General features: G+C 49.8%; 43 protein-coding genes (2 of these 43 only partly in view). 39 read left to right on the top strand and 4 right to left on the bottom strand.

Translation table 11 applies throughout. The features are described 5' to 3' along the window. A protein-coding gene (locus B7992_RS05480; protein WP_176421859.1) for a glycoside hydrolase family 5 protein crosses the window boundary here: on the bottom strand, positions 1-613 show its 5' portion. The gene continues 602 nt to the left of window position 1, outside the view; 613 of the gene's 1,215 nt are visible here — the first part of the coding sequence; it begins with the start codon at positions 611-613; its stop codon lies beyond the left edge, outside the window. Positions 614-824: 211 nt separating this feature from the next. Between B7992_RS05480 and B7992_RS05485 the strand changes: the two genes are divergently transcribed. The 25 genes from B7992_RS05485 (at position 825) to B7992_RS05605 (ending at position 39,753) form a co-directional block, all read left to right on the top strand. Next, entirely contained in the window at positions 825-1,565 is a 741-nt protein-coding gene (locus tag B7992_RS05485) for a sugar-binding protein (protein ID WP_249269351.1), read from the top strand. A gap of 15 nt (positions 1,566-1,580) precedes the next feature. After that, the gene (locus B7992_RS05490; protein ID WP_088665740.1) at positions 1,581-4,118 is read left to right on the top strand and encodes a hypothetical protein; all 2,538 of its coding nucleotides are present in this window, start codon (positions 1,581-1,583) and stop codon (positions 4,116-4,118) included. 18 nt (positions 4,119-4,136) lie between these two features. Further along, positions 4,137-6,443 carry a hypothetical protein gene (locus B7992_RS05495; RefSeq protein WP_083538177.1) on the top strand — a complete coding sequence of 769 codons (2,307 nt, stop codon included), beginning with the start codon at positions 4,137-4,139 and terminating at the stop codon, positions 6,441-6,443. 12 nt (positions 6,444-6,455) lie between these two features. Then, entirely contained in the window at positions 6,456-8,636 is a 2,181-nt protein-coding gene (locus tag B7992_RS05500; RefSeq protein WP_088665741.1) for a hypothetical protein, read from the top strand. 9 nt (positions 8,637-8,645) lie between these two features. Then, complete coding sequence (locus B7992_RS05505; RefSeq protein ID WP_088665742.1) at positions 8,646-9,740, top strand: hypothetical protein; 1,095 nt, start codon at positions 8,646-8,648, stop codon at positions 9,738-9,740. A 10-nt stretch (positions 9,741-9,750) separates the two neighbouring features. After that, a complete protein-coding gene (locus B7992_RS05510) occupies positions 9,751-10,797 on the top strand; it encodes a glycoside hydrolase family 18 protein (RefSeq protein WP_073159067.1) in 1,047 nt (348 codons plus the stop codon). A gap of 117 nt (positions 10,798-10,914) precedes the next feature. Continuing rightward, positions 10,915-11,925 (top strand): T9SS type A sorting domain-containing protein, encoded by a 1,011-nt coding sequence (locus tag B7992_RS05515; protein WP_073159065.1) that lies wholly within the window; start codon positions 10,915-10,917, stop codon positions 11,923-11,925. A gap of 92 nt (positions 11,926-12,017) precedes the next feature. Then, a complete protein-coding gene (locus tag B7992_RS05520) occupies positions 12,018-13,478 on the top strand; it encodes a glycosyl hydrolase family 8 (protein WP_073159062.1) in 1,461 nt (486 codons plus the stop codon). 194 nt (positions 13,479-13,672) lie between these two features. Continuing rightward, complete coding sequence (locus B7992_RS05525; protein ID WP_073285261.1) at positions 13,673-15,814, top strand: cellulase family glycosylhydrolase; 2,142 nt, start codon at positions 13,673-13,675, stop codon at positions 15,812-15,814. After that, complete coding sequence (locus B7992_RS05530; protein ID WP_073159058.1) at positions 15,814-17,724, top strand: glycosyl hydrolase family 8; 1,911 nt, start codon at positions 15,814-15,816, stop codon at positions 17,722-17,724. The genes B7992_RS05525 and B7992_RS05530 overlap by 1 nt, the downstream gene beginning before the upstream one ends. A 110-nt stretch (positions 17,725-17,834) precedes the next feature. Beyond that, a complete protein-coding gene (locus B7992_RS05535) occupies positions 17,835-18,701 on the top strand; it encodes a BatD family protein (protein WP_073235796.1) in 867 nt (288 codons plus the stop codon). A 231-nt stretch (positions 18,702-18,932) separates the two neighbouring features. Beyond that, positions 18,933-19,916: a MoxR family ATPase gene (locus B7992_RS05540; RefSeq protein ID WP_073235799.1), complete on the top strand. Its 984-nt coding sequence runs from the start codon at positions 18,933-18,935 to the stop codon at positions 19,914-19,916. A gap of 672 nt (positions 19,917-20,588) precedes the next feature. Then, complete coding sequence (locus B7992_RS05545; RefSeq protein WP_073159052.1) at positions 20,589-21,872, top strand: adenylosuccinate synthase; 1,284 nt, start codon at positions 20,589-20,591, stop codon at positions 21,870-21,872. 23 nt (positions 21,873-21,895) lie between these two features. After that, positions 21,896-22,606, top strand: a complete 711-nt coding sequence (locus B7992_RS05550; RefSeq protein WP_073159050.1) for a Crp/Fnr family transcriptional regulator — start codon at positions 21,896-21,898, stop codon at positions 22,604-22,606. Between the two features lies 1 nt (position 22,607). Beyond that, positions 22,608-23,390 carry a PASTA domain-containing protein gene (locus B7992_RS05555; RefSeq protein WP_073159048.1) on the top strand — a complete coding sequence of 261 codons (783 nt, stop codon included), beginning with the start codon at positions 22,608-22,610 and terminating at the stop codon, positions 23,388-23,390. Positions 23,391-23,400: 10 nt separating this feature from the next. Beyond that, the gene (locus tag B7992_RS05560) at positions 23,401-25,344 is read left to right on the top strand and encodes a hypothetical protein (RefSeq protein ID WP_254917633.1); all 1,944 of its coding nucleotides are present in this window, start codon (positions 23,401-23,403) and stop codon (positions 25,342-25,344) included. 14 nt (positions 25,345-25,358) lie between these two features. Further along, positions 25,359-26,102 (top strand): hypothetical protein, encoded by a 744-nt coding sequence (locus B7992_RS05565; protein WP_073235804.1) that lies wholly within the window; start codon positions 25,359-25,361, stop codon positions 26,100-26,102. A 60-nt stretch (positions 26,103-26,162) separates the two neighbouring features. Then, positions 26,163-29,600 carry a hypothetical protein gene (locus tag B7992_RS05570; protein WP_088665744.1) on the top strand — a complete coding sequence of 1,146 codons (3,438 nt, stop codon included), beginning with the start codon at positions 26,163-26,165 and terminating at the stop codon, positions 29,598-29,600. Next, positions 29,600-30,532, top strand: a complete 933-nt coding sequence (locus B7992_RS05575) for an SUMF1/EgtB/PvdO family nonheme iron enzyme (protein WP_088665745.1) — start codon at positions 29,600-29,602, stop codon at positions 30,530-30,532. Before B7992_RS05570 ends, B7992_RS05575 begins: the two co-directional genes overlap by 1 nt. A 46-nt stretch (positions 30,533-30,578) precedes the next feature. Further along, a complete protein-coding gene (locus tag B7992_RS05580; protein WP_083538180.1) occupies positions 30,579-31,070 on the top strand; it encodes a copper resistance protein NlpE N-terminal domain-containing protein in 492 nt (163 codons plus the stop codon). Continuing rightward, positions 31,067-31,834, top strand: a complete 768-nt coding sequence (locus B7992_RS05585) for a LytTR family DNA-binding domain-containing protein (RefSeq protein WP_073159039.1) — start codon at positions 31,067-31,069, stop codon at positions 31,832-31,834. Before B7992_RS05580 ends, B7992_RS05585 begins: the two co-directional genes overlap by 4 nt. Positions 31,835-31,867: 33 nt before the next feature. Then, on the top strand, positions 31,868-33,277 hold the full coding sequence (lepB, locus tag B7992_RS05590; protein WP_088665746.1) for a signal peptidase I: 1,410 nt from the start codon (positions 31,868-31,870) through the stop codon (positions 33,275-33,277). A gap of 19 nt (positions 33,278-33,296) precedes the next feature. Further along, positions 33,297-35,075: an Ig-like domain-containing domain gene (locus tag B7992_RS05595; protein WP_088665747.1), complete on the top strand. Its 1,779-nt coding sequence runs from the start codon at positions 33,297-33,299 to the stop codon at positions 35,073-35,075. A 19-nt stretch (positions 35,076-35,094) separates the two neighbouring features. Then, positions 35,095-37,815, top strand: a complete 2,721-nt coding sequence (locus tag B7992_RS05600) for a helicase C-terminal domain-containing protein (RefSeq protein ID WP_088665748.1) — start codon at positions 35,095-35,097, stop codon at positions 37,813-37,815. Between the two features lie 84 nt (positions 37,816-37,899). Then, complete coding sequence (locus B7992_RS05605) at positions 37,900-39,753, top strand: hypothetical protein (RefSeq protein ID WP_254917630.1); 1,854 nt, start codon at positions 37,900-37,902, stop codon at positions 39,751-39,753. A gap of 11 nt (positions 39,754-39,764) precedes the next feature. Here the strand turns inward: B7992_RS05605 and B7992_RS05610 are convergent, their stop codons facing one another. Next, positions 39,765-40,172 (bottom strand): c-type cytochrome, encoded by a 408-nt coding sequence (locus B7992_RS05610; protein WP_158535436.1) that lies wholly within the window; start codon positions 40,170-40,172, stop codon positions 39,765-39,767. A 218-nt stretch (positions 40,173-40,390) separates the two neighbouring features. On the opposite strand from B7992_RS05610, the gene B7992_RS05615 reads away from it, so the two are divergent. From B7992_RS05615 to B7992_RS05660, 10 genes are all read left to right on the top strand, one after another. Then, the gene (locus B7992_RS05615) at positions 40,391-41,425 is read left to right on the top strand and encodes a GDSL-type esterase/lipase family protein (RefSeq protein ID WP_088665767.1); all 1,035 of its coding nucleotides are present in this window, start codon (positions 40,391-40,393) and stop codon (positions 41,423-41,425) included. Positions 41,426-41,476: 51 nt separating this feature from the next. Beyond that, on the top strand, positions 41,477-42,805 hold the full coding sequence (locus B7992_RS05620; protein ID WP_088665750.1) for a GGDEF domain-containing protein: 1,329 nt from the start codon (positions 41,477-41,479) through the stop codon (positions 42,803-42,805). Positions 42,806-42,809: 4 nt separating this feature from the next. Then, entirely contained in the window at positions 42,810-43,205 is a 396-nt protein-coding gene (locus B7992_RS05625; protein ID WP_073159026.1) for a hypothetical protein, read from the top strand. 46 nt (positions 43,206-43,251) lie between these two features. Further along, positions 43,252-44,088, top strand: coding sequence for a TIGR02147 family protein (locus tag B7992_RS05630; protein WP_073159024.1), 837 nt, complete (start codon positions 43,252-43,254; stop codon positions 44,086-44,088). Continuing rightward, entirely contained in the window at positions 44,085-45,848 is a 1,764-nt protein-coding gene (locus tag B7992_RS05635; protein ID WP_073235824.1) for a hypothetical protein, read from the top strand. The genes B7992_RS05630 and B7992_RS05635 overlap by 4 nt, the downstream gene beginning before the upstream one ends. 68 nt (positions 45,849-45,916) lie before the next feature. Further along, a complete protein-coding gene (locus B7992_RS05640) occupies positions 45,917-46,804 on the top strand; it encodes a polyprenyl synthetase family protein (RefSeq protein WP_083538187.1) in 888 nt (295 codons plus the stop codon). Next, on the top strand, positions 46,804-48,672 hold the full coding sequence (gene dxs / locus B7992_RS05645) for a 1-deoxy-D-xylulose-5-phosphate synthase (protein WP_088665751.1): 1,869 nt from the start codon (positions 46,804-46,806) through the stop codon (positions 48,670-48,672). Before B7992_RS05640 ends, dxs begins: the two co-directional genes overlap by 1 nt. Then, positions 48,669-50,015 (top strand): TrmH family RNA methyltransferase, encoded by a 1,347-nt coding sequence (locus B7992_RS05650; protein WP_088665752.1) that lies wholly within the window; start codon positions 48,669-48,671, stop codon positions 50,013-50,015. Before dxs ends, B7992_RS05650 begins: the two co-directional genes overlap by 4 nt. Before the next feature lie 23 nt (positions 50,016-50,038). Further along, entirely contained in the window at positions 50,039-50,932 is an 894-nt protein-coding gene (pyrF, locus tag B7992_RS05655; RefSeq protein WP_073159016.1) for an orotidine-5'-phosphate decarboxylase, read from the top strand. 21 nt (positions 50,933-50,953) lie between these two features. After that, on the top strand, positions 50,954-51,811 hold the full coding sequence (locus tag B7992_RS05660; RefSeq protein ID WP_073159014.1) for a hypothetical protein: 858 nt from the start codon (positions 50,954-50,956) through the stop codon (positions 51,809-51,811). A 72-nt stretch (positions 51,812-51,883) separates the two neighbouring features. On the opposite strand, the gene B7992_RS05665 is transcribed toward B7992_RS05660, so the two are convergent. Continuing rightward, positions 51,884-52,684 (bottom strand): hypothetical protein, encoded by an 801-nt coding sequence (locus B7992_RS05665; protein WP_073159012.1) that lies wholly within the window; start codon positions 52,682-52,684, stop codon positions 51,884-51,886. Continuing rightward, positions 52,678-53,685 carry an MlaD family protein gene (locus B7992_RS05670; RefSeq protein ID WP_073235830.1) on the bottom strand — a complete coding sequence of 336 codons (1,008 nt, stop codon included), beginning with the start codon at positions 53,683-53,685 and terminating at the stop codon, positions 52,678-52,680. Before B7992_RS05670 ends, B7992_RS05665 begins: the two co-directional genes overlap by 7 nt. Positions 53,686-53,772: 87 nt before the next feature. On the opposite strand from B7992_RS05670, the gene B7992_RS05675 reads away from it, so the two are divergent. From B7992_RS05675 to B7992_RS16580, 4 genes are all read left to right on the top strand, one after another. After that, a complete protein-coding gene (locus tag B7992_RS05675; protein WP_073159011.1) occupies positions 53,773-55,011 on the top strand; it encodes a M18 family aminopeptidase in 1,239 nt (412 codons plus the stop codon). Next, entirely contained in the window at positions 55,011-56,786 is a 1,776-nt protein-coding gene (locus tag B7992_RS05680; protein ID WP_088665753.1) for an NPCBM/NEW2 domain-containing protein, read from the top strand. The genes B7992_RS05675 and B7992_RS05680 overlap by 1 nt, the downstream gene beginning before the upstream one ends. Before the next feature lie 84 nt (positions 56,787-56,870). After that, positions 56,871-57,602, top strand: coding sequence for a tetratricopeptide repeat protein (locus B7992_RS05685; protein ID WP_073235836.1), 732 nt, complete (start codon positions 56,871-56,873; stop codon positions 57,600-57,602). Continuing rightward, a protein-coding gene (locus B7992_RS16580) for a hypothetical protein (RefSeq protein ID WP_073159005.1) crosses the window boundary here: on the top strand, positions 57,602-57,671 show its 5' portion. Its footprint extends 593 nt past the window's final position; the window shows 70 of its 663 coding nt (coding positions 1-70); its start codon is at positions 57,602-57,604; the stop codon falls past the right edge of the window. The genes B7992_RS05685 and B7992_RS16580 overlap by 1 nt, the downstream gene beginning before the upstream one ends.

Consider the following 57,671-nt stretch of genomic DNA (forward strand, 5'->3'; position numbering starts at 1 on the left):
TGAATTCTTCGGCAATCTGTTCCCAGATGGCGTAGAACTGCGGCAAGTACTTGTCGGGGTTTTCATAAAGTTCGTTAAAGTGGTGCTGGTTGATGACCACGGGCATGCCGAGGCTGTTGGCCACGTCAATATGGTGCTTCACACCGGCTACGCGTTCCGCCTGGATAGTGTAGGGGGGGGCCTGCAGGGCGGTCTGGTTCCAACGAACCGGCAGACGGATAGACTGGAAACCTGCGTCCTTGGCAATCTTGAACCATTCGTCATCAATGGGGTTGTTCCACTTTTCGTCCAGGTAGTCGTAGACCTTGCCTTCTGTGTAGCACCAGTCGTTTTCCTTGCCTTCTTCGCACTTTTTCTGGGGATCGATGCCGGAATCCCAGGAGTTACCGAAGTTGATGCCGTGTCCCAGCATCTTGTTGACGGCGATGGCGCGGCTGTAATCCGGAAGCGAGGACTGACCTGTGGGTTCGTCCTCATCGATGCCTGCGCTACTGGTGGGAAGTGCAGACGCGGAGGAGCCCGGTTCCTCGCTGGAACTGGCCGGATCGTCGGAACAAGCCTGCCAAATTAGGGCAGAAGATACAATGGCGAGAGTGGACAGAATTCGTTTCATAAAACCTTTCCCGTAGTGTAAAAGTCGGTATTGTAAACATAAATTTAATTCGTTGAGGGTCATATTGATAAAATGTTTTTTTTGTTTACATCGGAAAACATGTTTTTTTGAGAAACTGGTATTCGTAGTGCATATAAAAATGTTATTTTTGGGCTTGTATTCAAATTTGATTATATTTGAGCACCGTCCGTTTTTGGAGACTCCTTAGGATATGAAATATATGAGAATCTCGTCGTTACTGAAGTGTGCCTTGGGCATGCTTCTTGCCGTTTCCCTAGCTGATGCGGCTTCCTTTAGCAGCTATCGCGATCGCGATGCTGGTCGTTTTGTCCTTAAAGAAGGCAAGTCCTTCCGCCCGGATAAGGATGTTGTAACCGTCATCATGCGTGAAGCAATTCCCCGTGGTGGTGGATATACCTACCAGTATCCCCGTGAAAACCCCGAACCGGTCCTCACGGATAAGTACGCCATGGAAGGCGCTCTTTCCATGGAAATGGAATTGATCGCTAGCGACTACTCCGGTATCGCAATCTGTATTGCCGGTTCCGTAGACCTGGCTCCGTACCTGGAAGACGGCGTCCTGGAGTTCTGGATCAAGGGTGCCCAGGGTGGTGAAAACGCTCTGTTCGTGCTTGTGGATGATGGCGTTAAGAGTAACGGTGAATCCCTGCAGGTCAAGCTCCGTTCCAAGGGTCTCGGTGAAATTACCACCGAATGGACCCGCTTTAGCATTCCTCTGAAGCTTTTCGGTACCACTGGTGTGTACTGGGATGCCAAGAATACTCGCGAAGTGATGCTCCCCTTCAACTGGTCTAATTTCAAGGGCTTCCGCCTCGAAGTTCGTAAGGACGAAAACGAATCCTTCAAGGTCTGGATGGACGATATTGTTATTAAGAAGCATGGCAAGGCTTACGAGGGTCCTGCCTACTATCCGTTCCGCAATGAGATCTAAGAGGACTAGGATTATATGCGCAAATTATCTCTATTAGCAACAACCCTGCTTTGCTCCTCTCTTGCTCTTGCTCAAGAGGATGATTATTCCGATTACGGTTCCGAAGCTTCCGCTGTAGAAGCTCCCGCAGAAGAAAGCGTTTCTGAAGAAAGCTCTTCCAACGAATCTTCCTACGATGCATACTCTTCTGATACCTATGGCTCCGATTCTTATGCTTCCGAAGCCGAACCGGCTACTGAGGTTGAACCTGCCGCTCCTGCCGAAGAAGTGGCCGCTGCCGAAGAAGTTCAGCCTCTCGGCGGTGCCAATGTTGAAAAGGCTCCCGCAAAGGTTGCTCCCGAAGCCAAGGTCTATATTCCTAAGGACCTGACCGCCGAACAGCGCGTTGCCGCCATCCAGGAAAACCTGGATACCCTGGCCAACGACATGGAATCTACCCTCATGGGTAAGGACGATGTTCCGCTGGCTGTCTCCGGTTACATGGCCTTCCGCGTCAAGAATTTCGACTACACCGAAATCGCTCCGGTGTACGGCGACGACAAGGCTCGTACCGCTGTTGACGCTACCCTCAAGATGAATATGGTGTTGATGCCCAACTCCTATATGACCTTGTGGACCAATATGACTTTCCCCTTCGACCTGACCGGTTTGTATACAAACTATATGGCCGAAAAACCCAACAACAATCCCAGCTACAACTGGACTCGTGTGATGTTTGACCACAACACCGACTACGCTGCAGCTGGCGTTGAAGAAGAAATGAACTTCGGTATCGATATTCGTTCTTCTGTGTTTGGCGCCTACGTGACCGCAGGTGGTGTTATCTGGGCTTGCGCATCTCCCCTTACCATGTGGGAACGCGAAACCATGCCCCGCTTTGCATGGCAGTACGAAACCTTCGAAGAAGAAAAGACTGTCAGCACCTACTATAAGGAAAAGTCCTTTAAGCCCGTCAAGGAAGGTGGTCGTGCATTCTGGACCAACCGTTCTTTCGGTGGCGTGTTCATGAACGTGTACAACATGCCCTTTGGCATGACCGCACAGGCCATGATTTCTCAGCCCAAGGATATGGACGCCGGTACTCGTGACGGTCTCCGCCTCTACGGTGGTCAGCCCAGCGAACTGGAAATGTCCGGTAACTACGACTTCCGTGGCGACGTGATTCACGGCCGTCTGGCAAAGAACAAGCTCTTCGACGGTATGACTCTCGGTGCCAACTACCTGGGTGTCTTCTACGATGAAGGTCTTATTGACGAAGATGAATTTGCCGGCCCCTGGACAAAGAACGCCTTTGAAGGTGACCCGCACTTTGAAAACAATCAGATCGTTTCCTTGGACATCAAGGGTAACATCGTTCCCAAGTTCTACTTGATGGCTGATGTGGCCATTAGCTGGGATGATTCCACTACCTTCCAGGATGTGGACACCACTAGCAAGAGAGCTTACACTCGCGATGCAACGACTTCCAGTGTTTCCGCTCCGTCTCTGGGTGTTTATGTCAAGATTCAGGACAAGCATCTTGATTGGCTGCCCACTACTGTTGAAGCCGTCTACTTCGGAAAGGATTTCTTCTCTCCCTACGGCATTACCGATCCGTCTCGTCTCCGCAGCTGGCGCAAGGACGAATTCTACCTGAATGGTGGTGCTATGCGTTATGGCCCCAACATGGCTGGTCTTAACTTCAAGTTCGAACCGGAATTCAACCGTGGCCGTCTCGGTGTTCAGTACGCCCAGCATCGCCAGATTGAAGCCGGTGATGACGTCATCCTCTTCAACTACCGCCTGAATGGCCGTAACATGTGGGAAAGCACCAACTCCTGGACCAAGTTTAACGCCTTGTTCTGGGCTGACTCCGGTAACGCAATTGCAAAGAATGGTTACTACAACCGTGCAGGTGTTCTCACCAACCAGCGTAAGATGGAACGCCAGCGTGGCGGTCTCTATGGTGGTACCTGGGAACTGTGGGAATCTTTCGTAGCTTACGAAAATGCTGACCAGATGAAGAAGGAAGAAGTTCCGTCTCATATCAAGTGGTCTTCCTACCTCTCCATCGACGGTGGTTATGACATTGGCCACTGGTTCGGTACCGATCGCAACCTGATGATGAGCGGCTACGCTTCCATTTCCGGTGTGTCCAAGACTTTCGCTCCTATCGCCTATAGCGAATCTCAGAGCGACATGCTTCTGTGGAGCTTCTACGGCTTGTTCGAACCTACCTTTGCCCTGACTCCGACTATCCACTTGGTTGGTCACCTCGGCTTTGAAAACTGGAAGTCTGAATACGGCTACCAGGTAGAAGATGTGTCAGTTTCCTCTAAGGTTACCAATGCTAGCGGCCCGTACGGTCTCCTGATCCCGACTAGCCAGGCTACCTATAAGAAGGCTCCTGTGGACTACTACCAGACTGCAATCGGTCTTGGCGTCGACTGGGACTTCTCTCCTCGCGCAGGTCTCCACCTCCGTTACAAGTATGCAACTCATACAGACAATTACATTTCAGAAAACGACTGGACCGGCCACTTCATTACGGCTGAAACCAAGGTCTGGTTCTAAGGGGATTAAGGTATAACTATGATGCATAAAGTTTTAGTATCCCTGCTTTTTGTAGCTTCTGCCGCCTCTGTCGCTTCTGCAGTGTCCGAAGCTGAACTGGATCGACAGCTCCAGGCTAAGGAAGATTCCCTTTCTTCCAAGCGCGGTTTTGAAGTTGGTGGCCGCATTACTGGCGTGCTCAATAACGCTTACATGTCTTCTGACCAGGAAGACAGCAAGCTCAACAAGATGCCCAACACCGAAAGATCCCAGTTTGTTTCTGCAGACTTGGATTTCCACTTCCGTCCTTACGAAGCTGTCCGCTTTAACGCAACACTCCGTATGGAAGCAGGCATGCAGAACTACTTTGCTACTTCCGCAAAGTCCCTGACTGCAAACTGGCTGAATATGGAAGGCAATGTCGGTAAGGACCTGTATTGGATTGTCGGTGACTTCCGTCAGCAGTACAGCCCCCTGACCCTTTTCGCCCCCACCGGTCTTGATGGCATTCTCTATGAACCGCTGATCTTTGCTCGCGCCCGTGAAATGGCTATGCAAGAAGCCATGATCGTTGGGAACCAGCGCAACCTGCAGGGTGTGAACCTCCAGTTCCGCCACGATTTCGGTGGCATGGCTGGTGAAATCCGTGCAGAAGGTATTTTTGCCCGCGTTCGCCGCGTCCAGCTCCTGGACTTCTCCGGTTCCAACGGCAACCTTCTTGCTAACGGCTATAACAGCTTGCTGAATGACGGTGCTATTTATCCGGGTTCCTCCATGGCATCCAATATGGATAAGTGGTTGCTTAGTGCAAACGTCGAATACCTGCCTGTAGACAAGAACGTCTTCCTCGGCTTTACTGGTATGTTGGTCTTTGATGATAGCGCAAGCTTCACCAATACCTACCGTACTCAGTATCAGGAAGTCATCTACAATGGTCAGCTGAGCTACTACAACACCGAAACTGGTGAATTGGAAGGCCCGATTCTTAACCCCAGTACTTTCGAAGATGGTGGCTATACTGTGTATCAGCCCATCAACCCGTATGAAACTGATCCGCAGAACACCTCGATCATTTCTGCTCGCGCCGGTGCCGACATTGCTGGCATTCTCGGCAACAAGAGCCTGACCTTGGATGTGATGGGTGAATACGCCATGTCCAGCGATGAACAGCGCCACTTTGAGCCTGCTTTCGATGAATTCGGCAATGTAGTCGCCTATAACGAAGTTACCGAAGATGACAACGGTTCTGCATTGAATATTTCCTTCAATGCTGGTTACAAGCTCCCTGTCGGTCTGGACATCCAGTTGGCAGCTAACTACGTGATGAATGACAGCAACTGGTTCAACAACCTTGCTCAGTCTCCGCAGTTCTTCGCTACCCGTACTCTGAATTCCGATAAGGACGGTAACGTTAGCCGCTACGGTGTTAACTCTCCGCTCTACTCCACCTTCAGTTCTCTGTACTACTACGATCCGAAGTTTACTCCGGTGGGAACCCAGTTGGCTAATACCGATGACCCGACCATTAAGGGTCAGACCAACAGCTACAACATCGCTCCGATCCAGAGAAATGCCTATAGCACTTCTGTTTACACCCGCAGGGAATTGGCTTTGATGAGCTTCATGCTCGATAAGTCTGTTCAGATGAGCTTGCCCAATGGCTTTGCTACTCCGAACCGCAGTGGTTTCAACATCGACATGAAGTTTGGCTTCCAGGATTTCGCCGAAGCAAACGCCATCTTCTCTATGCTGAAGCAGAAGAAGAGCGACAACGTCTTCATGAAGGAAGCTGAATTCCAGGAATTCGGTGCAGGTCTTAAGGTGGATGTGTTCAAGATGCTTGGCTTCTCTCTGCCTCTTGAACTGTCCGGCAGCTACAAGCATGCTGTAAAGACTCAGGAACTCACTGATGAATTCAAGCCCTATTTCGCTGACAAGGGTGAACTGAGCATGGACTTCATCAACGCAGGCCTCTACGTTCAGTACATGCCGCGTCTCGGTATTAACGCTGGTCTCCAGATGATTAACACCACATTTGATGCTGTATCTTCTAGTCCGATACTCAACGTTGCTCCGGGTTACGAGACTCCGTTGCTGAAGGGTAAGCAGATGCAGTGGATGGTGGGTCTCGACTACACAGTCGCAGAAGGTGTCTATCTCGAGCTGAACTATGGTATGATTAATGTTGAAAACACATATAATACCACAGAAGGTGCTGGATCCAATGTGCCTAACTATGCCGATGTAACGGTTACAGATGTCGATGGCAATACCCAGAACCTTGCCGAATACACTCATAAATTCTCCCAGGCTGTTGTTCAGGCCATCTTGAACGTGAATTTCTAAGGGAGGCGCAAGATGAAAATGAATAAGGATATGTTTAAGATGACTTCCAGAATCTCGCTTCTTCTTTGCGGAGCCGCAGTATACGCTGCCGCTGCAGATTCGACCTTGGTCGAACGTCAGCAGAGCCTCCTCAATACTCTTGATTCTATGAATTCTTCAGTCTTGGGTCTTCGCATTGGCGGTACGGCTAAGGGTGGGGTTCTTTCTTCCACCATGAGTTCCGATCAGCTTTACAACGAAGCTGACCAGCGTGAAAACCAGGCCTACACCGACGTAAACCTCAAGGTTAACGCTCGTCCCAGTGCAGAAACTGAAGCTCGAGTAGAACTCCGTCTCCACAAGGATTGGCAGAGCGCTTACGACGAACCGATCAACCCTGTGATCGGTCACTGGTTTAGCTACGATGGCAAGATTCTCGACAAGCACGTCGACTTCAATCTTGGCTACATGAGAGTTGGTTATACTCCTCTCACCATTTACGTGCCCCAGGCTGAAATTCTGCAGGAACCGGAAATCTTCTTTGCCAAGCGTCAGGAAGCTCTTGCTTTGCGCAACTTGGATACCTCTTCCAATCGTTTGCTGCAGGGCTTGAACTTCAAGTACAATAGCTTCGATATGGGCCCCCTGTCCAACCTTTACGTCCAGATGACTGGTGCCCGTATCCGCAATATCGCCAAGAAGGCCGATGAAGTCTTCTTCGACTTTGACTGGAGCGACCGCTACCTCTATGGCGCAAACCTGGGCGTTGAAGCCTTTGGCGCAACCATCGGTGGTAACTTCGTCTACACCTTTGACCGTCAGAAGTCTTCCCGTTCCAAGGAAGATGCTGCTATCAAGAACCTGTACTACGAAGACAACATGGTCTACACCGGTGTTATTGGTTATGACACCAAGGACATGATCATGGACGGTAAGATCCGCGCCGGTATCGATGCTGAAATCGGTGGCTCCAAGTGGACCTTGTCCCGCGACTCCCTGGTTCTCGATACCATCCACAACTATAAGGTTGAGAGCTACGATTACCCCGTGTTCGATGAAAACGGCAAGGCTCTTGACGACAACGGCAAGGACTCTGTTTTCCAGACTAAGTTCTATGTGGCCGACGGTATGACTCTCGGTAAGCATTGGAGCGACGAAGAAATTGAAAACGTTTCTGGCATGGCTCTGCATGTGTCTCCCTATGTAAACGGTGACATTGCTGGTGTTAACTTTGATGTTAAGGCAACCATCGTCAAGAACGACGAAAAGTTCTGGTCTGAACAGGCTGCTTCTGCCTACTATGTTGGCGGTGCAACGATCCTGAATGGCGATGCTAACATTTCTGGCGCCGACGCTGATGTGGTCAGCCGCTTCCGTTCCGGTAGCCTTGAAAACATGTACTTCAGCATTTACAATGTCAACGTTTTGCAGCAGCAGAACTTGATGACTAAGTCTGAAGACGCTGAAACCCCGATCTTGAATGGTTCCTCTGTTGACTCCTACTATGCATTCGGTCGTCTGGCTAACAACTACAGACTGGGCCACTTCTACAAGAATGGTTACGAAGCTGTTGCTAGCAAGCTGTTGGAATACGCTAGCTATTCTGAATTTGTCGATCCTTCTGTCAACATGGCTATGCCCATGGGTCTGGCAACTCCCGACCGTGTAGGTTTCGCCCTGAACGCTAACGTGGCTTGGAACGATGCCATTACCATTAATGGTCGTTTCTCTCAGTATAGCCATAGCAGCGATGTCGATAACGACTATACCACTATCGGTGCAGGTCTTGGCCTGAATGTGGCTCCGTTCCTCGGTCTGAACCGCCGACTCATTCTGCAGGGATCCTTCGAATCCGCAGAAGAAAGCAACTACCTGAAGCGTAAGACTTCCCGCGTTGTTGCTGGCCTTACCGCAGACGTTTGGGGCCCCTTCACTATCCTCGGCGGCATGCAGATGCTGACTAAGGAATTTGGTAGCGGTCTGCCTCTGTCTGAAACAGTCATTGTTAATGACATTGATGAAATGCTGGCCATGGGTGGCTTGCAGATTAAGTTGGGCCCCGGTGCGGTCCTGGATCTCCAGGGAGGTCTCCTGACCAACACTGTTAACTACACGGGCATTGCCGTTGATGAAAACGGAGTCGCTTTTGCTCAGCCTAGCGAATTGAGCCTGAGCAAGCTCTTGATTGCCGGTAACATTACGGTTCTGTTCTAGGAGGTTATCATGAATAAGATGTTTAAGTATGGCATGGGCCTCGCTGCAGCAATCGCTTTGGTTGCCTGCTCTGCAGATAGCATTAGCAATAGCGACGCCGAAAACTGGCCCTCTGATTTTAGTGTGTCTGAATATGCAAGAGTCAATCCGGACCTGGGAACCTATCAGGCCCTGTCTGCCGTGGCTGATTCCAATGCTGTTCTTCGTAATCTGATTACCGAGCAGCTGACTCAGGCTGCTATCGAGGCAGACTCTTCCGATAAGACCTATGAACAAAAGCTCGCCTCTGCCAAGACCAAGGCAGAACAGCAGGTCAAGAAGACTTATGTCTCCGGTATCATCCTCAACGACGATGCCGAATGGACTGCCTATTTTGATGATTCTACCGCAGTAAAGGAAATCTTCCTTAACTATGCTGGTCTTAGCGAAAGTTACTGGCCTGGTTCTGCCGCATTCCTGAACGGTATGTACAATCCGGACTCTTCCATCAACATCTTCGGTCAGACCGCGATGCAGTACCGCCTGGCCTTGAATCCGTACCACATTTACGGTAACAAGGCTTCTGCAGACCTGGCTTTCCTGAAGTCTGTTCCTGTTGATTCCAACTTGATCAAGTATCAGTACATTCGTGCTGGCCGTTATGAAGGTCGTGCCTACCGTTTCTGCCGTGCAGGCGATAACGCTGTCATCAAGCAGCTGGACGTTACGGTTACCCGCTATGATACCACTGTAACGGTTTACGACACTACTTGGAACGTAACCGAACGAGCCGATACTACTCACTCCGCAACTAAGATTAGTTATGTGGATGCTGACGGCAAGGATACCACAATGTTGCTTTCCTCCTATCAGAAGCATCTTGCAGAAGGCGATTCTTCTATCGTTCCGAAGGATACTATCTACACCATTGAGACTAAAGAAGTTAAGGATTATGTAGACCGTGCTCCGAGAGACAGTACTTACCAGAAGAAGAAGACGTCTACTCAGGCCATGAGCCCCAATGCTGCACCTGTTGGCAACACTGGTGAAGTTTGGGATTTCTCCGCTGATCTTTACTGCAAGTCCGAAGTTGACGGTGAAGTTTATTTAATCGGTAATCCGTAGCGAGGTTTTTATGAAAAAGCTTTCTTTTATCGCTTTAGCTTCTCTTGTTGCTGCTGCCGTTGCGGCTCCTTTTAAGGTCGTTGGATACTACCCGTCCTGGGCTCAGTATAGCCAGTTCTTCCCGAAGGATGTTCGTTACCAGTTCGTGACAGATATCCATTATGCCTCTTTGGCTCCGGCTGAAGACGGTAGCATTGCCTACGCAGACGAAAGCGATGCCGCTAACTTCGAAGAGTTGGCCAAGCTTTCTTCTGAAAATGGCGTTTCCCTGGTGGCATCCATCGGTGGCTTCGAAAACGAAGGCAATTTGAAGGCTATCGCCGGTGACGATTCCAAGCTTTCCGCTTTCTGCGATGCTGCTATGGAATGGGTCGAAAAGTATAATCTTGGTGGTGTGGAACTGGACTGGACCAATGCAACTGGCGATGATGCCGCCGACATTGGCAAGCTGGTTTCCGCTCTCAAGGATAAGCTGGGTTCCAAGTCTGTTTCCGTGATGGCCTATGCTGCAACCATGGATGCCTATTCCGATGCAATCAGCCAGGCTGACTATGTCACACTGTCTGTAGGCGACCAGATGGACGAATCTGCAGAATCCGTCAAGCCCAACCTTTCTAAGCAGGACGTGGAATCCGCTGTTCGCGCTCTGTCTGGCAAGGGTGTCTCCAGCGACAAGATCGTTCCCATTGTTCCCATGTATGGTAAGTCCTTTGCCGGTGCAAGCGGCCTGGGTTCTTCTCATCAGGGTGTAGGTAGCGGTAACGAAGGTTACTTGGCCTATAAGGAACTGATGAAGAAGTTCGAAGCTCCGGACTACAAGGTGAACTTTGATGAAGAATCTTCCTCTGAAGTGGCTGTAAGTAACTCTGAAACCATTGTCTTCATGGGTATTCCTTCTGTGAAGGCTATTAGCATGATGGTTAAGGATGAAAGCTTGGCTGGTGTCGCCATGTACGATATTAGTCAGGATCATGACGAAAACATCGTGTCTTTGATGGTGACTGCCGGTCTGGTTCTCCGTCCGGAAGTGAATTACGCCCCGAAGAAGAAAAAGTAGTGTAAAAAAATACTAACATACGCTTTTTTACACTAAAAAAAATACTATTCCAAAAAAAAGTATATATATTTCAACCAAACCCCTTCCCGGTGTCGGGAAAAAAAAGAGAGAGATACTATGAATAAGAAACTTATTGCACTTTCTGCAGTTTCCATGGCTGCAATGGCATCCGCTGCCGTTAACCTCGAAATTTGGTTCGATGGCACCAACCAGCAGGTTAACACTGGTGGAGATTGCATGTACGAATACCAGGTTTGCGAAGAAACCACTATGGGTTACTGGTACGACTATGATGACCGTAAGAACGACAAGGGTGGTTCCTACGCTATCTATCCGTACGAAGCTGACCAGTACGAATCCCTCGTTCAGCCGATGATTGAAAACCTCGGTTATGCAACCATCAAGTACGTTCTCGTCGACCCGACCACTACCGGTCAGACCGCTGAATATCCGTACAACTTCGTTGGCTTCGGCTTCAACACTGTTGGTGCTAGCCAGGATCCGATGGACATCACCGCTGCTGGTGGTCTCTGCGCTACCTATACTTCTGACCTCGCTGTGACTCTCGAAGTTGCAACTCCGGATGCAGGCGACGCTTCTTGTAGCGTGACCCTCACCAAGGCTGCTACTCCGACCAAGGCTGACAAGGCTATCGCAGACTTCAAGCAGCCCACTTGGGCAGATAAAAAGCTGCCGGGCGGTTGCGCTGACGCTTTCGCTGCAGCTACCGCTGTTAAGTTCAAGCTGGATGGTCAGGCTTCTGACGCTCAGGGTCAGCTCCGTATTTTCGAAGTCGGTCCTAAGGGTACCTGCTCTGGTGCAAAGTCTGCTGCTGCTGAACCTGCATTCACTTGCAAGTCCAACGGTTCTGGCGCTGCTGTATGCTCCGGCGACGCCGCTATCAACACTGTTAAGGCTGCAAGCGCAGTTAAGGCAACCCTCGCTGGCCGCACCCTCTCCTTCGGTGTGACCGTTGCTAAGGCTGAAATCGTTAACCTCCAGGGTCAGGTTGTTATGACCGCTTCCTCCGTGAAGACCATGGACCTCTCCAAGGTTCAGGCTGGTGTCTATATGGTTCGCGCTGCTGGCAAGTCCGCTGTCATGAACCAGAAGATCCTCGTGAAGTAATTTAACTCACAAGATTCTAGAAAAGGGGAATTTCGCTTGACGGAATTCCCCTTTTTATTATATATTAGGACTACTCAAAAAATGAGGTGCTCATGAATATTTCGAAAGCTTTCCTTGCATTGCCTATAGCTTTTGCTTTATATGCTTGTGGTGATGATTCCTCTGCCGGTTCCGATCCTGTTGTCAATCCGGATGATCCGTCTGTTATTGTTTCTTCTGACTCTCAGGGTTCTATGGACCCCACTAGCTCTCCCGTTGGAGGCAATGAAGGTGGCGAGTCCTCTCCGGAACAGCCCGCATCTTCTGCCGCAGCTGCTGTTTCTACTGTCGCACTGCCTGCAGGAGCATCTCCCGCAGTTTCCGACGCGTTCTACGAAACTTGGAAAAAGCGCTGGATTATTTATCTTAATGATGAAGTTGCCGGTGGTTCTACCCTCAACTACGAAATGTTCACCGGTTCCCAGGGACAGTATATTATGACTGCCAAGATGGGTGCCCCTCATCCGAATCCGGCCCGAGTGATTTGGGATGGCGGTACGGGCGAACAGTGCGAACTTACCGATATGCAATCTTGGAATGGCGTGAACTTTACGGTGGCTCTCCGTCGTAAGTTGGGTTGTACCGTTTCTGAAGGTATCGGCTATGGTATGTTGCTCGCAGTCCTTCACAACGATAAGGACCTGTACAACGCTCTGTGGGCTTACAACGTGGTGGCCCGTGACTACAATACCGCTGGCTTGATGCCCTGGGAACTGCAGTCTTTCAGCAATACCGTTTCTAACTCTGCCGCTCTGGATGCTGACCTTGATGTGGCTACCTCTCTGATTCTTGCAGAAAGCAAGTGGGGCGGTGGATACTATCTGGCTGACGCTCTTGTCTTGCTGGATGCCGTTAAGCTCAAGGGTATCAATCCCGAAAATCTGTTGATCCGTCCGGGTGACACCTGGGCAAACAAGGACGTCTATAACCTGAGCTACCTTTCCCCGGCTGCAATCCGCCTGTTTGATGCCGTTCAGCCCGAAGGTAAGTGGTTGGACATCCTGGCTGCAAACTACAAGTACATGATGGATGTTCAGGATAAGGGCGCTATCCCTCTGTTCCCGGATTGGTCTAACGCAGCCGCAGAAGCTACTGACCCGAAGAATGGATCTGCCGCCAAGTCCTATATGCTGTTCGATAAGGAATCTGTGCGTATTCCCTGGCGTATTGCCTGGGATTACTACTGGAATCAGAGTGCAGAAGCGCAGACTATCTTGACCAAGATGTCTACCTTCATCTCTACTGCAACTGCAGGCGATCCTAACGCCCTTTCTGATTACTCCTATAACTATCTTACTGGCGAACTTTCTACCAGTTCTATTAAGGGTACCCACTTTATCGGTGCTTACTGCTTGATGGGTATGGGTGTAAATCAGCCCTGGCTGGATGCTTGCTACGCTAGATTCAACAACGAAATGGCAGGCTACAATCCGGTGGGATACACTGGTACTTACTTCAAGGAAATCTTGATGAACTTGTTTGCAACGTTGCTGAATGGCGGTTTTGTTAAGTAGTTGACTGTCAATGTGGTAAACTATTGTAAACGAAACGTAGTCTAAAACGTGCAGAATATCACAGGCCCGCCTCTGGCGGGCTTTTTGTCTACCTATGTAAACAAAAAATAGCTAGTTCAAGGGTTATAAAACTAGGCATAGTAAATTAACTTTACTATTGGGATGGTAAATATTTTAGCCGGAGAGTTTTTAGTATGAAAAAGTTATTGTCGACACTACTTTTGTCCTGCGCAGTTTCCTTTGCTGCAGGAGTCTACGATGGAGTTAAGCCGCTCCGTGTCGGTCCCGTTTCTGCCTATGGTGCTTTGGGTACCAGTGGTAGCAAGGTTGTTAGCATTTCCAGCGGAAAGCAGGTGACCCTCCGCGGTATGAGCCTGTTCTGGTCCGATGCTACCGGCTCCCCCTATTACAATTCCGAAGTGATCAGCTGGGCTGCCGAAAAGCTTGGCATCGATGTTTTCCGTTTTGCCATGGCAATTGATTGCTATAAGGAAAGCGACTGCAGTAACAATAGCGACGAAAAGGTTGCCGCATCCTATAAGAGCAATCCGTCTGGCTTGGAAGCTAAGCTGGACAACATGGTGAAGGTCGCCATTGAAAACGATATCTACATCATCGTTGACTGGCATAGCCATCGCGCAAGAAGCGAACAGGCTTTGGCAACGGATTTCTTTGGCCGTATGGCTGCAAAGTATGCCAACGTTCCCAATATCATCTGGGAAGTGTTCAACGAACCTGTTAATGATGGCATGGGTGAAATTGCTTCCTATGCAAACACCGTTATCAGCGCCATCCGTACAAATGGCTCCCCGAACCTGGCCCTGGTGGGCACCCCCTTCTACTCCCAGATGGGTAGCTGCGGTGGCGTTAACCAGACCAACGTAGGCTACGTGTTCCATTTCTACGCAGCAACACATACCTTGGGGGCTTTCAAGAATGCCATTGAAGGTTGCTTGAGCAACAATGCCGTGTTTGTTACCGAATGGGGTACTACCGAAGCTTCTGGTGCCGGTAGCATTAGCGAAGGCAGCTCTAAGGAATGGCTGGACTACCTGGATGGTAAGGGTATTTCCAACTGTAACTGGTCTCTGCGTCACGAAACTGTCGGCAATAAGCCTGAAGCTTCTGCCATGTTCAAGGGTAGCACCGTGTTGAATTCCAAGGCTGCCTTGAATGAAGCTAGCTACACCACTTCTGGCACTATCGTCAAGAACTATCTTACCTCTAAGTCTAGAGCAGGCACCTGGGCAGACTCTATTACTGCCGGTAAGCACACTGGTGCTTGCGCCTTCGCTCACGCTTCTGCTTCTGAAATGGAAACTTCCATTGAAGGCAAGGCTAGCGCTTCCTGTACTTATACTTCTAGCGATGAATCTGTTGCTACTATCGAAGCTGGTTCCATCAAGATTCATGGTGCCGGTGTGGCAATTATGACTGGTAACGACGGTTCTCAGACTGTGGTGAACATTACCGCTATGCCGAACCAGACCTTTACCCAGCCCAATGTGACCTGCCGTCTGAGTGGTAGCGGTTGCCAGAACTTCTCCGGTGATTCCAAGATGCAGCAGAAGATGAACGAAACTGTTACTATCGAAGGTAGCCCCATTACTTACACCTCTGACAATCCGGATGTGGTTTCTGTTGAGAAGATGACCTGTACTTCTGCAAACTGCTATTCCTACAAGAATCAGCAGGTCTGGATCGCTTCCTTCAAGAGTGTCGGTGTTGCCCATATCCGCGCTACTGCAGCTGCTGTTCCCGGTTATCGCGCTCTTGATACTACCGTGACCTTTACCTATGCAAAGAATGTGAACTCCCTGAATACCAAGTATTTCAAGAACCAGACTGTTGCATTGGGTTCCACGACTCAGGTGTTTACTGTTGAAGCTCATAAGGTTCCTGTGACCTATACCATTACTCCGGAAGGTTATGCAACTCAGGACGGTGAAATGCTGGTGGCTGGTAACGTCGATGCTACCATTACCATTCACGCTGTTGCCCCCGAAGCTGAAACTTATGAAGCTATTGACGAAACAATCATGATCAATATCGGTGCTGGCAACCTGTCCATGATTGAAGGTATCACTCCTAAGACCATGGCTAACGTGAGCATGAACGCTCGTATGAACGGCAATAAGCTTGTGATGACTGCAAAGCATTCTGGCTTTGTTACCGTGCAGGTTGTTGATATGGCTGGACGTACCGTAAAGAACGTCGTTAAGTACGTATCTGCTGGCTCTAACGTGATGGATTTGGGTGAAGTCGCTCACGGCAACTATTTCGTGAATGTTAAACAGTCTTCCATGGTGAAGACTATTCCTTGGAGCAATAAGTAATGATTAAACGTTTAGCTCTTATTGGTCTTGCTGCAGCTACGGTTGCTTCCGCTGCTGTAAAGTTCCCCTATCCTCAGGCTCATGGCTATCCGCATACCAGTGTTATTGCCGATGTCTGGAACTGCGCTGGTCAGACTGCTTCTACCATGCTTAAGAACCAGTTTGTCACCTACCTGAAGGAATACTACGAAGAACAGGGTGATCTCGCCCGTATCAAGTTCGATGACAAGGCTCGTACTGTCTCTGAAGGTATTGGCTACGGCATGCTCATGTGCGTGTATTTCAGTGACAATCAGACCAGCTACGAAAGCCAATTCAAGAAGCTCTGGAATTACTACAAGAAGAACATGAACGGTAACGGCATCATGAACTGGAACATCCAGGGATTCGGTGGCGCTATTGGTACCGGTGGTGCTACTGATGCCGAAGAAGATGTGGCTGTGGCCTTGATCATGGCTTATTACCAGTTCGGTAATTCCCAGTACTTGTCTGACGCAGCAACCTTGGTTGCCAACATGCGTAAGAGCGAATTCTCCAGCAATGGTATGCACAAGCTGGGTGACCAGTGGGATCCGTACAAGAACCCCAGCTATGTTAGCCCTGCCGCTTACGAATTGTTCAAGGATGTGGATACCGGTAACAGCAGCTTCTGGGCATCCGCTATCACTACCAACTACAATTTGCTGAAGAAGAATCAGAACGCTAGCACGGGTATTCCCTCTGGTTGGGCAGACAATAACACTTTCCAGCCCATTGTCGGTAATAACGGCTACAACTTCGCCGGTTACGACTATGATGCTGTCCGCGCTCCTTGGCGTTGGGCCTGGAGTTATGCCTGGTATGGTCACTCCGATGCAAAGGAACTTTCTACCAAGTTGGCTGCCTGGGTAAGCACCAGGAACAATGGTCAGCTCTATATCAATATGAAGCCTGATGGTACGATTAACCAGAATGGTGAACCTTGTAAGTCCAATGGTTGCAAGGCCAATGGTTCTTCTATTGGTACCTTGAGCTCCGTTCTTATCGTAGACGAAAAGTATAAGGACCTTCTGAATACCAACTATGGTGCTCTTATGTCTCAGCAGCAGGGATACTTCCATTCTTCCCTCCGTTTGCTGACCGGCTTGCTGATGTCTGGTAACATGCAGAACCTTGCCAAGGCAACTCCGGTTGAACCTCAGACCTTTACTATTCCTGAAGACGCCTGTAAGGATACTACCACCTACTACGAAAACTCCGGTGCTTACGGTTGGAACTCTACCTCTGTGGAACTTTCCGACGAATCCAACACTGGCGTTTACATGGGTAAGCTGATTAAGGGCGACAAGCGCGAAGTCTATCGAAAGGTAGAAAGCGTTGAAGCCGGCAAGGCTTATGTCATGAGTTGGGACGCTACCCAGTCCGAAGGTTCTAACTTGTGGCTGACTTACGCCGTGTATGCTGATGAAACTATGACTGAGCAGCTGTGCGGTGCCATGAAGAAGCTTGTTGGCGGCCAGACTGTTGCTCAGACCTGCGAATTCACTGCTACCCAGTCTGGTGGTGTTTACCTGGCCCTTGTCTTGAATAACTGGGATGAACCTCAGGTGGCTATTTCTAATCTGGCCTTGAAGTCCGCTGATGGCCAGGCTGTTGAAATTGTCGATCCGGGTCCGGTTGATGGCATTGCCGAAGTGGCTCAGGCTCAGCAGATGAAGATCAGCGTTTCTGAAAAGATCGCCTATGTCCAGCTGACTAACGCCGCACGCGTGTCTGTGATGGATATGCAGGGCCGCGTGGTTGTTCCCGCTGTAAAGGCAGAAGCTGGTATGACTCAGATCCAGCTGAATGGCCTGACTGCAGGCAACTATCTGGTTGTGGTCAAGCAGTCTTCTGGCATGAAGGTTCAGCAGATTCATATCGCTGACTAATTGCTGCTCTAGCGAGTCATTGAAGAGGGATCCGTCGTTAAGGCGGACCCTTCTTTTTTTATAAAGTATGGACAAACCCCATCCATATTGATTTTTGTATATTCTGCGGTATGGAAAATGATTCTTTGAATGTGGAGGCGGCCCAGGATAGTGCTGCGGTAGAAGAAATTCAGATGCCCTCTGCGGAACAGTTGGGGATTACCGTTGTGGCAGGGGTTCATTCCCAGGATGGGACTTTGTTGCCCATGAATGCCGTTGTGGGGGATACCATTGACTTTCCGGTGACGGTGAGCTGGAGTGTTAGCGGAAGCGCCTTGCTGGTATTGCCTACGAACTCAGCCACCGCAAAGGGGTTGGAGCAGATTGGCGTTAGCCAGGAATCGGCCCGCTCCGTTAAGGACGGGAAGGAAATCGCTTCCATTACTTTTAACTATAAGATTTTGGCTCAGGATACGGGGAATCTGAATATTCCCGTGTTGAAGTACGATATTCCCACTCAGATGGGGATGCCCTTGACCTTGCGAACCGAAAGCGTGCCCTTGCGTGTGGATGCTCCTGCCAGTGTGCTGCCTGTGATGATTGGCGTTATGGTGGCGGTTGTCGTGCTTTTGGCTGGGATGCTACGGATGAAACGCCGTGCCTCGAACCGTGCTGCCATGACGGCTAAAAAGGCTGCCGAAAGTGAATTGCTGGGGAAGATGACTGTTCTGAAACAGCGTGTGAATTCGGCTGATAGTCGCCAGTGGCTTTTGGATCTGGAGGCAATCTGCAAGGAATATGCGGCTGAACGTTTTTACCTAGATGCAGAAAAGGTTAACTTGGAAGTGCTGCAGAAGCAGGGCGATCTGGAAGGATGGGAATCCCTGTTGGAAGAATTCTCCCATGCCCGCTATGGTGGCGGCAAACGTGACGGCTTTGAAAACAGGGAAACCTGGAAACTGGCCATGAAACTAATGGGAATCAGGGAAGAGTGGTGAGCTGTGAGTTATGAGCGGTGAGCGGTGATTCGTCTACGTGTCATTCTGAGCGGAGTGCGAAGCACGAAGTCGAAGAATCCAGGAAATTAGATATGAATTAATAAGTTAGGCGTCTTCGGCGCGATTATAATAACTCGTATCTCGTATCTGATTTTTTCTCTCGTCTCTCGTACCTCATCCCTTTTATGAAATTTGCTAAATTCAGTTTGAAATAATTTGAGGAATAATAAAATGGATATTCAGGAACTTTCTGAAAAGATTCGTCAGCAGAGCGCTTTCTGTCAGAATCTGCTGCGTGAAGTGGAAGATACCGTCATTGGCCAGAAGGCCATGGTGGAAAGTATTTTGACTGGTATTCTTGCTGATGGTCACGTTCTTCTGGAAGGCCTTCCGGGTCTTGCAAAGACTACCGCGGTGAAGGCTTTTGCTGATGCCGTTTCTTTGGACTTCAAGCGAATCCAGTTCACTCCGGACTTGCTGCCGGCTGACTTGCTGGGTACTACAATCTATAACGCCCGCGAAGCTAAGTTTGAAACTCGCAAGGGCCCTCTGTTTACCAACCTGGTGCTGGCTGACGAAATCAACCGCGCTCCCAGTAAGGTTCAGAGTGCTTTGCTGGAAGCCATGCAGGAACGCCATATTACTATTGGCGACGAAACTTTCAAGCTGGATGAACCGTTCCTGGTTTTGGCTACCCAGAACCCCATCGAACAGGAAGGTACCTACCCGCTGCCCGAAGCCCAGGTGGACCGTTTCCTTTTGAAGGTGAAGGTTTCTTACCCCAACAAGGCCGATGAAATGCGCATCCTGGATGCTGTCGCCGGTGCTGGTCTCCGTCAGCCTAATGCTGTGGCCACCAAGGAAGATATCCTGAAGGCTCGTGAGCTTGTGAAGCAGGTTTATGTGGACGAACGTGTCCGCGAATATATCGTGAACCTGGTGTTGGCTACCCGTGATCCGGGCAGCATCAAGCGCGCTGATCTGGTGGGCTTCATTGAAGTGGGAGCTTCTCCCCGTGCCTCCATTGGTCTTGCCCAGGCTGCAAAGGCTCATGCCTTTATCCAGGGCCGTGCCTACGTGACTCCGGAAGATGTGAAGGCTGTGGCTATGGAAGTTCTCCGCCATCGTATCATCTTGAGCTATGAAGCTGAAGCGGAAGAAATTTCTGCAGAAACTGTAGTCCAGAAGATCCTGGATTCCGTAGACGTACCCTAGTTATTGGGTTTGAGGCTTGAGGTCGGTAGCTTTGCTACCTAGAGGTTTGAGCTGTTAACAATAAAAAAGGAACAGTGAAGTTCGACTTCACTGTTCCTTTTTTGCGGAGGAGGAATTTAGATATGAATTATGAGATACGAAAGAAGTGAACTGTGTGGACTGTCATTCTGAACTTGTTTCAGAATCCCATGAACGCACGAGACCCTGAGCGCCTTCAGGGTGACATTAGGCGCCTCCGTCGCTCACTACCTCGCGCCTGATGCCTGTGACCTCACGCCTCGTCCTCTCACTGGATCCTTCGACTCCACTTCGTTCCGCTCAGGATGACAGCACAAAGGCATGCGGCTCGTCGCTCACTACCTCATACCTTGCATCTGTTACCTTGTCTGTACTTTCTGCTGTGGGGTGTTGCGGGGTGTCCCCGCTGGGTGGGGTAGCGGAAAACGGCTTTGCCGGTTGGAGCGAGGGGCGGGGCTCCGCCCTTTTTAGCTTAAAGGTTAAAGTTTAAAGTGTAAAGCAGGTTTTTATGCGTCATTTCTTTAGCCTTTATCCTTTCCGCTTTACGCTCTTTACTATCTTGTAGGCGAAAAAGGTCCCGGAGAAACGCTCTGGGTAGCTAATTTCCTGTTTAACTAATCGACCCGAATGGGTCATAAACAAAACGAAGGATATATGGCAAATCGTGTTGTAATCGGCTCCCAGTGGGGTGACGAAGGTAAGGCCAAGGTTGTGGATTTCTTGACTCTGGACGCAAATATCGTGGTGCGTTTCCAGGGCGGTGCAAACGCTGGTCACACTGTTGAAGTGGGTGACAAGAAGTTTGTGTTCCATCTGATTCCGTCTGGCATTATGCATGACGACAAGCTTTGCGTTATTGGTAACGGCGTTGTGCTGGATCCGATCCAGACTCTTGCAGAAATTGCCGACCTCCATACTAAGGGCATCAACCCGGAAGGCCACCTGTTCATTGCTGACAATGCTCAGGTCGTGCTGCCGTACCACTCTGCTCTGGACAAGGCCAAGGAAAAGAAGGCTGGCAAGGCTGCTATCGGTACTACCGGCCGCGGCATTGGCCCCTGCTACAGCGACAAGGTGAACCGTATCGGTGTTCGCGTCGGTGACTTGATGGACGAACGTGAACTGCGCCCCCGCGTCGAAGCTATGGCCAAGGTTCATAACGAAGAATTCAAGGTGATGTACGATGTTCCCGAAATTGATCCGGAAGTGGTGATCAAGGATTACCTGGAACTGGGTCAGAAGATCAAGCCGTTCGTCTGCGATACTAGCGCCCTCCTGTTCAAGGCTGTGAAGGAAGGCAAGAAGCTGGTGTTCGAAGGCGCTCAGGGCACCATCCTGGACGTGGACCAGGGTACTTACCCGTACGTGACCTCCAGCAACACTGTTGCTGGTTATGCAAGCTGCGGCGCAGGTATCGGCCCCACCGCTATCGACCAGGTCGTTGGTGTTGTCAAGGCTTATACCACTCGCGTTGGTAACGGTCCGTTCCCCACTGAACTTCTGGACGAAATGGGTGACACCCTCCGTAAGATCGGTAACGAATATGGTGCAACCACCGGTCGTAACCGTCGCTGCGGTTGGTTCGACGCTCCGGTTGTCCGCAAGGCTGCTATCGTTAACGGCCTGACTCACCTGGCTATCACCAAGCTTGACGTCCTGGATACTTTCGACACCATCAAGATCTGCACTCACTACGAATGCGATGGCGAAAAGATCGAAGTGTTCCCGAACCAGCTGTCCAAGGTCGGTCGTTGCGTGCCGGTTTACGAAGAAATGCCGGGCTGGAAGTGCGATACTACCAAGTGCCGCAAGATGGAAGATCTTCCGGAAAATGCTAAGAAGTACCTGAACCGTATGGCAGAACTGGTTGGCGTGAAGATCGGTATGATTTCTATCGGTGCTAAGCGCGATCAGAGCATTATCGTTGACATGGACTAATTGAAGCGGAAGGAGAAGTTCTTATGGACAATAACGTTGTTGGTTTGCTGAAGGGTGTGGAGCTCTTTTCTGAATTGAACGAGGATCAGCTTTCGATGCTGGCCAATCTGGTTGTTGTCCAGAACTATAACCGCGATGAAACCGTGGTGCTGGAGGGCGACGACTCGATGCAGGCTCTGTATCTGATCGCCTCCGGTTCCGTCCAGGTGTACATGACCGGCGTTGATGGTCGTGAGACGATTCTTTCGTTCCTGGAACGCGGTGACTTCTTTGGCGAAATGAGCTTGATTGACGGTGAACCTAGGTCTGCCTCTGTGCGTACGGTGACGGATGCCCAGATGATGATCATTCACCGTGAATCCTTCTTGACCCTGATTCGTCAGACTCCCGAAATTGCCATGGCGCTGCTGAGCGAAATTAGTAAGCGTCTGCGTAAGGCAAACAAGCAGATCGGTTCCTTGTCTACGATGTCTGTAAGCGGACGCGTGGCTGGAACTCTTCTGAACTTGATGGAAGAACGTGGTGTTCGCATTCATACTGATGCCGGCACTATGGTAACTGTTATTCACAACCGCCCCACCCAGCAGCAGCTGGCCGACATGTCTGGTACTACCCGTGAAACGGTTAGCCGCATTTGCTCTATGTTGGTGAAGGCGAATGCTATTGCTATGACCGGCAAGGATATCGTCATCTTCGACGAAAACGCCCTGCAGGAAAAGGCTAGCAAGGGCTAATATGGATAAATTAAAATCCCTTGTGGGTCGTGTTGGCGGGTGGCTGAAAAAGGCTCCCGTGGTTAAGGCTATCGCTATCTGGATTGTCCTTTTGGTGTTTCTCGCCTTGGCTGTAGATAAAGTATTGATGCCCGCTTTTGCCGGTAAGTTTGCCAGCACGGGTGAGGTTCCCAATCTGGAAGGCATGAGTCAGGAGGCTGCCGAGGCTGCGCTGACAGATGCTGGTTTTAAGTTTGAATGGCTGGAAGAGGGGCGCTACAGTGCGACTATTGATTCCGGCAAGGTTCTTGTGCAGATTCCTGCTGCAGGCCGTGTGGCAAAGCTTGGCCGTACCGTGAAGCTGACCCGCAGCATGGGGCTCCGTCAGGTCGAGATTCCTGATCTTCGTGGCAAGAGCCAGAAGCAGGCTTCTATTTCTCTGGCCCGTGCCGGTCTTGTGCAGGGTGCCATTGTGAAGGGGGCCCACCAGAGCATTCCTCGCGGTGTGGTGATTCGTACGATTCCTATCGCAGGTGAAAAGGTCCGTATTGGCGATACCGTGAAGGTGGTGATTTCTGCCGGTGTGACTACCGGTAAGACCTTGTTGCCGAATTTTGCCGGTACTCCCATTGACGAAGTTTACCCGAAGCTTGAAAAGCTGGGTTTTGTGGTTGGACGTATCAAGCGCGCCAAGGCTCCCGAAGATATGGAAAATCCTGTTCCGGGTGCAGTGATCGAAACTTCTCCCAAGTATGGCGATTATCTGCCGCCGGATACCAAGATTAACTTTGTAATTGTCGAGTAGGTCTGTTTTGGTGAAGTCTTTCTTTTTGTCGCTGATGGTGGTGGCGGTGTTCTTGCTGAACGCCTGCAGTTCCGCTCCTGCGAAAAAGGAAGAGGCCGTTACCTTGAGCAAGGCGGATTCCCTGGCGATTGCCGCCGCTGTGGCAAAACAGATTGCTGAAGGCGGTGTGGCTGTAAGTGCCGAGGAACCGCGCCTTCCTGAAAATATCGATGCCGCCCATGAATCTTTTATCCGCGCTCTCGAAATGGAAATGCGTGGCGAAAAGACTCTGGCCAATGTGTTCTGGCAGCATGCCGCGGAGTCTGACCCTTACAACCGCTTCTTGACCTTCAAGTTGGCCGAAATGCTCATGGCCGAGGGCAATGATTCCCTGGCTTTGATTCAGGCCATGCGTGGCCAGAAGTTGAAGGGTAAGATTCTTGCCTCTCAGTTGTCCTTGCTGGCACACCTTTATGTGAAGGCGGGTGTGGCCGATTCCTGTCGTAAGTATTTCAAGGCAGCCCTTGATTCCAGCAAGTATCAGGACATGACCTTGCTTTACGATTATAGCTTGTTCCTGGAGGCCGTTCAGGATGCGGATGAACTGATCCGTGTTTATGACTTGCTGCTGCCCCAGGTGAACTATATGCCGTCCTTGTTACAGCGTCAGCTGAACTTGTTGCTGGAACATCATAAGGATTCTTCTGTAATCGATCTTTTTGGACGGGCTCACGATGCTACGGGCAACAAGGAATATTTGACCAAGATGGTTCAGGGACTTGTGTTCCAGCGCCGATTGCAGGAAGCCCGAGCTGTCGTAGATACTTTGACTGGCTCTAGCGAAGACAACGAATCCATGGTCGTTCTCCTGATGACGACTTTGGCGGAAACGGACCGTGCTGTTGCATATACCCTGCTCAAGAAGAAATACTATGAGGATGGTGTCCGTTCTCCTGTGCTGACAAACTTCCTGGGCCATTACGAGAATATTCATGGAGACGTCGATAGCGCCAAGGTTCACCTGCTGCAGGCGGCTGAATCGTTGGGCGACCAGAAGGTTTATGCGGCTAATGCTTACCACGCCCTGGCTGGAATCGCCGTCAAGGAAAAGCGCATGAACGATGCCGTGCTTTATGCCGAGAAGGCTGACTCTGTGTCGATGGGTGCAGAAAAGGCCATGTTGGCCATGATGTACGGCTCTGCAAAGATGTATGACAAGGCCTACAAGATGCTGGATTCCCTCATCGCCGTTTGGGATAAGTGGAGCCCGCTGGCCGGAGTGGCTGATTCTGTAACTTTGCGCAAGATGAACGCGGAAGTGGAACGGAACAAGTTGCAGTTCCGTAGCGTCTATGGACGTATTCTGGCTAATGAGGCCCAGGAAATTTTGCAGACCGATAAGTATGATTCTGCCAAGATCGCCCTTGCAAATGCGAAGCGTGCCAAGGCACAGGAATTTTACGAGGGAATTGCCGCCGTCGATTCGTTGAACATGGATGTGCGCATGCTGATGGCCATGAATCTGGAACGCATGGGACGCTATGAAGAATCCTTCAAGATGTTTGAATTCCTGTTGGATAGCGTTCGCGCCCGCAGTGTAGATCAGCCCGAAGTCCTGAATTATTATGGCTATACCTTGATTGACCTGAACCGCAACGCAGACGAAGTGGAAAAGGGTTTCCAGATGGTTTTGAAGGCTCTTGCCATGGAAAAGTCGGAAACTCCCACTGAGGCTTATCTGGATTCCAAGGCATGGGGGCAGTATCGCAAGGGCTTTTATGCAGAGGCCCTGAAGACCATGCAGGAAATCAAGGATCCGAAGTTTGATGAGGATGCCGTTTATTGGGAACATATGGCTGCCATTCAGGAAGCCCTTGGCAATAAGGCTGAAGCCACGGCTGCCTACAAGAAATTGCTGAAGCTTATTCCGAAGCATCCTGAAGCAAAACGCTTCCTTAATATCAAGAAAAAGTAAAAGGCGGTTGCTTTATGCCGCTGTTTAGATTTCGCTCTCTTTTCTCTTTGCTGCCTGTCTGTGCCTTGGTGCTGGCCATGTTTGTTGTTGCCGGCTGTACGGGGGGCAAGGTTCGCACAGACGCACCTGTGGCGGAAAAGGAAATTGCTCCTCAGGATAGTCTGCGGGCTAAGTTTAAGCTGACCATTGTCCAGAATGGTGAAAATCAGGAGCTGGATGCCGTCCTGTTTTCTGTACCTGGAAAACGTTATCGCATGGAGTTGACGGGCCCCATGGGCATTGGGGTTGCCTCGATGCTTTGGACGGAAGAAGGTTGGCTCATGACCTTCCCCACAGAAAAACTTTATGTGAAGGGCGTTGGCTATATGGTTGGGCTGCTCAATGACCGGAGCTTACCCCTGGTTCATATCCATCAGATTGCGGCTTTTTTTGAGGGTAAGTTACTTCCGGATAATTACGAGGATGTGGTGCCTGGCCACGAAGCCGTTGATGGGACGGGACGTCACTTTACCTATGAATTGCAGGATTCGCGAGTGGTTCAGCTAACCTATACGGGACGTGACGGAAAACCTGAAACGTTGAAGTTTTCCGGGTTCCGCGAATTTGAGGGAAATGTGTTACCCGAGACCATTGTTTTTGAACGTGGGGAAAAGCGATTCCTGGAAATAAAAATCAAGAAGGTGACCCACGGAAAGTCTTTTAGCGGTGGAACCTGGAAATTGAATGTTCCCCGGAGTTTTAAGCTTGTTGAACAGTAATTTTTTAGGTTGTGATTCCGGCGCGGCTGTTTTTGATTTTTGTAGATTGAGGTTGTGAAGATGAGTTTTTTTAATAAGATTAGCCTTTTGTTTGCCTTGGTTTTGTTCCAGGCGTCTTTTAGTTTTGCTGCAGATACCTTGGAGGTATTTGCGATTCGAGTTCAGTTTGCCGAAGAAAAGACTGACAATTCGTTGACCACGGGAAATGGAACTTTCGACTCTGACGAAAAGAAGAAGGATTCGTATAAGTTGGATCCGCCGGGTCGTCGCAATAGTGTGCCCTATTGGAAAAAGCATTTTGATTTTGCGAATGCCTATTACAAGGCTGCCAGTGGCGGAAATATTGTAATCAAGTCCAGAATTTTTCCGGAATCTTCCAGTGCTTACAAGCTGAAGAAGCAAATCATCGACTATAATCGAACCAGCAAGAGGGATGGCGAAAAGACTGCTGAATTTGATTCTTCCCGTGTTTGCGATTATATGCAGTTCGTGTACGATGCCGTAATGGCCGCTCATGAATCCAGCGATTCGCCCTTTAGCATTCCCCTTTCGAAAAATCCGAATACGAAACGTGCCTTTATGATTATCCATGCCGGTGCCAGCCGGTTGATGGATGGCGGTACCATGGGTTCGAACAATGCCGACACCCCTGCCGATTTTATAGACGCTTTTGTTAGCGGGGAGTATTGGCCGTTCCTGTCTGATACCTTGGCAAATGTTGCTCTAAAGGCTGATTCCTCTAGCAAGAAGTCTGTAGTTGACGGTCTTGCTCTTAAGGGGGCCTCTATCGATACCTTGCGCTCTATAATGGTCATGAGCGAAACCGCTTCCCAGGATGGTTTGAACTGGGGTGTAAACGGGATTCTGGTAAATCAGATAGGCCGTCAGCTTGGTATGCCCGATACCTATGATGTGGTGAAGGGAATTTCTCGCCTGGGTTATTTTGACTTGATGGACTTTGCCGGCTATAATGCAGGAAATGGATTCTTGCCTGCACTGCCTGCGGCCTGGGAACGAACCTATATGGGGTGGAGTTCCGTTCAGGAAGTTCGCCCCTCTGCAGGAAAGAAAATTTCTGTGGATGTGGCTGCAGCCGGTTCCGGGGCCTGCTCAAAATCCAAGAGTAAAAATGTCTGTACTGAAGTCCTGAAGGTGCCTCTCAGCGCATCTGAATACCTGCTTGTAGAAAATCGTCAGCGTTCCTGGAGCAAGGATGGCGAGGTGAGCGTGGTGCTGGGTGAACCTGACGAAAGTTCAGATACGACAATCAGGACCGTTCCCGTAGATAGTCTTGACCTTGTGTTCCAGGATAGCACTTGTGTCAAGGGGGAATGCAAGGTGAACAAGAAGAAGGCCCGTGGTGTCATTCTTGATGTAAGCTCCTTTGATGCGGGCATCCCTGCAAGCGGTATTGCCGTGTGGAAGGTGAACGAATGGTTCCTTCGTAGAAATTTGGAAGATGGTGTTGCCAACTATTGGGCCGGCGATGAATTCCGTGACCATCAGTTTGGACTTTCACTGATTGAAGCCGATGGCGTGCTGAGTATCGGAAAGACCTTTAAGAACGCCCTGGGCGAAGATACCTATGATTACGGAAGTGGTGCGGATTTGCTGCCTCATTTGCGCGTAGCGGACAAATCTTCAAAGCAGAAATTCGATACGGTAAAGACCATCAATCCCACCGGTTATGCGAATACCATGACGACCCAGGGCGGTTATACGGGTATCAAGATTTCTGTTTCCGTTCCCGAAGATTTCCGAAAGGAAAAGACGGCTAACGGCCTGATGGGGGATAGCGTCCTTAATTTTGCCTCGACTCTTATTACGGTGACCGTTTCTATTGATGATGGAAGTATTGAAGACAGCAAGTTCCCGAGAGAGGTTGGCCTGAACGGAATCGTCCGTGGCGCAGTCTTTGTGGATAATCCTGAAAAGAGCGGGGAGAAAATTGTTGTGTTCGGTGCAGACAATGGATCCCTGCAGGCATTTAGCGCTTTGGGTGATACCTTGTTTGATGCGGATACGGTCGTTGTTAAAAAACAGCTGACGAATAAGGGGACTGAAAAGGAAATTCCGCTTTATCGCATCGGTTCCAATTATGGTCCCCTGCTGGGTATGGCTAGCGATGGCAAATACGTTTATTCGCTTCACGAAAAGCATCTGGTCCGTACGCAGTTTGAAAGCGAATCCTACGTAAGTGAAACGGCGTTGGATGTGGACTCTGTGGTGGCTGGCCCCATGGTGGTTGGAAATGAACTGTGGTATGCGACTAGACATCAGATTCGAAATGTGAAAATTGGCGACGGAAAGTTCTCTAGGGGATTTGACGTCAAGGTGACTGCCGACGGAAATATTACAGATATGGCTTTCTGTGGTACGGATGAGGATGGCGATTCCAAGATTGCCTATGTTACGGACGAAGGTGAAGTGGGCTTCGGTTCCAAGGTGAATTCTGCTACCTATGAAAGTGAACCCGCAAAAGTTCACGGAACTGAAAAATTCTACCGCGTTTCCTGTACAGACATGGATCGCGACGGTGTTGAGGAAGCTATTGTCCTTGGCAGCCGTGGAACGGTGTCTGCTAGAAAACGGAATGGAAAGTCTGTTGTCTGGACCAAGAATTATGAGCGTGGAGCTGCTGGCTCCAGCGGCCTCTCTGATGAAACTTCTGGTATGGCCCTGGGTGACGTAAACGGAGATGGTTATCCTGAAATCGTATTCCTGGGAGATAACCTGGTTTATGCCCTCGATCGTTTTGGCTTGCCCGTTTCTGGATTCCCCGTGAAGATTTCAAAGGGTAGTCCTGTGTATGGATTCTTTAGCGACCCGTTGCTGGTTGATGTGACTGGTGATGATGTTCCGGAAATTCTTGTTCCTAACAATGACGGATTGATTTATGCCTATACGGGAAAGGCCAAGCGGGTTTCTGGACAGTTCCCCCTTGCTGCAGGTAGTTTTGAGTATGTGGACTCCCTGAGTGAATTGCAGCCTATGAGTATTTATGTAACGGACGCTGTTGGTAGTAGCAAGTCTGCTGGCCCGGAACTTTATGCCTTCCACAGAAGTAACGTTAGTGCATTCCGTTTGCAGAAGGCTGCTGAAGATGCTGCGGGTAATGCTGCCGCATGGACCTTGCCTGCCGGCGGTAACGAACGTACTGGCTATCTTGATGCCTCCAAGCTGAAGGATGTGAAGGCTTCTAAGTCTAAGGATGAAATTACGGAATTCTTCATGTTCCCCAATCCGGTGCGTGGCGGGGTGGCCAAGGCCCGTTTTGAAGTTGGTGCAGAAGCCAATTCCGCAACGATTGAATTGTATGACATAACGGGCCTCTGCGTGTTCAAGCAGAAAATGTCTGATGTTGTGGCTGGCCGCAATCAGTTTGAAAACCTTGACCTGAAAAAGCTAGGTTCGGACGTATACACCGCTCGCCTGCGTGTAGATTTCAAGTCTGGAAAGACTAAGCAGAAACTGTACCGTGTGGGAGTTATCCGCTGATGAGGTTCCGCTTGTGCCTAGGGTTTCTTGCCATGGGTTTGATGGTGTCCTGCAGTTCTGTTGCTGGTGGGGCGCCTGAAGATTTGGACGAAACCTCCTCCAGTGGGCATGAACGTCAGTCTAGTGCCGTTGTCAAAAGTTCTTCTAGCCGATCGGAAAGCCCTGTTCAAGAGTCTTCGGGTTCTGCGGAACCTTCGTGTAGTTCTGCATTGAGCTCGGATTCCCTTTTGTCTTATTATGTAAGCTGGGTAAAGATTCCTGCGTCCTCTGTAAAAAGAGGCTCCATGTCTTTTTCTGTGAGTTCCTTTGAAATCGGGAAGACGGAGGTGACCCAGTCTTTGTATAGAACCATTATGGATTCCTTGCCGGCAATGGGTGTCTCTGGTGACAGTATTCCGGTGGCGAACGTAAACTGGTATGAGGCAATCTTGTTCTGCAATGCTCTATCGAAAAAGGTGGGGCTTGATACGGCCTATGTCTATGAGGCTGCCGAAAACGCACAATATCTGCAGAACTTGTATGTTGATTACAGCGTTGAGTCCGTGAGACTTCCTACGGAAATGGAATGGGAAGTCGCCTACCGTGCCGGAACGACTACGACATATTATTGGGATCGGGAAGAAGCTTCTAAATACGCTTATTATGTACAAAGTAGTGGCCCCGCTGTCGTGGCTCAGTTTATGCCTAATGCCTATGGCCTTTATGATATGGCTGGCAATGTGGCGGAATGGACTAACGACTGGTACGGAGTGAAACCGACTAAATCGCAGATGAATTATACCGGGGCGAAATCCGGCAGTTTGAAAGTCGTTCGTGGAGGTGGCTGGGGCGATAAAGTCAAGGCCCTTGCCGCCGATACTGTTGCTAAAAGGGAACCCCTTTATCGGGGTAAGGATTTGGGCCTTCGTTTGGTGCATTCGACTGGTTTTTAGATAATTTCTGTTAATGCCTAAACGGCTAATTTGTTAAATTGTAGCCATGAAGATTTTGAACTCCATGGCTTTTTCATTTGTAAGGTTTTTGCTTCCTGTTGGGATGGCATTGCTGATTTCTTCCTGCTCTGAAGAAAAGTCTGAACCTTTACCGGAACTTCCGCCTGTTGAATTGCCGAAGGATGTGACGGGCCTCTATTCGGGAAGTATGCCTTGTGATGATTGCACCATGAAGGCATTGCGCATAACCTTGAATGAAGACTCCACTGTTAATGCGGTGCAGACCCGTGTAACTGATTCCATGCAGGTGGATTCCCTGAAGGGTGTGTTTTCTGTAGTGGATAGTTCCATAAGGATTGTTTTGCCCTCTGCTTCTGAAAGTGCAGATAGTGTTCACTGGAATTTTAAACGCTCTGCATCTGGAAATCTGGTTTATATGAATTCTGCAGGTCAGGTCTATGAAGATGAAAATGGCCGTCGTGCAGAACTGTTTAGAATCATGACGGCTCCCGTCCAGAAATCCAAGGATCCGAAATGAAGGTCAAGACCTTAGTGATTGATGACGAGCCTTGGGCTCGTGCCCGCATCATCTCCATGTTGGGGGATTACGCGAGCGAGTTTGATATTCAGGGGGAGGCAGAATCTGGAGCTCAGGCAATCAAGGCTATTCAGGACCATCTTCCTGATGTCGTCTTTCTGGATATCCAGATGCCGGATATGGATGCATTTGATGTTCTGCATGCCTTGAATCCGGAGGAAGTCCCGTATGTGGTCTTTACGACCGCTTATGATGAGTTTGCCTTAAAGGCCTTTGAAGAAAATACGGTTGATTATTTGCTGAAACCCTTTGATTCGGAACGTTTGATGGCCACAGTTGAAAAACTGCGCAAGATATTCCCCGATGATGGTTTTAGTATTCCGGCGCCTCCTGATTTTACCTGGAAGAAGTTCCGTAACGTGGTAGACTTGAGCAATTTCTACCTGCAGCGAATTCAGGTTCGAAAAGGAGATCGTTGTATCTTTCTGAGTGTAGATGAAGTGGTCCGTTTTCAGACGGAAGGCCGTTTTACCATGGTCTATACGATGAACGAGATGCATATAGTCGATGTGTCGACCATGGAACTTGAGAAACGTCTGGATCCCATGCATTTTATACGTGTTAACCGTTCGACCATTGTTTCGATTGACCATATCGCAGAGTATCGCAAGGTGAACTCCCGCATTACCATGGTGCTTCGAGATAAGAGCAGGACTGAACTGGTAGTAAGCCAGGCCATGTTCAAAAAGATTCGCAGCCTGTAAAATTATAAGTCAGATTTTAATTTGGAAAATAAGATGAAGGACAACTTGCAAGAGAAGAAAGTTTTTTCTGTGAAGGGTTTTGTGAAGGGCTTGTTTAGGGAAATAATTGTTCCCATTGCTCTGGCGTTGATTGTAATCCAATATGTGATTCAGGCATTCCAGATTCCTAGCGGATCTATGGAAGATACGCTGAAAACAGGAGACTTCCTTCTCGGTTTGAAGTTTACCTATGGCTCTCCCATACCTTTTGGAAATCAGAAGTTCCCTGCTATTGCCGATCCCGTGCCTGGGGATGTGGCAATTTTCCGTTATCCCGGGGAACCTGAATATCCCGATGGTAATCCTCGCCGCTATACTCATCTCTTTAACGCCTTGATGCTTGGCAATTTCTACTGGGATCATGAACCTGAAGAGGGACAGCCTCACTTAGTTCATTATGGCGATGGTCCGAAGGATTACATCAAGCGCTGTGTGGCCGTGAGTGGCGATACGGTTGCCGTTCATGGCGGTCGTCTTTATGTGAATGGCGTTAAGCAGGATACCTTGCCCGGACGTGGTAAATGGACTAGTACGGTTCGAACCATGTCTCCTCGTGACGAACGAGAACCTTTTGTTGTGCCGTCTGTAGGTGATACTCTGTATGTGGATTCCCTGCCGTTGGATAAGCTCTGGTGGTTGCGTTCCCTTGTCGCCCAGGAAAATCCGGATGACTCCGTCAAGCTTGATATTTCTCTGTGGAAGGATGGTGTCGAAAGCAATAACTACGATTTCGAGAACTTCCGCATACCGGTAGAAAATGACCGCGGGCTGGCCATGAATGAACTGTTCCGCCGCAATCGTACTATCCTTCAGCAGCGTGTGACCCAGGGGGACACCGTTTCTGGGGTGATGAGCTTCGCCTATTTCAGGGAACTGGCCCGTATCTGCTATTTGCCTATGCTGGATCCCCATGCCAAGGGTGGGCTGATGCGCGAAGTTAGCTACATCGGTTTCGAAGCTTCTATGTTGAAGGATCTGGAAGACAATGTGAACGCTTTGAATGCATCGGCTGTTAGTGTCGCTGTTGTCGATTCTGCGGTTACGGATTCCGTTGTTGCTGATTCCCTGGCTGATTCCCTGGCTGATTCGCTGAAGGCTGATGTGGCTCGTTCTCCTGTTTTTGAAATCAGGAAGAACTTGACTCTCGGCGGTAAAAAAATGGATTACTATGTGGTTCAGACTCCTCAGTATTTCATGATGGGTGACAACCGTGATAATTCCGCAGATAGTCGTTATTGGGGATATGTGTCGCTCCGTAATATGCGCGCCAAGGCTTTTGTCATTTACTTCTCTTTTGAAAATGAAGATGAGTCTTTCGCCTTGTCCAATCCCTTTACCTGGTGGCGTCTGCCCTTCAAGATCCGCTGGAGCCGACTGGGCAAGATTATCCACTTGATTGATTAAGTCTGAAAGTGTTGTTAGGATGAAATTTTTTAAGACCGTATACGTTCTAGGTGCGATTGTTGCGAGCTTGCTTGTGGCCTGTGCGACGCAGGTGGCTCCGTCCGGTGGCCCCGAAGATAAGTTGCCTCCGCGTGTGGCGGGGGTGTATCCAGCTCCGTATACGACAAACCATCCTAACGAACTTTATGTAAAGCTTGAATTTGACGAATGGATTAACGCCTCTATTCCCAGGAGCGCTGTTTCTATTTCTCCGCCGATTGATAAAAGAGTGCGGTTTGACGTCAGCGGTAAAACTCTGGAGTTGTCGTCTCGTGCAGAGCTTGATTCTGGAACGACGTACACAGTAACGTTTGCGGGTGGTATCAAGGATTTGCGCGGCAATGCTCTTGCAAAGCCTTTCCAGGTTGTGTTCTCGACGGGAGCCTATATTGACTCGCTGACTCTTTCGGGCCGAGTTCTTGTGAATGCGGCTATGGCAAAGAAGAAGGAATTTCCCAGTGTGGGTTTGTTCCTGATGGGTGCAGATCGTGAAACGAAACATTATCTGGATAAGTACCGCGATTCTGTAACCAAGGCGCTGGACTCCCTGCCTATGATTCTTAAGGAACCGCCCCTGTATGTGACTCGAGCCGATAGTGCGGGGCATTTTACCTTGACGGGTCTTAAGGCGGGAATGTATCGTGTCGTAGCCTTTGTGGATGGCAATGGTAACCAGAAGGTGGAACTGGCAACGGAACAGGCTGGCGTTTGGACCCAGGATATTCACCTGACTGCAGAGACAACGGATACCTTATGGATTGCCGTGGCAGATATGGACTCGTCTCATCTGGAACTGGAATCTGTATCTCAGCCCTTTGCAAATGTGCTGGAAGCGAACTTTACACGAAACGTCTATTTTGATTCCCTGTTTAGAGATTCTGCCAACTGCTTCCTGACTTCTCCTGAAAATGAGAAGGTGTATCCGAAGCTTGTTTATTTGGGAGCATCTTCCAATAAGCCGCAGTTCTATTTTGATCCGGCACCCAAAAGTGAAATTCTTTACAAGTTTACTTGCCTTGCCGGAAAGGATTCGCTTTATCGAACTTTGGATACGGCAAGAAATGAAGTGGAATGGGAATGGAAGAAGATGGAGTCCGATACGCTTCCGCCTGCGGTAAGTACGGTGAAGGCTGTCTCGAAGTCAAAGAACCTGTTCCCTGACGATTCCCTAATCGTCTTGTTTAATAAGCCCAAACTGGATTCTGTAGAAGAAACCTTCTATGTGGCGGTTAACAAGGATACGACCGAGGTTCAGGTCAAGCAAATCGATCCGGTGCGTTTTGTGGTATTGAATTCTGACCCGTGGGGAACGGACCTTACGATGAACTTCTTGATGGGGTATAACGATACGACGTTGGCGGCTGCCGACAGTAATGGCGTTCGTGATACCGTTGTTGAACTGAAGTACAAGAAACTGCAGAAATTTGAAACGGTGGCGAAGTTGAAACTTGCAACGTTGCAGGGAGCTGTCCCCGGTGCAAAGGTGGGTGCCCTGGTCCGTCTGCATTCCATCGAGTCTGATAAGGATTTTATAGAACCTTGTGATAATGCGGGCCGCTTTAAGTTTAACGGACTGGTCGAAGGGTCCTATTTTATGGACTACTATTATCCCCAGGAAGGAAAGAATATTCCTGATGGAGGTTCCATTGAACCTTTCCGTTATGGGTCTCCCTGGAGAGCGATTAACGATACATTGAAGCTGAAGAATGGTGAAAATATTCTAGACCAGTTGCAGGCTGCAATTCCGTCTCTGCATTAGAATTTTGGTGAGGATAAATATGGGAAATATTCCGACTTTTGTTGCGATTGATCTTGAGACAACGGGTCTTGATTTTGAAAAAGATGAAATTATCGAAGTCGCGTTGGTCCGTTTTGAAAATGGGGTCCCTGTTGAAGATGTGGATTATCTGGTCAAGCCAACGACGGCTTCCTTGCGCCCCTTTATTGAAAATCTGACTGGAATATACAAGAGCGATCTTGAAAATGCAGAATCATTTGCAGGTGTGGCAGGCAAGATTTATTCCTTTATCGGAGATTATCCCATTGTTGCTCATAATGCCGCATTTGATTCGAAGTTTCTGAACCAGACTTTTGCAAAGGTCGGTATTTCCTTTGAAAACCATATGGTGTGGGATTCCTTGACGGTTTCTCGTATCGCCTTCCAGAATGTTCCTAATCATCGCTTGGATACCCTGGTCCAGGAATTGAATATTCCCAGGAGCCGGGCACACCGCGCGTTGCCTGATGCCGATGCCTGCGGCAGACTTTTTGTGATGTCCCTGGAAAAAATTCAGGGTGAAGACCGCTGGCTGTATAACGCCCTTTCCAAGGTTGCAGTCAATTCCAACTGGTCTGCAATTTGGCCCGTTTCTGGTGAATCCGAAAATGAATTTTCTTACAAGTTGCCGGAAGTCCCCCTGGAAGAGGTTCCTGTAAAGAACCACGTTCCCCGCGTGGGAGAATTCTTCCAGGAAGGCGGCATTCTTGCCAAGAATATGGCTGGGTATCAGCCCCGTTCTAACCAGCAGGATTTGGCCGCTGTGGTGGAACGCAATATGCATAAGGGTGGGCTTTGCGTCATCGAGGCGCCTACGGGTTCTGGAAAATCGCTTGCGTATTTAGTGGCCGCCGCTAACAAGGCTGCATCCGATGAACGAGTCGTCATTAGTACGGCAACCCGTGCGCTTCAGGAACAATTGTGGAATCGCGATATTCCCCAGCTGTCCTGCTTGTACAATGGCAAGTTGAAGGCTTCTGTTTTGAAAGGGCGCGAAAATTATTTGTGCCTAAGAAAGTTTGAGGCAATTCTTGCGTCCCCCGAAAATATGCTCTTGCCGGAAGAAAGAGATTCCTTCATGGCTATTATACCTTGGGTCTATACGACGACAACTGGTGACGTGAATGAATGCTCTTCGTTTAGTCAGGGACGTAATCGTGTGCTTTGGTCCAAGATGGCAAGTTCTGCAAAGTCTTGCCTTGGAGAAAAGTGCCCGAATTATGGCAGGTGCCCAGCCCTTGCCGCAAAGCGCCGTGCCATGAATTCCAATTTGCTGCTGGTAAACCATTCTCTGTTCTTGGCAGACATGTCGTTGGATTTTGCGCTGCTTCCGCTTTACGAACATATTGTGTTTGATGAAGCTCACCGTCTGCCTGAAATCAGCAACCAGTCGCTGTGCCGTACGGTGTCGTTCTTTGGCCTGCGTAATGTCATTAAGACTATGGTTCCGTCCCGCACTAAAAAGGATGGCCTCGTTGTAGAAATCGAGGCTGGAATTCCGGCGGAGTGTACTGAAGCCCATGAGGTATGCGCTAATTTGGTTGAAAGCCTGGGCGAATTGGAAAAGGCCTTGCATCGTTTCTTTATGAAGATCGGCAAGAAGCTGACAAAGCAGAAAAATAAGAATGGCTTCTCGTATTCTTCTAGCATGATGGCAGAATATGATGCCGATCCTGCAGGCTTTATGGACCAGTATGCCAAGGTTCAGAAACTGGTAGAAAAACTTTCCGCCATGGCTTCCTGGGTCAATGAATCTGTTTCTGGATTGGTGCATGATCTGAATGGCCGAATGACGGAGATCGAAAGATTCGTTTCTGATTTTGAGTTCCTGACCAAGGGCGCTCGCGAAGACTGGATCTTCTTTATGGAGGAACCTTTTAATCCTCATACCATAAAGCTTCATGCCTACCCGTTGAATTTCGGTACTATCTGGAAAGAAAAGTTCTATCCTTGGATCAAGTCTGCTACCTTTACTTCTGCGACCTTGGCGGTACAGGGTGACTTGACTTACTTTGTTGAAAGAATGGGCTTGAACGTCCAGGATCCAAAGAGGGCCCCCTTCCTTAGAGTGTATAACGAATCGTCTACAAAGGATGCTCGCCAGTCTGTAATGGTGGCTAAATATTTGCCGAAACCTTCTGCACCGGAATATAACGAGGCTTTGAACGATACCCTATGTCAGTTCTTGCCGGAGGTGGAAGAAAATGCCATGGTTCTCTTTACCAGCGTTTCGGCGATGATGAAGGCCCAGGCGGCACTTGCTCCGCTGTTTGCGCAAAAGGGCAAACTGCTTCTTTGCCAACATGTCGACGGTGCTCTGGATGGACTGATTGCCATGTTCCGCAAGGAAAGGGGCGCTTGCCTTTTGGGCTGTCAAAGCTTGTGGGAAGGTGTTGATTTCCCGGGTGACGCCTTGAAACTTCTGGTGATTCCTAAGCTTCCGTTCCCGAATCCCATGGATCCTCTTGTTGCGGGAATTTCTGCCAAGATGAAATCCGACGGTAAGAATTCCTTTAAGGATTATTATGTGCCGGAAGCCTATATGGAATTGCGTCAGGGGCTGGGACGTCTGATTCGTTCTGAAGAAGATTCTGGTAAGGTTCTGATTCTTGATAACCGCGTGGTGCTGGAACATTATGGCAAGAGCTTTATGCGGATCTGGAACATGAGGCAGAAGGTTGCCGACTCCATAGAAGACATCAAGTCTTTTGTGAAGTCCTAGACTTTGGCTCCGGATTATTTTTTCTAAATTTGGCGCCCTAATAGGGTGTGACTGATGTACGATTTAAATTCGTTTTTTGATGGAATGTCCAAGCAACTCCTTCGTGGTGTCCATGCGAAGGCCTTCGGACATAAGGGTCTTTTGAATAACGCTCTGATCCAGAGCGAAGCCTTGTCTTATTTTGATGATCGCAGACGTGCTGCCGACTTGTTTAGCAAGATGGAACTATGGCAGCGTCGCTGCATCAGCTTGGTTTACAATAGCGGTTCCCGCGGCTTGACTTATAATGAATTGCGTCTGACCGTTCCGGTTGGAAAAGTACGCGACCTGCAGAAGTTCCTTTTGGATATGTGCCGTGAATATTTGCTGTGGCGCACATCTACTGGTAGTACGATGGTCTACTACGGTTTCTCTAATTTCTGGGGCTGCTTTGGAATGGCTTCTGAAATGGAGTTCCCGGCTAGAGCCAAGTTCGCCTGTTTTCAGAACTTGCTGGACTGGCACATCTGCCTGGTGTTGTCGTACGCCTTGCGCAAGGAACTGAAGGTGAATACCAATGGTACCATCCATCGTCGTGGTTACCAGATTTGCGTGGATTCCTTTACGTCTACAAAGCAACTGTCTGAACGTGCTGCCGAAAACGAGCTGTCCTTTATTTTCAATTTCCTGACAGGGAATGGTTGGCTGGAACAGGAAGACTCCTGCTTGGTTCCGTCTGAAAAGGCTCTTGAATTTATTCGTAAGAATGGTTTCCGCTTGCATCAGGATGTAGTGTCCTGGTGGCTAAAGGAACGTTTCCGCGGCGATCGCAATCACTGCGTCCAGTTGCTGAAAATTTTGGAACAGCCTCGTCCTGTCGCCGACGCCTGCAATCTGCTGTGGGTTCTTGACCCGACGTTCCGCATGGTAGAGAAGAACAAGGAGCTCCCTTGGGAATACCTGCCTCGCCCCTTGCGTGAATTGTGGCTGCTGGGATTTGTGAAATTCCAGATGGTTGACGGTAAGGTGGCCGGTGTTGTCTTGGAACAGTCTGGCAAGGATTGGGTGGAAACATCTATCGCCTCCATTCCTGAACAGAACATTTCCTGCCTGCCCAATTTTGAACTGATCGTATCGACGGGAACTTCTCCTCGTGTGCTTTTCACTTTGGCAAGTCTTTCCAAGGTTGAAAATGATGAAGTGTTCCTCCGCTTTGCCTTGAACCGTGAAACTTATATTCAGGGTTTAAGGTGTGGTCTGCCTGAAGCGGAAATCGAAAATTTCAAGAACTGGATTAAGCCTCCCGAAAATGTTGCCTCTACAATTTCGGAATGGAACTCCTCCTATTATGGGGCCAGAGTTCATACCGTTCGACTTCTGAAAATTGAAGATCTGAAAGTGCTTGCGGAACTTTCCCGCTTCCCGCAATTTACCGAAGCTACGACCGAATACATTCCCGGTTACGGTTTTATCTTGAAGCCGGAACTGGAACATAAGGCTTTTGAAATTCTGGAAAACTACGGTTATTGCCCCTTTGTCGAAAAGCATGACGTGAACCGTCTTCCTGCACCTACCGAAGAATGGCGCAAGGACTTTGTCGTGGCATGGCCCGAGGCGAAGGCTCCCGACTATGAACTGAAAGATGATGCCGATGAAAATACTTTGCAGACGGCCTTGAACTCTACGAAGTATGGCAGCAACTATCAGAAGATGAGCACGTTCGATCTGGTGAAGGTGCTGCGTTATGCCAAGACTGTGGGAACCTTGGTTGGCGTCAAGGCCAAGGATCCTGTCAAGCGTAATGCCAAGGAAGAAGAAAAGATTTTCTTTGTCCATGCGTTGAAACTGGCCAAGTCTCCCCAGGTCATTGAAATTCAGATTTATGGAAAGGAAGAAAGGGAAATGCTGGACCTGTCCTTTATTCAGGAAGTGAAGGTCTTTAACGGCAAGGAACCCTAGAATTCGTTTTCTTATGGCAGGGTCTGCGCATAGCCCGCTATATCGATTAACTCATCCAGTGTTAATTCGTCTATGTAGGGTTCCATGTTGCGGTCATCATCGCCGAAATTCATCTGATACCAGAAAGTTGGCATGTCATTTCTAGCTCGGTCCCCGATGAAAATCGGGGGCTTTCTGTAATCGTGGGCGAAGTTGAGTCGATGCCCTTCTTCGCCGTGGCATGACTTGCAGTTTTGATTGAAAAGTTTTTTCCCGCGTTCCGGGTTGGCTCCCTTTAATTTTCCATCGGGTTGAAGAAGTTTGTACACGAGAAGGGCCATACGTGCGTCTTCGCGGGTGAGGGTGTCTCCTTCGGAACCTGGGGCGGGGGTGCCTGGGCTTTGCGAAGTGTCTGGTTCGCTGTTTGCGAATGCGGGCATGATGGAGGTGCCTAGCAGCATCCCATACACAGCTAACAGTGTAAATAAACATTTAAACTTGTTTACGCCCATAAACGACAATTTAGTAAGGCTTGCTTGAGGACGTCGGGACAATTACTATAATTTTGTTTATGAGATTAGGTGTTTTTTTTAAAGTGGCGGTCTTTGGACTCGCACTTGTTTCTTTTGTGGCTTCTCCCCAGGCCAAGGAAAATTCTATGAATAATTTGTCTGAAAGCTCGCTGGCGAAGAATTGCATTTTTAATGGCCGCTGGGATCATCAGAATCAGTTCAGCAGGACTAGCGCTCCGGCGGCAGTTATTCAGTTTAATGCCGTGGCGAAGTCTATTGATTTCGATCTGGAAGGGGAATCCCGCTGGATCCTCGTAGAAGATTCAAGGGAAGTTGCCGCCTTTGTTAGCGGTGCGCGTAAGGTCCAGTCGGTCAAGGTGGCCGGAGATGGTGAATCCCACCGTTATCGCCTGGTGAAAATCAGCGAGACGAATCCCGGTTCCGTAAAGGTCTACGGAATTTCTCTGGATGGTTCCGGAAGTTTTGGCTCCGTTCCCAAGCAGAGTGGCCGACGTATCGAATTTATTGGGGACTCCTTTACCGTGGGCTTCGGTGATGAAGGTAGCGGTTCCGATGACCCGTCCCTGGTTTTCGAAAAGACTAACGCCTCCAAGAGCTATGCCTACCTGCTTGCCGATGGCTTCAAGGCTGATTTTCAGGTGAACGCCTTTAGCGGTCGCGGCATGGTCCGCAATTACGACAATATTGTGCCTGAATGGAAGGTGCCTCGCCTTTATGAATTTACCGTTCCCGGTGAGGCCCCGGCGGATTTGGCTGGCAAGCTGCCCGAAGAATCCCTCAAGTGGGATTTTGGCTGCTTCCACCCCCAGGTGGTTGTAATCTTTATTGGCATCAATGACTTCCAGGGAAACCCTCCTTATGGCGACAAGAAGGAATTCTCCAAGGCTTATGCGGAGCTCCTTCAGAAACTGCGCAAGGCCCATGAAGGGGTGAAGTTCCTGCTGGTGTCCACAAAAATCTGGCCCAATGATGACCTGACTCCCACTGTAAGGGCCATTTACCAGTCCGAACTGGCTGCCGGTCACAAGGATTTGGAATTTGTGGAGGTCCGTACGGATAATGCAGGCCTCCTTGGGCATCCGGATGTGCATTCCCAGGCCGATTTGGCCCGTACTTTGCGCCCATTTGTAGCTAAACTGGGTGGCTGGCTATCCCGTTAGCCCCTATTTTTATATATTTGAGGGGCAATATCTTACAAGTATAGGTTTCCTATGTCTAGGCTCTTTGAGAAAATCTATGTGCTGTTCAGGATGAATATCCTGATTTTCGTGTTGTTGGCTCTTACCGCCATCGCCCTTTTTGCGTACGAAAATGGCTTAGATAATATCGAATTCCTCAAATTGTCGGATTTCCCTTACGTCATCGCCCAGTCTGACTCTGTGGATGGCGGCGGATCTGCTGTAAAGCTGACCCGTACGGATTCCTCTGTCATCATGGACTATGAACTCCGTGAAGGCTACGCCTATCCTTATGCTGGCGTGAAGATTTTCCTTGGAGACGGTAAGGTCCGCGGTAAGGATCTTTCCCATTACGACAGTATCTTCGTGTGGGTGAAGCCCCGTGGCGAAGGTTCCGTCCGTCTCTACATGCGCGGTTATGATAGCGCTATCTATCGCGACGGTGATGAAACTTCACTGAAGTTCAACGAAATAGAATTCTTCCCCCTGAATGAAACCTATCCGGCAGTGTTCGTTCCCCAGGAATTCCGCGTGGCCGGCTGGTGGGTTGCTCAGAACGAGGTGGACGTTCATAAGGCTCGTGTAGACCTTTCTAACATCCCCCTGATCGAAATTCAGACCGGTACCAACGCTCCCCTGGGCTATGGTACTCTTGAAATCCGCGGTCTCTGCTTCAAGGGCAAGAAGATCGCCAAGGAAGACCTTACGACCGGCATCGTCGGTGTGTGGTTCGTGACCTTCTTCATGATCCTGGTCATCCGCTTCTTTGACTATAGCCGTGAACGGGCCGCAGCCAAGAAGAAGCGTGAAGAACTGGAAAAGAACCTGAAGGCTCTCGAAATCGAAAAGACTGAATACGAAAAGTCCAGTAAGGAAGACCCGCTGACCGGTTGCCTCAACCGTGCCGGTTTCAGCAGCATCCTGATGCGCGAACAGGAAAACCTGGTCAAGAATGACAGCCCTGTTTCCTTCGTGATTCTGGATATCGACCACTTCAAGCATATCAATGACCAGTATGGTCATAGCGTCGGTGACGAAGTGTTGGTGATCCTCTGCAAGCTGATCCAGAGCAAGATCCGTAATACGGATGCACTGGTCCGTTGGGGTGGCGAAGAATTCGTGATCCTCTGCAGCGACACGCCGATCCAGAATGCCCAGTTCCTTGCTGAAAAGCTCCGTATGGCTATTGAAAATACTCAGCTGATCAAGCAGCAGCAGGTGACCTGCTCCTTCGGTATTGCCGAAATGGTGGCTGGCGAAGATCCCAAGCGCCTGTTCGAACGTGCTGACAAGGCCCTTTACGCTTCTAAGGAGAACGGCCGCAACAGGGTGACTAGCGCCACCTTCAAGCGTACCCGTTAACGATATGAATAAGGCTGCCTTCTATATCGCAGCTGTTGCTTGCTCTCTTGCCGCGGTCCTCGTAACGGGTTGCGCCAAGAAGAGCCCCGAGCCGGAGTTCCGGCCCCTGCAGATTCATTGGATTCCCGGAGTGGGCGAGGATGAAGAATCCATGCCCACCAAGGATAATTGTGTGATTCGGCTCACGGCTAAACTGATGGGCGAGGATTTGGTTCAGGCTTCGCCGGTGGCGGATCTTGCATACAGAGTGGCATACGGAAAATCAAAGGAAGAGGCTGGAACCCTTTATTTTACTGGGGTTTGCGTCGATGCGGAAAGAAATTCCGCCCCCGAATGTCGGTGGAAGGCGACCTGCAGCAAGGACCTGGATATCGTTGTAAAGTTTCACAACGGAGATTAGTCTGCGGTGGTGGAATTTCTCATCGGGCTGATTTATCTTTTTCTGTATGAAGCAGATTTTTGAATATACCGACTACCGCGAGTGGTTACGTGACGCATTCGATGACTTTAAGCAGCGCAAGACTGTGATTTCGTGGCGTTATATGGCTATGAAGATGGGTGCCGATCCTGGTAATCTGCTTCGTGTTTCCCAGGGCAAGATTCACCTTTCTACCGCGCTTATCGAGCCGGCGGCTCAGTTCTTCGAACTGGATGAAAAGGAAACTGCCTACTGGACAGAAATGGTTTTCTTTGGCCGAGCCAAGACTGACAACGAAGCCTTGCAGCATTACGAACGTATGCAGGCTTTAAAGGGTGTGTCTCTCAAGCTTCTGCAGAAGAAGGAACTGGAATTCTACCGCCACTGGTACTACAACGCAATCCGTTCCATTATCGGTATTTGCAAGTTCAAGGATGACTATCAAGGCCTAGCCGAATGCTGCACTCCCCAGATTACCGAGGACGAGGCGAAAGCGGCCGTTCAGTTGCTTTACGAACTGAACATGATTTCAACAGACCGCGACGGCTTCTGGAAGGTAAACGATACCTTCGTGAGTACCGGCGGAAACTGGCGCTCTGCCGCTGTTCGACAGTTCCAGAAAGACACTATCGCCCTGGCAGGGGAGTCGCTGGAACGTCATGCACCGCACCTGCGAGATATCAGCACTGTCACCATGACGTTCAACATGGATGATATCCAGTTGATTCGCGAAAAGATTAATGAATTTCGAACGGATTTACTACGTTTATCTCAGGAAGGCGAAGGCGACAACACGGTTTTCCAGCTGAATATCCAGTTGTTCCCTCTTGCCTTTACAAAACCGTTGCAGGAGAAGGAAAAATGAACAGCCAGTTGCTGAAGAAGTTTGTTTTGCCTTTGTCGCTACCATTGGTAGCGTCGTTCTTTGCCTGCTCCGATAATCCTTCCAATTCCGGAAATAATCTCGCTGGTGGACCGGGTAGTATTACTACCAATGGTATCGTTGCCCGTGTTGGTGGCGTTCCTGTTTCTAATGCCAGCGTGTCCTTGCATCAGGTTGACTATACCGTACCCGAGGCTAAGGAAGAAGTTATGGTGGTCGCCGTGGCGACGACGGTTACCGATAGTGTTGGCCGCTTTGCATTGACTGTGCCCGACTCTGGCGAATACCGTATGACCGTGTCCTATGACGGTTCTGCCTATACAAAGATTGTTTCTCATGAGAGCTATCAGGCTCTGGATTCTCTGGAAGGGGTTGTAGACCTTTCTGCTATTGCAACCCTGACGGGTGTTGCCGATATTCCTGAAGGCAGCAAGGCGGTATGGGTTGGCGTTGTCGGCACTGATGTGCTGGTGCGTTCTGATTCCAATGGTGTATTCTTTATTCCGGCAATTCCTGCTAACGACACCTTGCAGTTGTATTTCATGGATGACGGCTATGAGGAAGACCTGGGACGTGAGTCCGTGTTCCTGCAGCCCTACGAACAGGTGCAGTACAACTATAAGACTCCCGTAGAAATTGACAGTTCCGTAACGGATTCTTCGGAGGTGGTTGCCGATTCTCTGCCCAAGGTTTCCGTGCTGCTTCAGAATGGCTCTCCGGCGGCTTATGCCACGGTTGCCCTGAGATCCCTTGATAGCGTTGGCGAAATTCGTTTTGTCAGGAGCTTCATGGTTGTTGCAGATAAGTATGCCGACGAGAATGGACGTTTTGATATGGAATGGCCTAAGTCTGGCGATTACCGTCTGACTGTCACTTCGGGAAGCCAGTCCTATTCCAGAGTTTATTCTGCAGAAGAGCTGAAGGATGTTGATTCTATTACGTTGACTACTTCGGTAAGCTACTCCAGCAATGTGACCTTGACTGCCGACGAAGATTTTGCCTGGGTTGGAGTTTATGGCCTTGATGAACTGGTGAAGACGGATGCGTCTGGCGCCTATGTGCTGCCTGCGCTTCCTGCTAACGATTCCTTAAAAGTTTACTTTGTTCATAATGACGGAACCAAACCCTTTGTTGACTGGACTGTAAAGACTTCTAAGGTTTCCAAGTCTGAAAAGCCGTCGGTACTTCTTTACGACTTTGAAGAAGACGATACGCGTTGGTACATGAGTGTCGATACTCTGTGGAAGGGGTCCTCTTTCTACAAGAACGGCAAGGCTGATTCTTCCCATAAGATTGCCGATTACCTAGAAGCGGATTCTTCTCGCGGATCTACCGTATTCCATGGAAAGTACTCGGTTGCCTTTGATCCTTACGCATGGGTTCTGCTGGGAACTCAGTTTAAGGAAACGCTGAATCTTTCGGATCTTGATTCCATCGCATTCTATGCCAAGGGCGATGGCAACATCAGGGTGACTCTCGAAAATTGGGAGAACTATGATAAGGGTACCAAGGCTGCCTCATCCAGGATTTCCCTGGATTCAAGCTGGAAGCGTATTGTAATCAAGCCTTCAGAACTTTGCATCGATAATGACGAAAAGAAGGATTGCAAGAGTACTTGGGAGCGCGTAAAGAACGGCGTCCGTCAGATTCATTTCTTCCCGGGTTGCAAGGACAACTGCTACCTGAGTCCGAAGAATGAAGTCTATGTGGATGACGTTAAACTTTATGGTGTGCTTTTCTAGCTTCAAACGCTTCATTTAAAGGAATGGCCCCTTTTGTGGGGGCCTTTTTTTATGTAAATTTGGTAAATATGGAATCTCTTGAAAAAGAAGCGGCTATTGCCCTGGATTACCTTTCCCGCGTCTCCAAGGAAGCGGAAAAGAAGTTTGATGAATTACTCCCCCCTGTGACGGATCAGCCCTGTCGCCTTCATGAGGCTATGCGCTATTCCATGTTTGCAGGTGGCAAGCGTTTGCGCCCGGCCTTGGTCAAGGCTGCGTTTGACATGTTCGGCGGTAAGGGAAACTCTGTGGATTACGCCATGAGCGCCTTGGAAATGCTCCATACGTTCTCCCTGATTCACGACGATCTGCCCTGCGTCGATAACGACGACTTCCGTCGCGGCAAGCCCACTAGCCATAAGCAGTTTGGCGAAGCTACCGCCGTGATGGCTGGCGATGCCCTCTGCATCCATGCTTTTGAAATGATGGGCAAGACCGGCAATGCCAAGGCTATCGAAATCCTGGCTCACCTGCTGGGTACCTATGGTATGATCGGTGGCGAAATGATCGACATCGAATCCGAAGGTAAGGCTGTTGATCTGGCAACTGTGGACTATATCCATTACCACAAGACTGCCGCTCTCCTGGAAGCTTCTCTGGAAGTGGGTGCCCGTCTGGCAAACGCAACCGAAGACGAAATCAAGATTATTCGCGACTATGGCCGTTCTATCGGTCTGGCTTTCCAGATTGTCGATGATATCCTGGACATCGTTTCTACCACCGAAGAACTGGGCAAGGACGCCGGTTCCGATATCGAGAAGGGCAAGGCAACCTACCCGGCTCTGGTTGGTCTGGAAAAGTCCAGGGAAAGGGCTCGCGAACTTTATGACGAGTCTATCAAGGCATTGGACGGTCTTAAGTACGATACCACGATCCTTCGCTCTGTCGCAGCTTTCATCATTACCCGAGTTAAATAATGGACCTTAAGAGCATTAAGTCGCCTCAGGACATTAAGCATTGTTCTGTGAAGGAACTTGAACAGTTGGCCTCCCAGATTCGCGAGACCATCATTGGTCAGGTTTCTAAGCATGGCGGCCATTTGGCTTCGAGCCTTGGTGTAGTGGAACTGACTCTTGCGCTGCACTATGTGTACAACGCTCCCGAAGACAAGATTGTCTGGGATGTGGGTCATCAGGCTTATGTTCACAAGCTTCTGACTGGCCGTATCGATCGCTTCGGTACCTTGCGTCAGCAGGGCGGTATTTCGGGCTTCCTGAAGCGTAACGAAAGTGAGTATGACTGCTATGGTGCAGGTCATGCAACCACTTCCATTTCTGCTGCTCTGGGTTTTGCTGTTGCCCGTAACCACTTCAAGCGCAAGAACAACGTGGTGGCTGTTATTGGTGATGGCTCCATGACCGGCGGTATGGCTTATGAAGCTCTGAACAATGCTGGCATTTCTAAGCAGAACATGACCATCATCTTGAACGATAACAAGATGAGCATTGCGCCCAATGTCGGCGGCTTTAGCAAGTATCTGAACCGTGTGATTTCCGATCCGGTTTACAACAAGATGCGTACGGACCTGGACCGCCTGATGAAGCGTCTTCCCGGTATTCTGGGTTCCCGTTTCCGCGATCTGTTCCTGCAGGTGGAAAGTGCGGCCAAGACGGCTGTGAAGCCCGGTCAGTTCTTTGAAGATCTGGGCGTCCGCTACTTTGGTCCTATCGATGGTCATGACATCGATGAATTGATTATGATTCTGGAGCGAGTCAAGTCCCAGCCCGGGCCTTGCCTCGTTCATGTGCTGACGGAAAAAGGCCGTGGTATGTCTGCGGCTGTAGCTAACCCCACCAAGTTCCATGGTTGCGGTCCCTTCGATCCTGAAAGTGGTCTGCCCCTGGCTCCGGGTAAGTCCAATCCGTCTCTTACCAGCATCTTTGGTAAGACCCTTCTTGAAATTGCGAAGAAGGATAACCGTGTCATCGGTATTACGGCTGCAATGCCCACGGGCTGCGGCATGGATATCGTTGCCAAGGAACTTCCTGATCGCGTTATCGATGTGGGTATTGCCGAAGAACACGCTCTGACTTTTGCGTCTGGTCTTGCCTGTGATGGTGTGGTGCCTGTAGTGGCAATCTACTCCTCCTTTATGCAGCGCGCCTACGACCAGATCATGCATGACATCGCCCTGCAGAATTTGCATGTGGTGATGGTGCTTGACCGCGCCGGTTTGGTGGGGGCCGATGGTCCTACCCATCATGGCGTTTTTGACTTGTCGTTCTTGCGTACGGTTCCGGGAATTACCATCCTGGCTCCGTCTAACGAGAATGAACTTCGGGATATGATCCAGGCTTCTATCGACATGGAAGGGCCTGTGGCGATCCGCTATCCTCGCGGTACTGCCTTGGCAGAAACTTTGGAACCTGCAACTGAGAACTTTGATGCGAAACTGCCCAAGGTTCTTGAACAGGGCAAGGATATCTTGCTCCTGGGTGCAGGCTTCATGACTAACGAACTGAAGAAGACTGCAAGTGTCTTGCGTGAGAACGGTTACAACCCGACTCTCGTGGATGCTCGCATCATCAAACCCTTGGACGAAGAATGCTACCGCGCACTCTTCGAAAGCCACAAGACTATTGTAACTCTCGAAGACAATACCTTAGTTGGTGGTTTTGGTTCTGCTATCGGCGAACTGCTTATGGATCTCGGAATTACGGACAAACGTTTGCTCCGCTTCGGACTTCCGGACAAATTCGTTGAACAGGGCGAAATTTCGGCCCTCTACAAACTTTTGAATATTGACGGGGAATCCGTCGCCAAACAAATAATGGAAAAACTATGAGCGAAGAAAATAACGAAAACCGCACCGTAAAGGCCACATTGAACCGCAAGTTCGGCGTCAGCGAAGCTGCTGACCGTCGTAACCCCCGTCGTGACGGCGATAGCCGTGACTCCCGTGAAGGCCGTGGCGACCGCAAGTCTTTTGGCGACAGAAAGTTTGGTGACCGTGGCGAACGCCGTTTTGGTGATCGCAAGTTCGGTGACCGCAAACCTTTTGGTGACCGCGGCGAACGCCGTTTCGGTGACCGTCCCTTTGGTGACCGCCCCCGTCGCGACGAGGACCGTCGTGAATTCAACCATGAAGGCGCAGAAGGTGAAGGCCGTTCCTTCAACCGCGAAGACCGCCCCTTCAATCGTGACCGTCGCCCCCGTTCTTTCGGTGACCGCCCCTTCCGTGGCGACCGCAAGCCCTTTAACCGCGATGGTGGCGAACGTCGTGAATTTAGCCGCCCCATTTACCGTCAGCGTCCTGAAGAACAGCCTGTAGAAGCTGTGGAAGAAGTTCTGGACGAAGCCGCACTGGAAGCACGCGTAGCCCAGGCTGAAGTTAGCGAAGATGTAAACTTCAACCCGCCTTGGTTCAAGAAGCTCCTGGCTCTCACCACCGAAAAGGGCCGCGAACGCGAAGGCCGTTTCATTGGTGAAGGTGTTCACGTTGTGCAGGAACTGGTTTCCCATCATCGTGAATTGGTGGTTGGCGTTTATGCTGTCGAAGGTTTCGCTGACGAAGGTTTGATCGAAACCATTAATGAAGCTGAAATCAAGATTAACATCTTGACTGAAGACCAGATGAAGCGTCTGTCTTCTACCGTTACCCCCCAGGGTGTGATTGCCGTGGCCCGCATTGCCAGCAAGAAGCCCGCCTATGAATCCAGCCGTAGCATCCTCACTCTCGTGGACGCCGTGCAGGATCCGGGTAACTTGGGTACTCTCTTCCGTACCAGCCTCGGTTTCGGTTCCGATGGTATGATTCTCGGTCGCGGTACCGTTAGCCCCTTCAACCCCAAGGTTGTTCGTGGTTCCTCGGGTACTTTCCTCCGCGTGCCTTTCGAATTTGATGTTGACCTGATCGACCAGATCAACTTCCTCCGCAGCAAGGGTTACACCATTATTGCTACTGATCTTCACGGTAAGCAGTCCCTCCGCGAAATTCCCCAGCATAAGCTCCGCAAGATGGCTTTCCTGGTGGGTAACGAAGGTGCTGGCACCAATCCCTACTTCATTGAACTGGCTGACGAAACCGTCAAGATCCCCATGAGTAGCGATCTGGAATCCCTGAATGTTGCTGTGGCTCACGGCATCCTTTCTTACGAAGCCGCCCAGATCCTGGACGAACTGAAGTAAAACGGAAATAGCTGAGGTTTATAATGAACTTTCATGAACGTCTAGAACAGCGCGTCGCCAAGTGCGGCAACCCGGTTTGCATGGGCATGGATCCGGTGATGAAGCTGATTGACCCTTGTGTTTCTGCAGGTTCTGCCGAAGACAAGATCAAGCGTTTCTATTCCGAAATTCTGGAATGCTGCCTGAAGCGCAATGTGCAGCCCGCTGTAGTCAAGCCCAATAGCGCTTACTACGAATGCGTCAGCGTGCAGGCCATGCTCACCTTGCAGCAGCTCATTGCTGATTACAAGAGTGCTGGCATTCCCGTGATTCTCGATGCCAAGCGCGGTGATATCGGTAAGTCCAGCGCTGCCTACGCTACCGCCGCCTTTGACGTGTACAAGGCTGACGTGGTGACCGTTTCCCCGTGGATGGGTTCCGATTCCGTGAATCCCTTTGTTCGCGAAAATTCCGAGAACGGTGCTTATGTGCTGCTCCGTACCAGCAACAAGGGCGCTCACGATTTCCAGGATATGCCTGTTATCGGTAGTGACGATCCCCGCGACGTGAACGAAGCCTTCTACTCTGTTGCCGACAAGATCTTTGAATGGGACGGCGACAAGGGCTTCTTCGGTGCTGTGGTCGGCGCAACTCATCCCGAAGAACTTGAAAAGATTACCGCCTACTGTGTTGCCCACCAGCACGAAATTCCCTTCCTGATTCCTGGCGTTTCCATTCCTGGTGTGCCCGGTGGTCAGGGTGGCGATGCAAAGACTGTACTTACCGCAATCAAGAACGGTGGCGGCAAGCGCAAGTTCCATGTGCTGAACAGCTCCAGTGGTCTGAATTTCGCTTACCAGCGTAGCGAAAAGCCCGAAAACTTCGCTAACGAATGCGTTGACGCCCTGGAACGTCTGGCTGAAGCTTGCCAGATCTAGGAACAAGGTTGAGGTAGTCGAATGCGGTCTGTTAGGTTTATTGCGGTAATCGTTGTTGCAGTAGCCCTCGTGGCGGTGGCTTTCCGTATGGCAAAGCCTCTTCCCAGTACCAATTTCGACGAATCCTTCTTGCCCAAGGCCTCTTCTGTTCGCTATGTGGCTGCCGGTCACGATGCATCTGTGGCGGGGCTTTTCTGGATCAAGGGTCTTACCGAACTGGGTGAAAGCTTCCTGACGGGTAAGGAGTATGCCTATCTGGGTCATGTGGCAAATCTTTGCACGGAGTTGGATAGCCTTTTTAATACCCCCTACTATTTTGTTGGCGGTATCACTCCTGTCGATGCTCAGGATACTTCTGACTTTGTGGTGCTTCGCAGGGCCAGTAAAGTCTATCCTGAAAACTGGCGCTATTCGCTCTACTATGCCATGCGTCTTGCTCGCGGTCCCCATCCGAACAAGACCGAGGCCGCAAACGTGATGCGCCGTTATTTCGATAGCCCCGATACCACTATTCCGCCCCATATCCGTACCATCTACCGCAGTTTTGAGCTGGATACCATGCAGACCGAAATGGCCCTGGAATCAGTGCTGAATGACATGATGCAACCTCGCTTCAAGAAGTTCAGGGAAGGTTTTTATTCCAAGGTTCTTCGACTTCTTGGATATAAAGGTATGGTTGGCGATCCCGAGAAGAATGAAACCTATCAGAGGGTGAAGTTCCTCATGAATGCCATGGTGGAGGGTAAGATGCATCCTGGCCTTGTGTACAGGGAATTGCTGGCTATGAAGAAGGTTGAGGAACCGGAAGTCAAGACTGACAGTGTTGAGCCGCCTAGCGATTCCGTTGCCGTTGCTTTTCCGGATTCTACGTCGAACTAAAAACAGCTGACTTTAAAAAATAGAAGCCTTCCGTAAGGAAGGCTTTCTTGCTTATATAAATTCTGAAAAATTTTATTTAGAACAACGTTTTGCGTTGTTGGGGAGGCCGATCAGTTCGAACGCATTCTTGCAACGCAACTTCAGGTCTTCGGCTTCTTTTTTAGGCGTAGACTTCAGCTGGGAACGCAAGTACAGAATCGTTGCCGTGGTAAAGGGGAGGTTTGCCTGGATTGCCTTGGCTTCGGCGATGCGGTAGAGGGAGTCTGCTTCGGCGTTGCCAGAGATGTCTGCGATGCGGGCTGCGGTAAAGGCATAGAACCCGCCCTTCTTGTCGGTTCGCTTTCCGACCATCTTGAGGGATTCATTGGCGGCATCCATCTGACGTGCCCCAGCCTGGGCAATGGCGCATTCGCTATAATAAGCGGCCTGTGCAGTTTCTTGCGCATTCTTTAGCGAGTCTGCAACGATGGATTCGCAGTTCTTGTTTGCCTTCTGGTAGTCGCCTCGGGCGTTTGCGATGGCGGCCTTTGCGGTGACCAGCTGCACCAAGGTGCTGACGTCCAGGGCTTCGGGCCTGACAACGGTAAGCAGAGAATCTGCCAGGTTTAGGTCAAGGCTGATGGTGCGGATTCGTGCCATGTTAATCAGAACTCGACCTTCAGAAAATAGGTCGGATTCTTTGCGGCTGGCGAGAAGAGCTCTTTCCAGCTGGCCGTAACCCTTGGCGAACTTTCCGTTGCTGAAGGAACGCTGGGCTCTTGCAGCAAGAATTCCCGATTCGGAGGCTTCTGCGAAAGAAGTGGCGGCCAGGGCGATTCCCATGGCGACGGCTGCTGTGCGGGCAAGGCGGAACTTAGGCAGTTTCTTTACCATAGGGTCTCCACCATGAAGGGCACGCTATCCTTGGAGGGCATGGATCTGCGGACTATCCACATGTTGGAGATTCCTGCCATAAGGTCGTCGGCATTCTGCAAAGTCTGTTCGGTGGCTTCCATAAAGTCGCCGATTCCGCTTGTCAGTACGCCAACTTCGGTAAGGACTCCATCTACACGTTCGAAAGTCTTGTCGACCTTGCCCATCATACCATCGATACTACCCATCAAGCCGTCGATTCGCTGGGGAATGGGCTTCAGTTCACCCATCATAGCGGATACGTCGTCGGCGATGATATTGACCTTTCCTAACAGGAGAGGCATTTCTGTCTGAATCGTGTCAAACAAGCCTGCTGCCTGGAATAAGACCTTCTTGCCGATGTAGGTCATATCGTCTAGACGACCTAGCTGGCGGTTCAGGTTGTCGTAAAGTCCTCGGGAGCCGAACAATGCGCCGACGGTAGTTCCCGTATCCATTGCCATGGAGAGTAGGGTGTCGGCAGCGTTGACAAGTACGTTTACGCGTCCCAGAAGTTCGTTTGCCGTTTCAAGAACGGTTTCGATATCCTGCGCCTGGCCCGGAGGTAAGAATTCTCCATCCTCCAGTACTCGTCCCTTGCCGCGGTTCACGTCGATGTTAACAACACGGGCCGAAATCAGGTTCTGGTCACGGATGGCGAACACCTTGGCGCTGTCGGTAATCCAGTTCTGGTATTGCTTGCGGATGATGAATTCCATCTTGACGCCTTCGCCTTCAATTTCCATGTCGGAAATCTGGCCCACGTCTACACCGCTAATCTGGACACGGGTTCCGGGGCGTAAGCCGAACGCCTTTTCGAACCTACTGTGGAGTTTGTATTCTTCCACGCCGATCATACCAGATGAGAAAAGCTTTGCGTAAAGCACAATGCCAAAAATCATGATAGCAACGGTAAAGAAGATTCCGACCAGGAGGCCGGAAATTTCCATCCAGTTGATGCGCTTTAGCGGTTTAAAAGCCATATTGGGAAATATATAAATAATTATTTACCACTTGGATGGGTCTTTCCGTTATGTTTCTATTTTTTAAAAGCGATATTTGAGGAGATCATGGATTTTTTTGAGTTTCTAGATAGTGCAGTAACACCTTTTCACACGGTATCGGAGTTAAAGAAGGCTTTTGAAAAGGCTGGTTTTGGTAAGGACTCCGTTTTTGAACGAAATGGGGCCCTTATTGTGGTCCGTTTGCCTAGGAAGGTGAATTCTAACACCAGGTTTCGTATCGCCCTGGCCCATACGGATTTTCCTGCGCTCAGGATATCTCCCAATCCCGACAAGAACTGTGCGGGAGTGAACAAACTTCATGTTGAAACTTATGGCGGCCTGCTTTATACAAGCTGGCTGGATCGTGATCTGGGATATGCCGGTCTGCTGGCTTTTGAAAAGGATGGCCAAGTCGGTTCTCGACTGATTCGCGGAAGCAAGTTGTTCCGTATCCCTCAGTTGGCAATCCACTTGAACCGTGGCGTGAATCAGGATGGTCTGAAGGTGAACCCCCAGACGGATCTGGATGCGTTATGGAGTTCCAGTTCTAGCGCCGCAGATGCCTCCCGGAAATTTGCCGATGTCCTTCAGGCGGAACTGGGTGGTGATGAACACCTGCTTGATTTTGACGTCCAGTTTTTTGATGCCCAGCCTGCAAGTGTGGGTGGCTTTAATGATGAATGGGTCTATTCCGGACGCCTGGATAACTTGAGCAGTTGCCACGCCATTGCCGAAGCAATGCTGAATTCGGATGTTCCCGAAAATGACTTCCTGGTGGCTGCATTCATGAACAACGAGGAAGTGGGCTCTGTTTCTCGTGATGGTGCTGGCGGAAACTTCCTCCAGTCAACTCTTGAAACCCTCTGGAACCGTTATGCCCAAAATGGTGGTGTTGGCCGTAGCCTGTCTGAAGTGTTGGCTGATTCCTTAGCCTTGTCCATTGACATGGCTCATGCAGAACATCCTAACTTCCCGCAGAAGCATGAATCAAACCATGCGCCTGTCTTGGGCGGCGGTGTGGTGCTAAAGACGAATGCCCAGAAGCGTTATGCCAGTGACGTTCTTTCTTCGGCACAATTCAAACTTCTTTGTAAAAAGGCAGACGTTCCTTATCAGACGTTCATCACCCGTAATGACATGCCCTGTGGAAGTACTGTTGGTCCTACCATTTCGGCTTCACTTGGAATTCCCACTGTAGATATCGGTGAGCCCATGCTCAGCATGCACAGCATTCGTGAGATGATCGCCTCTAAGGATCATGTGGATTTGATTAGTCTTTTGAAAATTTTCTTGGGGAAGTTTTAATGAAGCTTGTATTGAATAAAGTAAAGAATAGAATCAACTCTTTTAGAAGAATTACCTTTGATTCTTTTTTGGATCGAAAGTCTTTTGCCAGTTGGGGCTTGCTTATTGTTTTCCTGAATTTCGTGATGCTCCATGCGCTGGGATTCGGTTCTGACCTGGGCTATTGGCGCAGCTGGATCAGCAACCTTGAAATGGGCGTCGGTAATTTTTCGGGCGACTATCCGCCGTTTTATATCTTGTGGCTTCGCGTGGTGGCTGCCTTCTACAAGGCCACGGGGCTTTCGTTGCAATTGGATTATGAGCTGAAACAGTTCTGCCTGCTACCTGTGATTTTGGCCCATGTATCCCTGGCCCATTTCGTGTGGCTCCGCCTGCGGAGTCGTGATTGGCCGCCGCAGATAAAGACTGTGGTCATGCTTTTGGTGGCGATAAATCCTGCGTTCTACCTGGATGGACCTGTGTGGGGACAGGTGGATATCTTGCCGGTAACGATTTGCGTGTGGGCGCTGTGGTATGCGGCAAGGCCCAATACTTTTGCGATTGGTATGGCTCTGTTCATGCTTGGTCTTTTGACCAAGTTCCAGATGATTATGTTCCTCCCGGTTTTCGGAGCCCTGGCTCTCCGCTACCGCAAGATTATGTGGAAGGGCTTGTTTGCTGCCGGTGCTGTTTTTGTGCTGATCTTCTTGCCGTTTATTCTGGCGGGGAACTTTGCCAAGGAATTCTCTCAGGCTTATCTGAGTTCCGTGGGGCAGTACCCTTATGCGGCCATGAATGCGGGTAACTTGTGGATGGCCCTCGTGGGCAACATGACTCCCGATACCAGGCCCATATTCGAATGGGCTCCGGCTTTTATGAATCCGGGCCTCATGGGAAAGATTTTGTTTGTAATCGTTTCGTTCGCGGTACTACTGGTGACTTTCTTCAGGAGGCTTGACATGGGCGCCATCATGATGGTAGCTGCCCTGAATGCACTGGCCTTCTTTATGTTGTTGCCTTGCATGCATGAACGTTACTGCCTTGCCGCGGCTGTCATGTGCGTTGCGGCGGTGTCCTGCCAGAGAAAGCCGAACATCAATGGTGCCGTAATTTTGTCGGCTGTCGCTTACTTGAATATTTCGATGCTGATGTCTACCCGTGGCGATGCGCTTTGGTTCTGGATTTCCATTGCCGGCATTTTTGCCATGGTCTATTTCCTGGCTCAGAACATTGCTCCTGAAAAGTTTGAACGTCTCTGTGGGCTGTTCAAAAAAATCCCCTTGCCGGGACTTGTTCCCTATGTGCTGTTGCTGTTGGTTTATGGCGTGGATATGGGAAGTACTTTTGCCCAGATGGCCCGTTCCGCTTACAGCCTGAAGGAGGGTGAAGTCTTTGTGTATGATTTGAACTTGATCCATCAGGAACAGGGTTATGGAAACACCCATATTGGAAAATCCATTGATGGAAATCCGCTGCGGGTCAATGGCGAACTTTACGTAGCAGGCATTGGAACCCATGCTCCTTCAAGGCACGTTTATGAACTGCCGAAGAATGCGACCCGATTTACGGTGACTTGCGGCGTGGATGATGAGTCGGGCAATGGTGTCGTAGACTTTATCGTCTTACTGGACAACCGTGAAATCTGGAGAAGTGGCCGTATGGAAGGCCGTCAGGTAAAATCGGCGGATCTGGATATTCGCGGCGGCCGTAGAATATCTCTGGTGACTGACGAAATGGGCGCCAAGAATTTTGACCATGCTGACTGGGTAAACCCTGTGGTTTATACAGAGAAGTAGTTTTAGGGATAAAATGAGGTCCGTAGTCAAAAAGTACTGGGACCTCGTTTTTTTGTATATTACTGGTCGATTAGGAAATTTGATATGCGATTGTCTATTTTGTTGATTGTCTTGCTGTCGGTGATGGGCTTTGCGCGCCCCATTAATGATGGCAATAAGTTGTTTGCCGCAGGCGATTATGCCGCAGCCCTTGAAAAGTACATGAAGGCCCGTGAATCGGAGCCGGCAAATCCTTTGCTGTTCTACAACATCGGAACTTGCCAGTACCGCCTTGGAAATTATGAAGAGGCCAAGAAGGAATTGGAAAGTGCGGTACGCATGCCCGATAAGAAGATGGCGGCGAAGGCGGCCTACAATTTGGCCAATACCCATTTCCGCGTTGGTGAAAAGGCCGCTGAGCCCAGCGAACGTATTGCCGCTTGGCGTGAGTCCGTGGCATACCTTAAAAAGGCGATCGACCTGGACAACAATTTTGAAAATGCCAAGAAGAATGTTGAAATTGTCCAGCGCAAACTGAAAGAGGAACTGGATAAGCAGAAACAGAATCAGGATCAGAACCAGGACAATGACCAGAAGCAGCCTCCTTTAAGTGAAAAGGCCAAGGAAGCCCTGGCACGAGCCCTCCAGCTGAGTAAGGATGGCAAGTACGAAGAAGCCAAGCAGATTCTGGAAAACATTATCGCCGAAGATGAAACGGCTGGTCAGCTGAATGCCTATGTGCAGCGTGTTGACGATGTCATTGAAATCAAGGCCGGTCGCAAGCCCAAGGCAAAAATCGATGCCAGCAACACCGATAACGACTTGGAGGTGATCTAATGTTCCAGGACGTCATTCTGAACGTAGTGAAGAACCCGGTACGCATGACGGTTTGCGTCTTGTTGTGTG

This window comes from Fibrobacter sp. UWH1 (assembly GCF_002210365.1).
Classification (GTDB): domain Bacteria; phylum Fibrobacterota; class Fibrobacteria; order Fibrobacterales; family Fibrobacteraceae; genus Fibrobacter.

Bases quoted from the DNA above. Each gene is read 5' to 3' on its own strand.
- B7992_RS05620 (WP_088665750.1), top strand. From the start codon at position 41,477: ATGTCTAGGCTCTTTGAGAAAATCTATGTGCTGTTCAGGATGAATATC.
- B7992_RS05605 (WP_254917630.1), top strand. From the start codon at position 37,900: ATGTCCAAGCAACTCCTTCGTGGTGTCCATGCGAAGGCCTTCGGACAT.
- B7992_RS05495 (WP_083538177.1), top strand. From the start codon at position 4,137: ATGATGCATAAAGTTTTAGTATCCCTGCTTTTTGTAGCTTCTGCCGCC.
- B7992_RS05510 (WP_073159067.1), top strand. From the start codon at position 9,751: ATGAAAAAGCTTTCTTTTATCGCTTTAGCTTCTCTTGTTGCTGCTGCC.
- B7992_RS05660 (WP_073159014.1), top strand. From the start codon at position 50,954: ATGCGGTCTGTTAGGTTTATTGCGGTAATCGTTGTTGCAGTAGCCCTC.
- pyrF (WP_073159016.1), top strand. From the start codon at position 50,039: ATGAACTTTCATGAACGTCTAGAACAGCGCGTCGCCAAGTGCGGCAAC.
- B7992_RS05540 (WP_073235799.1), top strand. From the start codon at position 18,933: ATGGATATTCAGGAACTTTCTGAAAAGATTCGTCAGCAGAGCGCTTTC.
- B7992_RS05505 (WP_088665742.1), top strand. From the start codon at position 8,646: ATGAATAAGATGTTTAAGTATGGCATGGGCCTCGCTGCAGCAATCGCT.
- B7992_RS05535 (WP_073235796.1), top strand. From the start codon at position 17,835: ATGGAAAATGATTCTTTGAATGTGGAGGCGGCCCAGGATAGTGCTGCG.
- B7992_RS05485 (WP_249269351.1), top strand. From the start codon at position 825: ATGAAATATATGAGAATCTCGTCGTTACTGAAGTGTGCCTTGGGCATG.
- B7992_RS05515 (WP_073159065.1), top strand. From the start codon at position 10,915: ATGAATAAGAAACTTATTGCACTTTCTGCAGTTTCCATGGCTGCAATG.
- B7992_RS05625 (WP_073159026.1), top strand. From the start codon at position 42,810: ATGAATAAGGCTGCCTTCTATATCGCAGCTGTTGCTTGCTCTCTTGCC.
- B7992_RS05575 (WP_088665745.1), top strand. From the start codon at position 29,600: ATGAGGTTCCGCTTGTGCCTAGGGTTTCTTGCCATGGGTTTGATGGTG.
- B7992_RS05525 (WP_073285261.1), top strand. From the start codon at position 13,673: ATGAAAAAGTTATTGTCGACACTACTTTTGTCCTGCGCAGTTTCCTTT.
- B7992_RS05615 (WP_088665767.1), top strand. From the start codon at position 40,391: ATGAATAATTTGTCTGAAAGCTCGCTGGCGAAGAATTGCATTTTTAAT.
- B7992_RS05565 (WP_073235804.1), top strand. From the start codon at position 25,359: ATGCCGCTGTTTAGATTTCGCTCTCTTTTCTCTTTGCTGCCTGTCTGT.
- B7992_RS05610 (WP_158535436.1), bottom strand. From the start codon at position 40,172: ATGCCCGCATTCGCAAACAGCGAACCAGACACTTCGCAAAGCCCAGGC.
- lepB (WP_088665746.1), top strand. From the start codon at position 31,868: ATGAAGGACAACTTGCAAGAGAAGAAAGTTTTTTCTGTGAAGGGTTTT.
- B7992_RS05520 (WP_073159062.1), top strand. From the start codon at position 12,018: ATGAATATTTCGAAAGCTTTCCTTGCATTGCCTATAGCTTTTGCTTTA.
- B7992_RS05530 (WP_073159058.1), top strand. From the start codon at position 15,814: ATGATTAAACGTTTAGCTCTTATTGGTCTTGCTGCAGCTACGGTTGCT.
- B7992_RS05650 (WP_088665752.1), top strand. From the start codon at position 48,669: ATGAGCGAAGAAAATAACGAAAACCGCACCGTAAAGGCCACATTGAAC.
- B7992_RS05685 (WP_073235836.1), top strand. From the start codon at position 56,871: ATGCGATTGTCTATTTTGTTGATTGTCTTGCTGTCGGTGATGGGCTTT.
- B7992_RS05550 (WP_073159050.1), top strand. From the start codon at position 21,896: ATGGACAATAACGTTGTTGGTTTGCTGAAGGGTGTGGAGCTCTTTTCT.
- B7992_RS05670 (WP_073235830.1), bottom strand. From the start codon at position 53,685: ATGGCTTTTAAACCGCTAAAGCGCATCAACTGGATGGAAATTTCCGGC.
- B7992_RS05630 (WP_073159024.1), top strand. From the start codon at position 43,252: ATGAAGCAGATTTTTGAATATACCGACTACCGCGAGTGGTTACGTGAC.
- B7992_RS05675 (WP_073159011.1), top strand. From the start codon at position 53,773: ATGGATTTTTTTGAGTTTCTAGATAGTGCAGTAACACCTTTTCACACG.
- B7992_RS05500 (WP_088665741.1), top strand. From the start codon at position 6,456: ATGAAAATGAATAAGGATATGTTTAAGATGACTTCCAGAATCTCGCTT.
- B7992_RS05635 (WP_073235824.1), top strand. From the start codon at position 44,085: ATGAACAGCCAGTTGCTGAAGAAGTTTGTTTTGCCTTTGTCGCTACCA.
- B7992_RS05555 (WP_073159048.1), top strand. From the start codon at position 22,608: ATGGATAAATTAAAATCCCTTGTGGGTCGTGTTGGCGGGTGGCTGAAA.
- B7992_RS05600 (WP_088665748.1), top strand. From the start codon at position 35,095: ATGGGAAATATTCCGACTTTTGTTGCGATTGATCTTGAGACAACGGGT.
- B7992_RS05570 (WP_088665744.1), top strand. From the start codon at position 26,163: ATGAGTTTTTTTAATAAGATTAGCCTTTTGTTTGCCTTGGTTTTGTTC.
- B7992_RS05665 (WP_073159012.1), bottom strand. From the start codon at position 52,684: ATGGTAAAGAAACTGCCTAAGTTCCGCCTTGCCCGCACAGCAGCCGTC.
- B7992_RS05490 (WP_088665740.1), top strand. From the start codon at position 1,581: ATGCGCAAATTATCTCTATTAGCAACAACCCTGCTTTGCTCCTCTCTT.
- B7992_RS05545 (WP_073159052.1), top strand. From the start codon at position 20,589: ATGGCAAATCGTGTTGTAATCGGCTCCCAGTGGGGTGACGAAGGTAAG.
- B7992_RS05640 (WP_083538187.1), top strand. From the start codon at position 45,917: ATGGAATCTCTTGAAAAAGAAGCGGCTATTGCCCTGGATTACCTTTCC.
- B7992_RS05580 (WP_083538180.1), top strand. From the start codon at position 30,579: ATGAAGATTTTGAACTCCATGGCTTTTTCATTTGTAAGGTTTTTGCTT.
- dxs (WP_088665751.1), top strand. From the start codon at position 46,804: ATGGACCTTAAGAGCATTAAGTCGCCTCAGGACATTAAGCATTGTTCT.
- B7992_RS05595 (WP_088665747.1), top strand. From the start codon at position 33,297: ATGAAATTTTTTAAGACCGTATACGTTCTAGGTGCGATTGTTGCGAGC.
- B7992_RS05680 (WP_088665753.1), top strand. From the start codon at position 55,011: ATGAAGCTTGTATTGAATAAAGTAAAGAATAGAATCAACTCTTTTAGA.
- B7992_RS05585 (WP_073159039.1), top strand. From the start codon at position 31,067: ATGAAGGTCAAGACCTTAGTGATTGATGACGAGCCTTGGGCTCGTGCC.